This is a genomic window from Nocardia sp. NPDC049935 (assembly GCF_055586645.1).
Genome location: NZ_JBVJHV010000003.1, coordinates 395,751 through 453,421 on the forward strand (window position 1 = coordinate 395,751; position 57,671 = coordinate 453,421).

The 57,671-nt window shown below is 68.7% G+C and carries 50 protein-coding genes and 1 pseudogene (2 of these 51 cut by a window edge); 31 read left to right on the forward strand and 20 right to left on the reverse strand.

The features are described from left to right. From ACZ6SF_RS14725 to ACZ6SF_RS14740, 4 genes are all read left to right on the forward strand, one after another. A protein-coding gene (locus tag ACZ6SF_RS14725) for an ABC transporter permease (protein ID WP_466062619.1) crosses the window boundary here: on the forward strand, positions 1-513 show its 3' portion. 270 nt of this gene lie to the left of the window's left edge; only the last 513 of its 783 coding nucleotides appear in the window; its start codon lies off the left edge, out of view; the stop codon is at positions 511-513. Positions 514-616: 103 nt separating this feature from the next. Next, the gene (locus ACZ6SF_RS14730; RefSeq protein ID WP_466062620.1) at positions 617-4,243 is read left to right on the forward strand and encodes an ABC transporter ATP-binding protein; all 3,627 of its coding nucleotides are present in this window, start codon (positions 617-619) and stop codon (positions 4,241-4,243) included. A 193-nt stretch (positions 4,244-4,436) separates the two neighbouring features. Further along, positions 4,437-8,183, forward strand: a complete 3,747-nt coding sequence (locus ACZ6SF_RS14735) for a multifunctional oxoglutarate decarboxylase/oxoglutarate dehydrogenase thiamine pyrophosphate-binding subunit/dihydrolipoyllysine-residue succinyltransferase subunit (protein WP_466062994.1) — start codon at positions 4,437-4,439, stop codon at positions 8,181-8,183. A gap of 414 nt (positions 8,184-8,597) precedes the next feature. Next, positions 8,598-9,809, forward strand: a complete 1,212-nt coding sequence (locus ACZ6SF_RS14740) for a PucR family transcriptional regulator (RefSeq protein WP_466062621.1) — start codon at positions 8,598-8,600, stop codon at positions 9,807-9,809. A 37-nt stretch (positions 9,810-9,846) separates the two neighbouring features. Here the strand turns inward: ACZ6SF_RS14740 and ACZ6SF_RS14745 are convergent, their stop codons facing one another. Beyond that, positions 9,847-10,554, reverse strand: a complete 708-nt coding sequence (locus ACZ6SF_RS14745) for a TetR/AcrR family transcriptional regulator (RefSeq protein WP_466062622.1) — start codon at positions 10,552-10,554, stop codon at positions 9,847-9,849. 160 nt (positions 10,555-10,714) lie between these two features. Between ACZ6SF_RS14745 and ACZ6SF_RS14750 the strand changes: the two genes are divergently transcribed. From ACZ6SF_RS14750 to ACZ6SF_RS14765, 4 genes are all read left to right on the forward strand, one after another. Beyond that, entirely contained in the window at positions 10,715-12,091 is a 1,377-nt protein-coding gene (locus ACZ6SF_RS14750) for an ABC1 kinase family protein (protein WP_466062623.1), read from the forward strand. Positions 12,092-12,155: 64 nt separating this feature from the next. Then, positions 12,156-13,184, forward strand: coding sequence for a TIGR03617 family F420-dependent LLM class oxidoreductase (locus tag ACZ6SF_RS14755; protein ID WP_466062624.1), 1,029 nt, complete (start codon positions 12,156-12,158; stop codon positions 13,182-13,184). A gap of 31 nt (positions 13,185-13,215) precedes the next feature. Continuing rightward, positions 13,216-14,697 carry an ATP-binding protein gene (locus tag ACZ6SF_RS14760; protein ID WP_466062625.1) on the forward strand — a complete coding sequence of 494 codons (1,482 nt, stop codon included), beginning with the start codon at positions 13,216-13,218 and terminating at the stop codon, positions 14,695-14,697. Between the two features lie 142 nt (positions 14,698-14,839). Continuing rightward, positions 14,840-15,187 (forward strand): DUF1330 domain-containing protein, encoded by a 348-nt coding sequence (locus ACZ6SF_RS14765; protein WP_466062626.1) that lies wholly within the window; start codon positions 14,840-14,842, stop codon positions 15,185-15,187. A gap of 10 nt (positions 15,188-15,197) precedes the next feature. Here ACZ6SF_RS14765 and ACZ6SF_RS14770 read toward each other — a convergent pair whose 3' ends face one another. The 4 genes from ACZ6SF_RS14770 to ACZ6SF_RS14785 all read right to left on the reverse strand — a co-directional run bounded on the left by ACZ6SF_RS14770 (position 15,198) and on the right by ACZ6SF_RS14785 (position 20,429). Further along, positions 15,198-16,913 (reverse strand): ABC transporter ATP-binding protein, encoded by a 1,716-nt coding sequence (locus ACZ6SF_RS14770; protein ID WP_466062627.1) that lies wholly within the window; start codon positions 16,911-16,913, stop codon positions 15,198-15,200. Continuing rightward, positions 16,910-18,736 carry an ABC transporter ATP-binding protein gene (locus tag ACZ6SF_RS14775; protein WP_466062628.1) on the reverse strand — a complete coding sequence of 609 codons (1,827 nt, stop codon included), beginning with the start codon at positions 18,734-18,736 and terminating at the stop codon, positions 16,910-16,912. Before ACZ6SF_RS14775 ends, ACZ6SF_RS14770 begins: the two co-directional genes overlap by 4 nt. A gap of 193 nt (positions 18,737-18,929) precedes the next feature. After that, entirely contained in the window at positions 18,930-19,769 is an 840-nt protein-coding gene (locus ACZ6SF_RS14780; RefSeq protein WP_466062629.1) for an AraC family transcriptional regulator, read from the reverse strand. Between the two features lie 27 nt (positions 19,770-19,796). Beyond that, entirely contained in the window at positions 19,797-20,429 is a 633-nt protein-coding gene (locus ACZ6SF_RS14785; RefSeq protein WP_466062630.1) for a TetR/AcrR family transcriptional regulator, read from the reverse strand. Positions 20,430-20,496: 67 nt separating this feature from the next. Here ACZ6SF_RS14785 and ACZ6SF_RS14790 point away from each other — a divergent pair, with 67 nt between their 5' ends. The 4 genes from ACZ6SF_RS14790 (at position 20,497) to ACZ6SF_RS14805 (ending at position 25,735) form a co-directional block, all read left to right on the forward strand. Beyond that, positions 20,497-22,041, forward strand: coding sequence for a flavin-containing monooxygenase (locus ACZ6SF_RS14790; protein ID WP_466062631.1), 1,545 nt, complete (start codon positions 20,497-20,499; stop codon positions 22,039-22,041). Then, positions 22,038-22,868 (forward strand): SDR family NAD(P)-dependent oxidoreductase, encoded by an 831-nt coding sequence (locus ACZ6SF_RS14795; RefSeq protein ID WP_466062632.1) that lies wholly within the window; start codon positions 22,038-22,040, stop codon positions 22,866-22,868. Before ACZ6SF_RS14790 ends, ACZ6SF_RS14795 begins: the two co-directional genes overlap by 4 nt. A 22-nt stretch (positions 22,869-22,890) precedes the next feature. Next, on the forward strand, positions 22,891-23,814 hold the full coding sequence (locus ACZ6SF_RS14800) for an alpha/beta hydrolase (protein WP_466062633.1): 924 nt from the start codon (positions 22,891-22,893) through the stop codon (positions 23,812-23,814). Positions 23,815-23,941: 127 nt separating this feature from the next. Then, positions 23,942-25,735, forward strand: coding sequence for an AMP-dependent synthetase/ligase (locus tag ACZ6SF_RS14805; RefSeq protein ID WP_466062995.1), 1,794 nt, complete (start codon positions 23,942-23,944; stop codon positions 25,733-25,735). Positions 25,736-25,835: 100 nt separating this feature from the next. On the opposite strand, the gene ACZ6SF_RS14810 is transcribed toward ACZ6SF_RS14805, so the two are convergent. The 3 genes from ACZ6SF_RS14810 to ACZ6SF_RS14820 all read right to left on the reverse strand — a co-directional run bounded on the left by ACZ6SF_RS14810 (position 25,836) and on the right by ACZ6SF_RS14820 (position 29,133). After that, a complete protein-coding gene (locus ACZ6SF_RS14810) occupies positions 25,836-27,320 on the reverse strand; it encodes a DHA2 family efflux MFS transporter permease subunit (RefSeq protein WP_466062634.1) in 1,485 nt (494 codons plus the stop codon). A gap of 112 nt (positions 27,321-27,432) precedes the next feature. Then, positions 27,433-28,326, reverse strand: coding sequence for a glycine betaine ABC transporter substrate-binding protein (locus ACZ6SF_RS14815; RefSeq protein ID WP_466062635.1), 894 nt, complete (start codon positions 28,324-28,326; stop codon positions 27,433-27,435). 234 nt (positions 28,327-28,560) lie between these two features. Then, positions 28,561-29,133 (reverse strand): TetR/AcrR family transcriptional regulator, encoded by a 573-nt coding sequence (locus ACZ6SF_RS14820; RefSeq protein WP_450003646.1) that lies wholly within the window; start codon positions 29,131-29,133, stop codon positions 28,561-28,563. Between the two features lie 113 nt (positions 29,134-29,246). Here ACZ6SF_RS14820 and ACZ6SF_RS14825 point away from each other — a divergent pair, with 113 nt between their 5' ends. Next, entirely contained in the window at positions 29,247-30,737 is a 1,491-nt protein-coding gene (locus tag ACZ6SF_RS14825) for a hypothetical protein (RefSeq protein WP_466062636.1), read from the forward strand. Between the two features lie 336 nt (positions 30,738-31,073). Here the strand turns inward: ACZ6SF_RS14825 and ACZ6SF_RS14830 are convergent, their stop codons facing one another. The 3 genes from ACZ6SF_RS14830 to ACZ6SF_RS14840 all read right to left on the reverse strand — a co-directional run bounded on the left by ACZ6SF_RS14830 (position 31,074) and on the right by ACZ6SF_RS14840 (position 33,916). Further along, entirely contained in the window at positions 31,074-32,279 is a 1,206-nt protein-coding gene (locus ACZ6SF_RS14830; protein ID WP_466062996.1) for an NAD(P)-dependent malic enzyme, read from the reverse strand. Positions 32,280-32,798: 519 nt separating this feature from the next. Continuing rightward, on the reverse strand, positions 32,799-33,065 hold the full coding sequence (locus ACZ6SF_RS14835; RefSeq protein ID WP_466062637.1) for a hypothetical protein: 267 nt from the start codon (positions 33,063-33,065) through the stop codon (positions 32,799-32,801). Beyond that, a complete protein-coding gene (locus tag ACZ6SF_RS14840) occupies positions 33,062-33,916 on the reverse strand; it encodes a PHP domain-containing protein (protein ID WP_466062638.1) in 855 nt (284 codons plus the stop codon). The genes ACZ6SF_RS14835 and ACZ6SF_RS14840 overlap by 4 nt, the downstream gene beginning before the upstream one ends. Positions 33,917-33,978: 62 nt before the next feature. Here ACZ6SF_RS14840 and ACZ6SF_RS14845 point away from each other — a divergent pair, with 62 nt between their 5' ends. Next, positions 33,979-35,052: a magnesium and cobalt transport protein CorA gene (locus tag ACZ6SF_RS14845; RefSeq protein WP_466062639.1), complete on the forward strand. Its 1,074-nt coding sequence runs from the start codon at positions 33,979-33,981 to the stop codon at positions 35,050-35,052. A 53-nt stretch (positions 35,053-35,105) separates the two neighbouring features. Here the strand turns inward: ACZ6SF_RS14845 and ACZ6SF_RS14850 are convergent, their stop codons facing one another. The 3 genes and pseudogenes from ACZ6SF_RS14850 to ACZ6SF_RS14860 form a co-directional block, all read right to left on the reverse strand. Continuing rightward, positions 35,106-35,687 carry a suppressor of fused domain protein gene (locus ACZ6SF_RS14850; RefSeq protein WP_466062640.1) on the reverse strand — a complete coding sequence of 194 codons (582 nt, stop codon included), beginning with the start codon at positions 35,685-35,687 and terminating at the stop codon, positions 35,106-35,108. A 3-nt stretch (positions 35,688-35,690) separates the two neighbouring features. Beyond that, on the reverse strand, positions 35,691-36,182 hold the full coding sequence (locus ACZ6SF_RS14855) for a YflT domain-containing protein (RefSeq protein ID WP_357430184.1): 492 nt from the start codon (positions 36,180-36,182) through the stop codon (positions 35,691-35,693). Between the two features lie 52 nt (positions 36,183-36,234). Next, a pseudogene (locus tag ACZ6SF_RS14860) lies at positions 36,235-37,178 on the reverse strand (HpcH/HpaI aldolase/citrate lyase family protein). 53 nt (positions 37,179-37,231) lie between these two features. Between ACZ6SF_RS14860 and ACZ6SF_RS14865 the strand changes: the two are divergent. The 10 genes from ACZ6SF_RS14865 (at position 37,232) to ACZ6SF_RS14910 (ending at position 45,521) form a co-directional block, all read left to right on the forward strand. Then, positions 37,232-38,512, forward strand: a complete 1,281-nt coding sequence (locus ACZ6SF_RS14865; RefSeq protein ID WP_466062641.1) for a magnesium transporter MgtE N-terminal domain-containing protein — start codon at positions 37,232-37,234, stop codon at positions 38,510-38,512. Continuing rightward, on the forward strand, positions 38,509-39,123 hold the full coding sequence (locus ACZ6SF_RS14870) for a DUF1003 domain-containing protein (protein ID WP_466062642.1): 615 nt from the start codon (positions 38,509-38,511) through the stop codon (positions 39,121-39,123). The genes ACZ6SF_RS14865 and ACZ6SF_RS14870 overlap by 4 nt, the downstream gene beginning before the upstream one ends. Positions 39,124-39,267: 144 nt before the next feature. After that, the gene (locus ACZ6SF_RS14875; RefSeq protein WP_466062643.1) at positions 39,268-40,623 is read left to right on the forward strand and encodes a lytic transglycosylase domain-containing protein; all 1,356 of its coding nucleotides are present in this window, start codon (positions 39,268-39,270) and stop codon (positions 40,621-40,623) included. 256 nt (positions 40,624-40,879) lie between these two features. After that, positions 40,880-41,734 (forward strand): lytic transglycosylase domain-containing protein, encoded by an 855-nt coding sequence (locus ACZ6SF_RS14880; RefSeq protein WP_466062644.1) that lies wholly within the window; start codon positions 40,880-40,882, stop codon positions 41,732-41,734. 19 nt (positions 41,735-41,753) lie between these two features. After that, positions 41,754-42,890: an Mrp/NBP35 family ATP-binding protein gene (locus ACZ6SF_RS14885; protein WP_466062645.1), complete on the forward strand. Its 1,137-nt coding sequence runs from the start codon at positions 41,754-41,756 to the stop codon at positions 42,888-42,890. A gap of 19 nt (positions 42,891-42,909) precedes the next feature. After that, positions 42,910-43,230 (forward strand): DivIVA domain-containing protein, encoded by a 321-nt coding sequence (locus tag ACZ6SF_RS14890; protein WP_466062646.1) that lies wholly within the window; start codon positions 42,910-42,912, stop codon positions 43,228-43,230. Then, positions 43,227-43,796, forward strand: coding sequence for a DNA-3-methyladenine glycosylase I (locus tag ACZ6SF_RS14895; RefSeq protein WP_466062647.1), 570 nt, complete (start codon positions 43,227-43,229; stop codon positions 43,794-43,796). Before ACZ6SF_RS14890 ends, ACZ6SF_RS14895 begins: the two co-directional genes overlap by 4 nt. Positions 43,797-43,954: 158 nt before the next feature. Next, positions 43,955-44,122: a DUF3117 domain-containing protein gene (locus tag ACZ6SF_RS14900; protein ID WP_011211259.1), complete on the forward strand. Its 168-nt coding sequence runs from the start codon at positions 43,955-43,957 to the stop codon at positions 44,120-44,122. Beyond that, positions 44,109-44,993, forward strand: coding sequence for a putative RNA methyltransferase (locus ACZ6SF_RS14905; protein WP_466062648.1), 885 nt, complete (start codon positions 44,109-44,111; stop codon positions 44,991-44,993). The genes ACZ6SF_RS14900 and ACZ6SF_RS14905 overlap by 14 nt, the downstream gene beginning before the upstream one ends. A gap of 123 nt (positions 44,994-45,116) precedes the next feature. Further along, positions 45,117-45,521 carry a group I truncated hemoglobin gene (locus tag ACZ6SF_RS14910; protein ID WP_466062649.1) on the forward strand — a complete coding sequence of 135 codons (405 nt, stop codon included), beginning with the start codon at positions 45,117-45,119 and terminating at the stop codon, positions 45,519-45,521. Positions 45,522-45,525: 4 nt separating this feature from the next. Here the strand turns inward: ACZ6SF_RS14910 and glgA are convergent, their stop codons facing one another. Continuing rightward, positions 45,526-46,752: a glycogen synthase gene (gene glgA / locus ACZ6SF_RS14915; RefSeq protein WP_466062650.1), complete on the reverse strand. Its 1,227-nt coding sequence runs from the start codon at positions 46,750-46,752 to the stop codon at positions 45,526-45,528. 64 nt (positions 46,753-46,816) lie between these two features. Between glgA and glgC the strand changes: the two genes are divergently transcribed. Continuing rightward, positions 46,817-48,031, forward strand: a complete 1,215-nt coding sequence (gene glgC / locus ACZ6SF_RS14920; RefSeq protein ID WP_466062651.1) for a glucose-1-phosphate adenylyltransferase — start codon at positions 46,817-46,819, stop codon at positions 48,029-48,031. A gap of 77 nt (positions 48,032-48,108) precedes the next feature. Here the strand turns inward: glgC and ACZ6SF_RS14925 are convergent, their stop codons facing one another. The 4 genes from ACZ6SF_RS14925 to ACZ6SF_RS14940 all read right to left on the reverse strand — a co-directional run bounded on the left by ACZ6SF_RS14925 (position 48,109) and on the right by ACZ6SF_RS14940 (position 52,261). Beyond that, positions 48,109-49,764, reverse strand: coding sequence for an ABC transporter permease (locus tag ACZ6SF_RS14925; RefSeq protein WP_466062652.1), 1,656 nt, complete (start codon positions 49,762-49,764; stop codon positions 48,109-48,111). Then, positions 49,761-50,681 (reverse strand): ABC transporter ATP-binding protein, encoded by a 921-nt coding sequence (locus ACZ6SF_RS14930; RefSeq protein WP_466062653.1) that lies wholly within the window; start codon positions 50,679-50,681, stop codon positions 49,761-49,763. Before ACZ6SF_RS14930 ends, ACZ6SF_RS14925 begins: the two co-directional genes overlap by 4 nt. After that, the gene (locus ACZ6SF_RS14935; RefSeq protein ID WP_466062654.1) at positions 50,681-51,418 is read right to left on the reverse strand and encodes a TetR/AcrR family transcriptional regulator; all 738 of its coding nucleotides are present in this window, start codon (positions 51,416-51,418) and stop codon (positions 50,681-50,683) included. Before ACZ6SF_RS14935 ends, ACZ6SF_RS14930 begins: the two co-directional genes overlap by 1 nt. Positions 51,419-51,628: 210 nt before the next feature. After that, positions 51,629-52,261: an O-methyltransferase gene (locus ACZ6SF_RS14940; protein WP_466062655.1), complete on the reverse strand. Its 633-nt coding sequence runs from the start codon at positions 52,259-52,261 to the stop codon at positions 51,629-51,631. Between the two features lie 451 nt (positions 52,262-52,712). On the opposite strand from ACZ6SF_RS14940, the gene sigE reads away from it, so the two are divergent. The 6 genes from sigE to ACZ6SF_RS14970 all read left to right on the forward strand — a co-directional run bounded on the left by sigE (position 52,713) and on the right by ACZ6SF_RS14970 (position 57,427). Then, positions 52,713-53,369 carry an RNA polymerase sigma factor SigE gene (gene sigE, locus ACZ6SF_RS14945; protein WP_466062656.1) on the forward strand — a complete coding sequence of 219 codons (657 nt, stop codon included), beginning with the start codon at positions 52,713-52,715 and terminating at the stop codon, positions 53,367-53,369. A 135-nt stretch (positions 53,370-53,504) separates the two neighbouring features. After that, a complete protein-coding gene (locus ACZ6SF_RS14950; RefSeq protein WP_466062657.1) occupies positions 53,505-53,900 on the forward strand; it encodes a hypothetical protein in 396 nt (131 codons plus the stop codon). A gap of 10 nt (positions 53,901-53,910) precedes the next feature. Next, complete coding sequence (locus ACZ6SF_RS14955) at positions 53,911-55,449, forward strand: trypsin-like peptidase domain-containing protein (RefSeq protein WP_466062658.1); 1,539 nt, start codon at positions 53,911-53,913, stop codon at positions 55,447-55,449. Positions 55,450-55,482: 33 nt separating this feature from the next. After that, a complete protein-coding gene (gene tatB / locus ACZ6SF_RS14960; protein WP_466062659.1) occupies positions 55,483-55,899 on the forward strand; it encodes a Sec-independent protein translocase protein TatB in 417 nt (138 codons plus the stop codon). Positions 55,900-55,950: 51 nt separating this feature from the next. Then, the gene (locus ACZ6SF_RS14965) at positions 55,951-56,811 is read left to right on the forward strand and encodes a hypothetical protein (RefSeq protein ID WP_466062660.1); all 861 of its coding nucleotides are present in this window, start codon (positions 55,951-55,953) and stop codon (positions 56,809-56,811) included. 193 nt (positions 56,812-57,004) lie between these two features. Next, complete coding sequence (locus ACZ6SF_RS14970) at positions 57,005-57,427, forward strand: hypothetical protein (protein ID WP_466062661.1); 423 nt, start codon at positions 57,005-57,007, stop codon at positions 57,425-57,427. 30 nt (positions 57,428-57,457) lie between these two features. On the opposite strand, the gene ACZ6SF_RS14975 is transcribed toward ACZ6SF_RS14970, so the two are convergent. Further along, on the reverse strand, positions 57,458-57,671 hold the 3' portion of the coding sequence (locus ACZ6SF_RS14975) for a glucosyl-3-phosphoglycerate synthase (RefSeq protein WP_466062662.1). It continues 725 nt past the right edge of the window; only the last 214 of its 939 coding nucleotides appear in the window; its start codon lies off the right edge, out of view — the gene reads right to left on this strand; its stop codon occupies positions 57,458-57,460.

The window sequence follows — 57,671 nt, forward strand, 5'->3', positions numbered from 1 at the left end:
CACGACGCACTGGCGATCGGCGCCCTGTTCACCCCCGACCGGGACCGGCTGATCGGCGCGAAGTTCCTGGTCACCGCGGTGGCCGCCGCGGCGGCCGCGCTCGCGGTGGAAATCGTCGCGGTGGGCTGCCTGCTGCTGTTCGGACGCGGCAAATTCGAGTTCACCGGCACCCTGTTCGCGGTGCTCGGCGGTGGTCTGGTGGCCGCGGTGTGCTGGGCCGTGATCGGCACCGGCGCCGGACTGCTGCTGCGGACGCCGGCCCTCACGATCGGCACGGTGGTGGGCTGGCTGCTGCTGGCCGAACCGCTGCTGTGGGTGGTGACCGCCGGTATCGGTATTCCCGGTGTGGTGACGCTGCTGCCCGGTTCGGCGACGCTGAGCGTCCTGCTGGCCGGGTCGTTCCCCGACAGCGATCTGCTGGCGCCCGCCGCCGCGGCGATCGTGGTGCTGCTGCTGTGGGCGGTGGGGATCGGCGCCGCCGCCTGGTGGAAGCTGCGGGAGGCCGAACTCTAGCGTCCGCCGTACCCCGCGAGCGCCGTCCCGGCCCGTCCCGGGAACAAGACCCTGTCGGCAGGCGTCGTTATGGTCGATGGCAGACAGGTATTCGAGGGGGCGCATGGACGGCGACGCGACACAGGGGTGGATACGCAGGCTGTGGTCGGAATGCCGGCGGTATCGCGGCACGCTGGCCGGTATCGGCCTGGCGCTGGTGGCCGGCGCCGCGGCGGAGGTGGTGGCGCCGCTGCTCACCAAGTGGGCGGTGGATTCGGCGACCTCCGGCGCCACCCGGGTGATCGGGATCGTCGCCGGTCTGCTGGCCGTACTGGCGGTGGGACGGTTCGCGGCATCGTTCGGGCGGCGGATGCTGGCCGGCAAACTCTCCCTCGATGTGCAGCACGGGCTGCGGCTGCAACTGCTCGGCTCCCTCCAGCGCCTCGACGGGGCCGGCCAGGACGCGCTGCGCACCGGCCAGGTGGTGTCGCGGTCCATCACCGATCTGCAGCTGGTGCAGTCGCTACTGGCGATGGCGCCGCTGTCGGGGATGTCGTTCCTGCAGTTCGTGCTGGCCGCCGGGGTGATGCTGTGGTTGTCGCCGCTACTGGCCGCGGTCGCGCTGCTGATGGTCCCGCTGGTGATCGTGGTGGTCTACCGGACCCGGCCCCGGCTGCACGCGGCGACCTGGTCGGCCCAGCAGCGCGCCGCCGAACTCGCCCAGCACGTCGAGGAGACGGTCACCGGGGTCCGGGTGGTGAAGGGGTTCGGCCAGGAAGCGCGGATGGTGGACGTGCTGGAGCGGCACGGCCGCCGCCTGTTCGCCGAACGGATGCGCGCCGCCCGGATCAACGCCGGCTTCTCCGCCACCCTGGCCGCGATCCCGCAGGCCGGGCTGGTGGTGGTGATCGCGCTCGGCGGCTGGCTGGCCCTGCGGGGCAATATCGGTCTGGGCACCTTCCTCGCCTTCAGCGCCTACGTCACCACCATGACCACCACCGCGCGCACCATGGCCTCGGTCATCATCCTGGCCCAGCTGACCCGGGCCGCCGCCGAACGCGTGTACCAGGTGATCGACGCGGGCCCGGCCGTCGCCGATCCGCCGCATCCGGTGCCGGTGCCCGACGGCCCGCTGGGGATCGAACTGGACGCGGTGACCTTCGGCTTCGATCGCGCTCAGCCGGTGCTACGCGATCTCGACCTGCGGATCCGGCCCGGCGAGACAGTGGCGGTGATCGGCCCGGCCGGCTCCGGTAAGACGACGCTGTCGCTGCTGCTGCCCCGGTTCTACGCGCCCGATTCCGGCCGTATCCGCCTGGTGGGCCGGGAGGGCGAGGCGGTCGATATCGCCGATATCGCCGCCGCGCAACTGCGGTCCGCGGTCGGGGTGGTGTTCGACGATCCGTTCCTCTTCAGCTCCAGCGTCGCCGCCAATATCGCGCTGGGCCGTCCCGACGCCACCGACGCCGAGATCCGGGCCGCCGCCCGCCAGGCCGCCGCCGACGAGTTCATCGAGGATCTCCCCGACGGCTACGACACGGTGGTCGGCGAACGTGGTCTCACCCTGTCCGGCGGGCAACGCCAGCGCATCGCCCTGGCCCGGACCCTGCTCGCCCGGCCGCGCATCCTGGTGCTCGACGACGCCACCTCGGCGGTGGACGCCGTGACCGAGGCCGCCATCTTCGGCGCCCTGCCCGATCAGGGCGCCCGCACCACGATCATCCTTGCCCACCGCGAATCCACCCTGGCCCACGCCGACCGGGTGATCCGCCTGCCGGAACCGGAGACGGCCGCCACCGACGCACCGGCGATCGTGGTGGACCGCCTCCCCGGGGTCCATTCCACCGACCGGATGGCCGCCGCCGCCGACCTCAGCGAAACTCCCGAACTCCGGCGCCGGATCGAGAGCCTGCCGGCCGCCGCCGAGGAACCCGGGCTGGATCAGCGGCGGCTGCGCGAACCCGATCCCGGTTTCACACTGGCCCGGCTGCTGCGCCCGGTCCGGACCCTGGTCCTGGCGAGTGTCGCTCTGCTCGCCCTCGACGCGCTGATCGGGATCGGGTTCCCGCCACTGGTCCGGCACGCGATCGACGCCGGTGTCGGCGGCGGCGATCCGTCCGCGCTCACCGTGGCCGCGCTCCTCGGAACCGGGCTGGTGGTGGCCGGCTGGGTGGTGGCCGCGGCGACCACGATGCTCACCTCCCGCACCGGTGAGCGGGTGCTGTACGGCCTGCGCATCCGCAGCTACGCGCATCTGCAGCGGCTGGGCCTGGACTATTACGAACGCGAACTGTCCGGCCGGATCATGACGCGGATGACCACCGATGTCGACGCCCTGTCGACGTTCCTGCAGACCGGCGTGTCGACCGCCCTGGTGAGCGTGCTGTCGCTGGCCGGTATCGCGGTCGCCCTGCTGGTGATCGATAGCGGGCTGGCGCTGGTGGTGCTACTGGGCGTACTGCCGCCGCTGATCGTGGCCACCGTCGTCTTCCGGCGGGTCGCCTCGGCGGCCTACACGATCTCCCGGGAGCGGGTATCGACCGTGAACGCCGACTTCCAGGAGAACATCGCGGGTCTGCGAGCGGTACAGGCCAACCGGCACGAGCGGTTCGCCGCGCATCGCTTCGCCGAATACTCCGCGCGGTACCGGCGGAGCCGGATGCGCGCCCAGCGCGCCATCGCCCTGTACTTCGCGTTCATGGCGTCGTGGACCGATCTGGCCCTTGCCCTGGTCATCCTCGTGGGGGCCCATTCGGTGGCCGACGGTGCGACCAGCGCCGGCACCCTGATCGCCTTCGTCCTGTACCTGGAACTGCTGTTCGGCCCGGTCCAGCAGCTGTCCCAGGTGTTCGACGGCTACCAGCAGGCGCGCGTGGGCCTGCGCCGTATCGGCGATCTGCTGCGGACGCCGTCGTCGATCCGGGCCGACCCGCCCGATGCCGCGCCCCTCGACGCCGGGCTGCGCGGCGACCTCTCCGTCGACTCCGTCCGGTTCAGCTACCCCGGCGCCGGGCGTCCCGCTCTCGACGAGGTGGATCTGGCCATTCCGCCGGGAAGTTCGCTGGCCCTGGTCGGCGCCACCGGGGCCGGTAAATCCACGCTGGTCAAACTGCTGGCCCGGCTCTACGACCTCGCCGAGACCGATCGGGGCGCGATCCGCGCCGACGGCGTCGATATCCGCGACTACCGGCTGCAGCCGTACCGGTCGCGGCTGGGGATGGTCCCGCAGGAAGCTCACTTGTTCACCGGCGACATCGCCAGCAACATTGCATTCGGGAAACCATCCGCGACCGAATCGGAGATCGACGCGGCCGCCCGAGCGGTCGGCGCGGCCGAGGTGATCGCGGCGCTGCCCGGCGGAATGCACCGTCCGGTCGGAGAACGCGGTCGCGGACTCTCGGCCGGGCAACGCCAGCTCATCGCGCTGGCCCGGGCCCAGCTCGTCGAACCCGACGTGCTGCTGCTCGACGAGGCCACCGCCACCCTCGATCCCGATACCGAGGAAAAAGTCCTGGCGGCGACCGGTTCCCTCGCGCGGAATCGGACTACCGTGGTGGTGGCACATCGATTGGCCACCGCGGCCCGTGCCGATCGGATCGCGGTGGTGGCACGCGGCCGCATCGCGGAAGTGGGCACGCACGCCGAGCTGCTGGCGGCCGGCGGCGACTATGCCCGCCTCTGGACAGCGGCCGGTGCGACCGAAGGAATATTCTCGGACGAGGACGAGTCGTCAACACTGAGGTCGGGGTAGTCCGGAGGTCCGTGACGGAGCCGATGTGCGCGGGGGCATATCCTCGTCTTCAGGGCGTATCGGGTACCCATCCACCGATCCCCGGTGCCGGGCACGTCACAAACGTCGCAGCGCGAAGAACGAAATGAGGCGAACACCTGCTGTGAGCAGCTCAAAATCCCAGTTCGGTCAGAACCAGTGGCTGGTCGACGAGATGTATCAGAAGTTCAAACAGGATCCATCCTCGGTCGACGCAAGCTGGCACGAGTTCCTCGCCGACTACACCCCCGAGACCTCCGGTGATTCCGGTAACACCCAGGCCGCTACCGCGCCTGCCTCGCCGGTGAACTCCGCTCCCACTCCGGCCCCCGCCGAAGCCGCCTCGGTCAAGACCCGGGCCGCCACCTCCGCGGCCGCCGGGGGCGCCACCGCCTCGGCGCCCGCGTCCGCGCCCGCCGCGAGCGCCACCACCGCGGCCAAGACCTCGGCGAACGCGCAGCAGAAGCGCGCCCCGCAGACCACACCCGCGCCCACCTCGAACGCGGCGCCCACCTCGGGCGCGCCGAAGCCGCAGCCGGCCGCCGACGAGAAGAAGGTGCTGCGCGGCGCCGCGGCGGCGGTCGCCAAGAACATGTCGGCGTCGCTGTCGATCCCGACCGCCACCAGCGTGCGGGCGGTGCCGGCCAAGTTGATGATCGACAACCGGCTGGTCATCAACAACCATCTCGCCCGCACCCGGGGCGGCAAGATCTCCTTCACCCATCTGCTCGGCTACGCGATCGTGCAGGCCGTGAAGGCCTTCCCGAATATGAACCGGCATTTCGCCGAGGTCGACGGGAAGCCGAACGCGGTGACGCCGGCCCACACCAACTTGGGCCTGGCCATCGACCTACCCGGTAAAGACGGGAACCGCTCCCTGGTGGTGGCCGCCATCAAGGGCTGCGAGGAGATGTCGTTCGGGCAGTTCCACACCGCCTACGAGGACATCGTCCGGCGCGCCCGCGACGGCAAACTCACCGCCGAGGACTTCAGCGGTGTGACGATCTCGCTGACCAACCCCGGCACCATCGGCACCGTGCATTCCGTGCCGCGGCTGATGCAGGGCCAGGGCGCGATCATCGGCGCCGGCGCCATGGAGTACCCGGCCGAGTTCCAGGGCATGAGCGACGAGCGGATCGCCGAGATCGGCATCGGCAAGCTCATGACGCTGACCTCCACCTACGACCACCGCATCATCCAGGGCGCCGAATCCGGCGATTTCCTGCGCACGATCCACACGCTGCTGATCGCCGACGAGTTCTACGACGAGATCTTCCACGGTCTCGGCGTGCCGTACGAGCCGATCCGCTGGCGTAAGGACGTCAAGGAACGCGGCGTCGACAAGAGCACCCGGGTGCTGGAGATGATCGCCGCCTACCGCAACCGCGGTCACCTGATGGCCGATACGGATCCGCTGCGCCTGGTGAAGGACAAGTTCCGCAGCCACCCCGATCTCGACGTCACCCAGCACGGCCTGACCCTGTGGGACCTGGACCGGCAGTTCAATGTCGGCGGCTTCCACGGCGAAGAGCGGATGAAGCTGCGCGATGTGCTGTCGGTGCTGCGCGACTCCTACTGCCGCCACGTCGGTGTGGAGTACACGCATATCCTCGAGGGCGATCAGCTCGAGTGGATGCAGGATCGGGTCGAGCAGAAGCACGTCAAACCGACGGTCGCCCAGCAGAAGTACATCCTGAACCGGCTGAACGCGGCCGAGGCGTTCGAAACCTTCCTGCAGACCAAATACGTCGGCCAGAAGCGTTTCTCGCTGGAGGGCGCCGAATCGGTGATCCCGATGATGGACGCCGTGATCGACCAGTGCGCGGAGTACGCGCTGGACGAGGTGATCATCGGTATGCCGCACCGCGGCCGGCTCAACGTGCTGGCCAATATCGTCGGTAAGCCCTACTCGAAGATCTTCACCGAGTTCGAGGGCAATATGAACCCGGCCGCCACCCACGGCTCGGGCGATGTGAAGTACCACCTCGGCGCGCGCGGCACCTACCTGCAGATGTTCGGCGACAACGAGATCGAGGTCTCGCTGACCGCCAACCCCTCGCATCTGGAAGCGGTCGACCCGGTGCTCGAGGGTCTGGTCCGCGCCAAGCAGGATCTGCTGGACAAGGGCGACGGCGAGGAGGGCTTCTCGGTCGTCCCGCTGATGCTGCACGGTGACGCCGCGTTCGCCGGCCAGGGCGTGGTCGCCGAAACGCTGAACCTGTCGGGTCTGCGCGGCTACCGCACGGGCGGCACCATCCATATCGTGGTGAACAACCAGATCGGCTTCACCACCGCCCCGGAGAACAGCCGCTCCACCGAGTACTCCACCGATATCGCCAAGTTCATCGGCGCCCCGATCTTCCACGTCAACGGCGATGATCCCGAGGCCTGCGACTGGGTCGCGCGCCTGGCGGTCGATTTCCGGCAGAAGTTCCGCAAGGACGTGGTCATCGACCTGATCTGCTACCGCCGTCGCGGTCACAACGAGGGCGACGACCCGTCGATGACCCAGCCGTACATGTACGACGTCATCGACACCAAGCGCAGTGTCCGCAAGAGCTACACCGAAAGCCTGATCGGCCGCGGCGATATCTCGCTGAAAGAGGCCGAGGACGCCCTGCGCGACTACCAGGGCCAGCTGGAACGGGTCTTCAACGAGGTCCGGGAGCTGGAGAAGTACGCGCAGGGCCCGAGCGAATCGGTCGAGGACGATCAGCAGATCCCGTCCACCGTGCTCACCGCGGTCGACAAATCGGTGCTGCAGCGCATCGGTGACGCGTTCCTCAACGTGCCCGACGGTTTCAGCGTGCATCCGCGCGTGCAGCCGGTGCTGGAGAAGCGCCGCGAAATGGCCTACGAGGGCAAGGTCGACTGGGCCTTCGCCGAGTTGCTGGCCTTCGGAACCCTGATCGACGAGGGTCGCGCGGTGCGCCTGACCGGTCAGGATTCCCGGCGCGGCACCTTCACCCAGCGGCATTCGGTGATCATCGACCGCAAGACCGCGGCCGAGTACACCCCGCTGCACAACCTCAACAGCGCGAACCCCGGCTGGTTCGCGGTGCACGATTCGGCACTGAGCGAATACGCCGCCGTCGGCTTCGAATACGGCTATTCGCTGGGCAACCCGGACGCGCTGGTGCTGTGGGAGGCCCAGTTCGGTGACTTCGTCAACGGCGCGCAGTCGATCATCGACGAGTTCATCTCCTCCGGTGAGGCGAAATGGGGTCAGCTCTCCGAGGTCGTGCTGCTGCTGCCGCACGGGCACGAGGGCCAGGGCCCGGACCACACCTCCGGCCGTATCGAACGCTTCCTGCAGCTGTGCGCGGAGGGTTCGATGACGGTGGCGGTGCCGTCCACCCCGGCGAACTACTTCCACCTGCTGCGCCGGCACGCGCTCGACGGTATCCGGCGGCCGCTGATCGTCTTCACCCCGAAGTCGATGCTGCGCAACAAGGCCGTGGTCAGCGATCTGAAGGATTTCACCGAGTCCAAGTTCCGGTCGGTGTTCGACGAGCCCACCTACGAACAGGGCATCGGCGATCGCGGCGCGGTCAAGCGCGTGCTGCTGACCAGCGGCAAGCTCTACTACGAGCTGGCCGCCGCGAAGGCCAAGCGCAAGCGTGACGATGTGGCCATCGTCCGGGTCGAGCAGCTGTACCCGATGCCGAAGTTCCGGTTGAACGAGGCGCTGGAGCGGTACAGCAACGCCACCGAGATCGCCTGGGTCCAGGAGGAGCCGGCCAATCAGGGCGCCTGGCCGTTCTACGGCCTGAACCTGCCGGAGCTGCTGCCGCAGCGCCTGGGCAACCTGCGCCGGATCTCGCGGCGCGCCATGTCGGCCCCGTCCTCGGGTTCGAGCAAGGTGCACGCGGTGGAGCAGGCCGAGATCATCGAAGAGGCCTTCGCCCCGACCGACCGGTAGCGGTAGCAGTCCCGACGCCGGGAGCGGACCGTCTCGACCCGAGACGGATCGCTCCCGGCGTTGTTCGTCGTGGGCGCGAAAGAAGTGAGCGGTCGTCGAGTTTCTCGTTCCGCGGCACCCGCCCGGACCGCCCGGCCACGGATATCACCGCTGCTCACCGCCGGTGAGGCAACCGCCGGACAGGTGCCGGAAAGAAAAGTAGAAGGTGAGTCGCCGCAGACCTTAGGGTCGTTCCTACCGATCGAGCGCGGCGAGCCGAATCGAGTGCGGGGACTCGGATCACTCGGGCGCACCGGGACAGCGAGGCAGTGGTGCCCGCACGGTTTGGGCGGAAGGAAGTCGACGATGACAACTCCGGGCACGAGGGCAACCCACAGCACGATTCCCACGGCTGCGAGGCACCCCGGGAATCCGATGTCCGCGCCGTTGAAGGACATCCACCGGATCTCACGAAAGATGGTCGGGCACTTCGTGGAGAACGTGACCACCTGCGGCACCCTGCCCGGCGATGTGGTGTCGGGGGAGATCACCGCGATCACCAGGGCCTGCCTGGAAACGGCCGTCGCGGTCCTGGACGGCGACGATATCCCGGCCCAGACCGGCAGATTGGCGGCCGCCGCCGAGGAGTGGGCTCGCGAAGGGATACCGATCACCACGATCCTGCACGCCATCCACGAGGGGTTCAAACTCGGTCTGGACCTCATCGCCGCGGCGGCGACCGAGCGCGACCTGGCCAGTGTGCTGGACGGTTCGCGCATGGTGGTGGAACTACTCGACACGATGAACACCACCGTGGCCGGCGCCTACGTCCGCGAATACCGGTCCGCGGTCGCGGAGCACCATACGGCCGTGCATACGCTCACCTCCGCGGTGCTCGGCGGCCACCCGACCTCGACCATGGCGCGGGAATCCGGGATCGCGATCGCCGGCAGCTATCACGTTCTCGCGCTGGCGATCGCGGAGCATCCCGACGAATCCCATCCCGCGCTCGACGGCCGGATCGTCGCACGCCGCAAACTGCGCCGGATCCAATCGGAACTGACACGGACCGGCGAGGGTGTTCTCGCACTGCTCAGCGTCGACGGCGGGACGGTGCTCGTGCCCGGCGACGCCCTCGCCGAGGATCGGCTGGACGCGCTGATCGACAGACTGTCCGGGGCCGCCCGGGTCCCGGTGACCGCGACGGTCGCCGGTGCCCGCGTCACCGAGGTCCCCGACGTCGTCGCGCGGGTGCACGAACTGCTCGACGTGGTCCAGCGGCTGCACTGCGCGCCCGCGCTGTACCGCTTCGGTGATGTGGCGCTGGAGTACCAGCTCAGCAGGCCGGGGCCGGGACGCCACAGCCTGGCGTCGCAACTCGATCCGCTCGACGACCACCCCGAATTGCTCGAAACCCTGGCACGCCATATCGGTAACGATTTCAATCGCCGGCGGACGGCCCGGGCCCTGCATATCCATGCCAATACGGTGGATTACCGGCTCAAGCGCATCGGGCAGCTCACCGGTATCGACCCGACGACCGCGGCCGGACTGTGGCAGCTGCGGTCGGCACTCGTCGTCCGCACCTTCGCCGGACTCGCCGATATGGACCGCGGTGACAGCGCCGATCTGCCGCTCGCGCAGTAGCGGGCCCGCCGCCCCCGGATACCGGGTATCGGTCGCTTCAGCCGGGTGCGGGCGCGTTCCCGGCCACGGCCCGCGGCCGGTACGCGGCCGCGGGTTCGGGCTGCCCGGCTTCGATCTCCGCGTCGACCCAGGTCCCCATCATCCGCGCGGTCATGGCGATGATCTCCGTGCGGTCCTCGGGACGTACTTCGGTGGCCGCGGTCCGCAGAACGGCCGAGAATCCGGCGTTGACCAGCACATAGGCCATCGTGTCGTAGGTGCGATCGTCGCCCGGGCCGAAGATCTGGATCAGCACCAGCTTCACCAGCAGGCGCAGGCGCGGCTCGAACTCGGGCAGTCCGCTGCTGTAGAACTGGACACCGTCGACCAGCGAGCGGACCAGTTTCGTATTCGCCGCCAGTTCGGTGCTGAACATCTCCAGCAGGCTCAGCAGTATTTCCGGCATCGCACCGCGCAACCCGTGGACCGGTGTGCGCGAGATCTCCGAGAACCATCCGGTGAAACTGCGCTCGGCGTCGGAGAGCAACCGTTCGAGCAGTTCGTCGACCATCACGGACCGGTCGGAGAAGTACCGGTACACCGTGCCGATACTGACCCCGGCCTCCGCGGCGATCCGGTTCGTGGAGGTGTCGGCGATACCGCGCTCCCCGAACAACCGGGCCGCGGTGTCGAGAATGTGCTCCCTGGTGGCCTTGGCCCGCTCCTGCGTGGGCCGGCGCCCCGGACGGGCGGTTCTGCTCCTCATGGCACTCCTCTCCGGATGAACCTGAGCTTTGCTCACTTCGGGCGGATCGACGCCCGTTCGGGATTATCCCGTCCCGATGACAACCCCCGCCGCGGCCGGTTGGCGCCGGGGACAAACCAGGGCGGACGGTGCCCGGCGCCGGACCGCCGCGGAGGTGTGCGTGGATAGCCGGATCCCCGGGGGACGAGTGACGCGAGGTGGGCGGCTGGGCCGTCTGGCGGCCGGTGGCGCCGTACGCGGTGCGGCCACCCGCCTGGCCATGGTCGGCCGGCCGGAGCAGGCCAGGCAGATCATGGCCGAACGCTCCGCCATGCAGACCGCACAGCAGGCGGTCACCGTGCTGGGCAGTATGAAGGGCGCCGCCATGAAGATCGGGCAGATGCTCTCGGTGCTCGACCTCGACCTGGTCCCCGAGTCCTATCGCGAGCAGTTCCGGGCGAAGTTCGCCGAACTGCGCGACAGCGCACCGGAGTTCCCGTTCGACGAGATGCGGGGTGTCGTCGAGGGTGACCTCGGGCCCCTTTCGCGGGTGTTCGCGGAATTCGACGAGACCGCGGTCGCCGCGGCCTCCATCGGGCAGGTGTACCGCGCGCGGCTGCACGACGGGCGCGCGGTGGCGGTGAAGGTGAAGTATCCGGGTGTCGACGAGGCCGTCGCCGCGGATATGCGCAACCTGGCCTGGTTCGGCAAACTCTGGAAATCGGTGCTGCCCACCGTCGCGGACACCGCTTTCCTCGACGAGATCACCCGCAGCATCCTCGGCGAACTCGATTACCCGCGCGAGGCGCGCACCCAGCACCGGATCGCGCACCGATATCGCGACCACCCCTACGTCACCGTGCCCGACGCCGTCGGGGAATTCTGCGGCCGCCACGTCCTGGTCACCGAGTTCGTCGACGGCCGGCCCTTCGAACACCTGCGGGAACTGCCCGCCGCCGACCGCGGCCGATACGGTGAGCTGATCTACCGCTTCTACATCGGTTCGCTGTTCACCGACAACGAATTCTGCGGCGACCCGCACCCCGGCAATATCCTGCTCGGCGCCGACGGCCGGTTGTGCTTCGTCGACTTCGGTCTCTTCCACACGATGGACGTGGTACACGTCGAGCTCGAACGCACCTGCCTGCGGGCGGCGTGCGAACTGCGCGGCGAGGACGTGTACCGCGAATGGGTGAACCGCGGCATCGTCGACCCCGATGCCGGTGTCACCCCGCGGGAATGCCTGGAATACATCTGGGCGGCCGCGGGCTGGCATCTGTTCGACGACGAACTGGAGATCACACCCGAGCTCGCGACCAGCGCGCTGATCCTCGCCGCCGACCCGCGGCGCAGCGAATTCCACGGGCTCAGACACCAGCTGCTCCCCCCGGAACACGCGTTCTCCCGGCGCGCCGACCTGTTCACCTTCGCCGCGCTGGGACAGCTGCGCACCACGGCCAACTGGCACCGCCTGGCGCGCGAATGGATGTACGGCGAGCCACCGGCCACCGAGATCGGGCGGACGATCGCGCGGTGGCGGGCCGGCCGCGACGGTTGATCCCGGCGCACCCGTTTCCACCCGATCACCCGCCGCGGCGGCCGTCGTGCACTTGGATGAGGAGATGTTGCTCGACCTCCAGCTCGATGCCCGGCCCGACCGCGCGGTGCGGCGCGCGCACACCCTCACCGCCGCGGGCGCGGCCGGGCTGTTCACCTTCGAAGGCCCGCACGATGTGCTGCTGCCGCTGGCGGCGGTCGCCGGACAGGTCGACGCCGATCTGATGACCAATGTCGCGATCGCCATGCCGCGCAGTCCGATGCATCTCGCGCACGCGGCCTGGGATCTGCAGCTGATGTCGCACGGCCGTTTCCGGCTCGGGCTCGGTTCGCAGATCCGGCCGCATATCGAGAAGCGTTACGGCGCCACCTGGTCGGCGCCGGCGGCCCGCATGCGCGAGATCGTGCTCGCCGTACGGGCCATCCTGACCTCCTGGCAGGACGGCACCCCGCTGGACTTCCGGGGCGCGCACACCCGCCACACCCTCATGCCGCCCACCTTCGTCCCCGGCCCCAACCCGTACGGCCCGCCGCCGGTGCTGCTCGGCGCGCTGGGACCGGTGATGACCCGGACCGCCGCCGAGGTCGCGGACGGCCTGCTGGTGATGCCGTTCAACAGCCGTCGCCATTTCCGGGAGCGGACCCTGGCGGCGGTGGCGGAGGGGATGAAAAGGGCGGGCCGGACGGAATTCCCCCTCTATCCACAGGTGATCGTCGCCATGGGCCGAACCCCCGACGAACTCGCGGCGGCGTCACGCGGGGTCCGCGGCCTGCTGGCCTTCTACGGTTCGACCCCGGCCTACCGCCCGGTGCTGGAAGTGGAGGGCTGGGGTGATCTCCAGCCCGAACTCAACGCTCTGTCCAAAACCGGTGACATCATGCGGATGTTCGACCGCGTCTCCGAGGAGATGCTCGAAACCCTGGCCGTACGCGGCACTCCGGAAGACTGCGCCGCCGAGATCATCCACCGTTTCGGCGATATCGCCGACCGGGTGTGCTGCTACTTCCCTGGATACGACCCGCCGGTCGACCAGATCGCCGCCCTCGCGACCGCGCTTCGCCGAGACCGGAACACATCCGCCGAAGTATACTAGAAGTATAGTTCTTATAACTATACTTCTAAGAATGACCTGGGTGAAGCCGGACCGAGTATTCGACCGTGACCGCGAATGGGAGGGTCTCGTACGTTTCGCGACGTCACCGAGCCCGGACGTACGGCTGGGCATCGTCAGCGGCCGCCGTCGTCAGGGCAAAACCTATCTGCTGGACGCCTTGGCCGATGCCGGTGGAGGGTTCTTCTTCACGGCGACGGACGCGGCCGAAGTCGAGGCCCTGCGCGGATTCGGTGAAGCCGTCGCGGCATACGCAGGCGGAGGCCGTTACGCGTTCCGCGACTGGGACGAGGCCCTCGAGCGACTGTTCACGGTGGTGGGCGACGGATTGATCGTGATCGACGAGTTTCCATATCTCAGCAAGGCCAGTCCGGCACTTCCCTCGTTACTGCAGCGGGCACTGGACCCACGTGGCGACGCACGGAAGGCCGGGTCACGGATATTGCTGTGCGGATCTGCCATGTCCGTCATGGGACGGCTGCTGGCCGGCAGCGCCCCACTGCGTGGAAGGGCAAGCCTGGAACTGGTCGTCAAGCCCCTCGGGTACCGGGAGTCCGCCCGATTCTGGGGTTTGGAGGATCCGCGGCTGGCAGTGCTGGTCCATGCGATCGTCGGCGGGACGCCCGCATATCGACGTGAGTTCGTCGCGGGCGATACACCCGCCTCGCTGGCGGATTTCGATTCCTGGGTACTGCGCACGGTGCTCAACCCGCAAGTACCCCTGTTCCGGGAAGCACGGTATCTGCTGGCCGAGGAAACCGAGATCCGTGATGTGGCGCTGTATCACGCCGTACTGGGCGCCATTGCCGGAGGGCATACGACACGAGGGGGAATCGCGAACGCTATCGGCCGCAACTCCACCGATATCGGGCACCCCCTGTCGATACTGGAGGATGCGCAGCTGATCATCCGGGAAATCGATCCGTTCAACCGAGGGAAGTCGGTCTTCCGGATCGTCGAGCCGCTGATCGTGTTCTACGAGGCGATCATGCGACGTGAGTGGACACGTCTGGAACGCGGCAACCCCGAAGCCGCCTGGCGTAATTCACAGGCCACCTTCCCGGCGCAAGTGGTCGGCCCCCACTTCGAGCGACTGTGCCGGGAGTGGGCGATGTCGGTAGGCCGCGAGGTCTTCGGTGATCTACCTGGCCAGGTGGCCTCCGGAACGATAGGCGATCCCAAGGCAAAGCGACAGATCCAGGTCGATGTCGCGGTGCTCGCACCTGAGGAATCGGGCCGATCCAGGCGGATACTCTCACTGGGTGAGGTCAAGTGGGACCGCACCATGACTCTCGGGCATCTCGACCGGCTGCGGCGGGCACAGGAATTGCTGGCGGCCAAAGGATACGACACGAGCGAGACCGTCCTTGCCTGCTACAGCGGGGCGGGATTCGACGAGAATCTTCGCGCGGTGGGCGCCGCACCAGGGCAGCGGCGCAACGGTCCCGAGACACCCGTGCTCGTCGATCTCGCCGCCTTGTATTCCACGCCCTGATCGGCGCGCCGACCACGGGCCATCATTTCGGCCGGAGACGAACGGAGAGGTCATAGCAACTATTACCTCTCGGGTAATCGCGCCGCGGGGTCCGGCCCGACATGATCGTAGACAGCGACCACGACCCGCACCGGAGGACACCATGACCGCCTACGCCATCGCCCACCTGCGTGCAGCCGCCCCGCACCCGGAGATCGCCGAATACATCGAGCGCATCACCGCCACCTTCACCCCGTACGGCGGCCGGTTCCTCGTGCACGGCACCCAGCACCAGGTCGTGGAGGGCAGCTGGCCCGGCCATATCGTGGTGATCGGCTTCCCCGGGCTCGACGAGGCACGGGCCTGGTGGGATTCGCCGGCATACCGGGAGATCGCGCCGCTGCGCTCCCGGCATATCGAGGGCGACCTGATCCTGGTGGGTGGGGTCGCCGACGACTACGACCCGGCCACCACCGCGGCGGCGCTGCGGGCCGGCCTCGCCGCCGGGTGACGCCGGGACCTCAGCCGCCGGCCACCGGCGCCATCGAGATCTCCCAGAACCGGGCGTAAAGCCCACCCCGGGCCACCAGTTCGTCATGGGTGCCGTCCTCGGCGACCCGCCCGGCGTCGAGGAACAGCACCCGGTCGGCCCGGCGCACGGTACGCAGCCGGTGCGCGACCAGTATCACCGTCCGGCCCGCCATCAGCCGTTCGATCCCCGCGTGCACGGCCGCTTCGTTCACCGGATCCAGGGCCGAGGTCACCTCGTCGAGCAATACGATGGGCGCGTCCTTCAGCAGCGCCCGGGCGATCGCGACGCGCTGGCGTTCACCACCGGACAACCAGGCGCCGCCCTCGCCGACATCGGTGGCCCAGCCGTCGGGCAGCCGGGCGATCACCTCGTCGAGTTGCGCCGCCGTGGCCGCCGCCCGCACGTCGTCGTCACCGGCGTCGGGGCGGCCGAGGCGGATGTTCTCCTCGAGGGTTCCGTCGAACAGGTAGACGTCCTGGAAGACGATCGCGAATCGCGTCATCAGATCCTCGGTGCCGATATCGCGGACATCCACTCCGCCCAGCCGCACCGCACCCGCATCGACATCGTAGAACCGGGCGAGCACCTGCAGCAGTGTGCTCTTGCCGGCGCCGGAGGGTCCGACGACGGCGAGCCGCTGCCCGTGCGGAATGTCCAGCGATACCTCGTCGAGCACCGTCCGGCCGCCGTGCCGGAAGGTCACCCGGTCGAGCGCGAGGTCGTGGTGTCGCGGGCGCACGGGTGTGCTCGGCTCCGGCAGCGGCTCGGTGCGCAGCACCGCGTCCAGGCGCATCAGTTCGGCCCGCGCGCCTCGCAGCTGACCACCGAGTTCGGCCAGTTTCAGCAGCGGCTCGGCGCAGCGTGCGGCCAGTACGAGAACGGCGAGCAGTTCCGCCGCGCCGAGCCGCCCGCCGAGCGCGAGATAACAGCCGAGCGCCAGCAGCGCGGTGAACACCGCCTGCACCACCAGTGTCAGCGCCACGATGCCCGGTAGGGCCGATACGGTCATGCGGCGGGACGCGCGTTCGACGCCACGGAGCGAATCGTCGAGCGCCCGGTAGCCTTCGGCGGTGCGGCCGCCGGTCCGCAGTACCGGCTGGGCCTGCAGATATTCGATGACCCGGCGAGCCGCCTCCTGATCGTGCTCGTGACGTTCGGTATCGGCGGCGGTCAGCGCGCGCCCCGACCACCGCTGGATCAGCGCGACCACCGGTACCGCGACCGCGGCGGCCAGTCCCATCCGCCAGTCGAACGCGAAGATCACGACGACGATGGTCAGCGGGGTGACCGCGGCGGAGATGAACGGTGCCAGCAGATGGGCGATCACACCCATGGCCTGCAGTACCCCGCGACCGGCCAGCAGCGAGACCGCACCGACCCGGTCCGCCGTGTACCAGCCGAGCGGCAGCCGGGCCAGATGGTCGCCCAGCCGCCCGTACACACCGCGCAGCAATGTGGTGCCGGCGCGGAAACCGGACAGGTCACTGCGGTAGCGCAGGATCGCGTACCCGGCGACCGCCGCCCCGAACGCCCACAGCCACGGCCGGGCGTCACCGGGATCGGGACCGAACAGCGCCCGCAGAATCGGCACCAGCAGTGCGTAGGACAGTCCTTCGGCGACCGCGGCCGCCGTCATCAGGACCACGGTGCGGCGGACCGGTACAGCGTAATCGTCACCCAGGACGCGCAGCAGCAGTCGGATCATCGGGACGTACCTCCGGGTGTGGTTTCCGCACCGGCCTCCCGGTGGGTTCGCCAGAACTCGGCGAACTTCCCGCCGAGCGCCAGCAGATCGGCGGGACTGCCGTATTCGGCGACGGTCCCGTGGTCGAGCACCGCGACCGCGTCCGCGTCGGCCACGGTTTCCAGGCGGTGGGCGACGACCAGGGTGGTCCGATCCCCGGTCCGCGCCGCCAACGCGAGCCGGACCGCCAGTTCGGTCTGCGGATCCGCGAAGGCCGTCGCCTCGTCGAGCACCAGGACCGGGGTATCGGCGAGCAGCGCCCGGGCGATCGCGATCCGTTGCGCTTCACCACCGGAGAGCTCGGCGTCGGCGCCGAGCACCGTTTCGTAGCCGGACGGCAGCTCCAGGATCCGTTCGTGGATACAGGCCATCCGGGCGGCGCGCACCACCTCGTCGAGGGAGGCGTCCGGAACCGCGAGCGCGATATTGTCCGTGACCGAGGCGCGCAGCAGCCGGACGTCCTGGAAGACGAAGGACACCGTCCGGTAGAGCTCGCGGCTGCCGATCTCGCGCAGATCGACGCCGCCGAGGGTGACCGATCCGTGCGACGGATCGAAGAACCGCGGCAGCAACTGCACCAGTGTCGATTTCCCGCTCCCCGACGGGCCCACGATCGCGGTCAGGGTGCCCGGTTCGAGCACCAGATCGATCCCGCGCAGTACCTCGCGGTCCGGGTCGTAGCCGAACCGGACCCCGTCCAGCCGCACCCGGTACCCCTGCGGCACCACCGGGCGCTCGGGTTCGGGCAGCGGCGGTTCTCCCAGGACCTCGCGCACCCGGCCCACCGCACGCGCGGCGGCCTGCAGATCGTCGAATCCGTGCTGCAGCGCCGCGACAGGGGCCGTCAGCCCCAGTCCGAGCAGCAGGAACGGCAGGAGGTCGGCGGGAGCCAGGGATCCGTCGGCGATCAGCACCGCACCGCCGGTCAGCACCACGAACAGCACGAACGGCGGCGACAGCACCGTCTGCATACCGGCCGCGACTCCGGCCAGACCGCGGACCATCCGCAGGAAGATATCGGCGAAATCACCGGTGGCCTTGGAGTACTCGCGGTGGGCCCGCCCGGCTCCGCCGAAGGCCTTCACCACCGCGATGCCCTGGACGAACTCGACGACCGAATCACTTATCCGCCCCATGGCCTCGTCGAACGCGTTCTGCTCGCGCAGTCGCGCCGGGGTCATCAGCAGCGGGACCAGCGCCAGCGCCAGCGCCACCGGGATGAGCGTGATCAGCGTGAGACGCCAGTCGACGGTGCCCAGATAGATCAGCGAGACCAGCGGAACCACGAAGGCGGAGACGAGTTCTCCGGGCGCGTGCGCGAGGAACGGGTGTACGGCGCTCACATCGTCGCCGACGACCTTGGCCAGTTCACCGGTCCGGCGCCGGGAGAACCAGCCGATCGGCACCCGGCCCAGGCCCGCGGCCAGCCGGCGGCGCAGCGACAACTGCACCCGGCTGTCGAGCAGATGCCCGATCCCCGAGGACGCCGCCGTGCCCAGCAGCCGCACGAACAGACCTGCCGCGCCGAGGCCGACAACGATCCAGACGTGCCGTTGGTCGACCGGTCCGGGTGACAGCAGGGTCCGGCCGAGTTCCACGACGGCCAGCAGCGGCGCCAGACCCGCGAGGGCGCCGATGATCTGCAGCACCACCACCGCTGTGAAACCACCGAGGTGGGGGCGTAAGAGCTGGGCCGTACTCGGCGCCTGCGGCAGCCGGATTCCCAGCGGGGGCCGCTCGGCTCCGGTGCCGGAAACACCTCGCCCCTCGATGTGCTGTGCCATTGGGTCGTCTCCCTGACCTCTCGCGGCATTCGCCGCCGCGCCCGTGGTGCGGAATCCACACCGACGGCGCGATTCCGGATACGAGATCAGGATGTCCGCCGAGCTCCGGTGCCGTATTGGACAAATGTCACCGCGGCCGGGGACTCGTCGGCGCGAGTGGTCGCCCGCGAATATCGCGGCGACAGGAGGGGACTCAGGCCCGGCCGGCGACCGGCCACGCGATATCGTCGACCGCCAGCCAGGGCGCGGCGGCGACCGCGGCCGGTGTGGACCCGGCGAAAGCCGCCACCTCACGATGCATATGGGACTGGTCGGAGTAACCGGCTTCCGCGGCGACCCGGGCCGCGCCGAGCCCGCCTGCCAGCGCATGCGCCGCGTGATCGAAGCGGACCAGATTGGCCGCCTGTTTCGGGGTGGTACCGAGCTGCGCCCGGAACCGCGACCACAACCGTTTGCGGCTCCAGCCGGTTTCGGCGGCCAGCCGTTCGATCCGGACCTGTCCGCGGGTCGCCACCAGACGCCGCCAGGCGAAAGCGATTTCGGGCTCGACGCGGCGGCCCGTGTCGAGCCGGCGGGCGACGGCCGCGCCCGCGAGGGCGAACCGGTCGTCCCAGGACCGGGCCTCGTGCAGCCGCTCGGCGATGCTTCCGGCCTCGCGACCCCAGAGTTCGGTGAGCGTGACGGTGTCGCCACCCAGGCCGGTCGCGCCTTCCAGTACCGCGTGCGCGACCACCGGCGACAGTCGTATCTGCAGGCAGTCGACGAGATTCCCGCGTCCCCGCACCCCCACCGAACTCAGACCGATGACGATCCCGTCCCCGATCGGCCGATCGGCACCCGAGTCGAGGATCGTCGCGTCACCGAAGTCGAGGAACACCGTCATAGCCGGATACGGGACGACCTCGATATCGACGAGCCGGCCGGTCCGGCCACGGAATCCGGCCATGCTGATCCCGGCCCGGCGCCCGGACGGCGGCGGCAGCGCGATATCCCATAACGCCGCGGCGTCGGGAACCGGCTCGAATCGTCCCATGCGGTCAGTCTACGAACCGTCCACCGCTCAGGAGCGCAGTGCGGCGGCGACCGCCGGGTTCACCGCCATCGCCAGCGCCAGCAGCGATTCCACCAGCAGATCGATCAATTCGTCGCGCGCGATGGATTCGTCACGCAACCACGACAGCGTGGTCTCCTCGGTGAAAGCGACCCAGCCCCGGACCGCGAGGACCAGGCGCGGCTGTTCGCGCTCCTCCGGCGTCAGCGGGACCTGGGTAAGGATGATGCCGACGATCGCCCGCCGGGTCTGGTCCACCAGCCCGGCCAGATCCGGGCTGGAACTCGCGGGTCCCCGGAGCAGGGCCAGGTAGGACGTGCGGTTCTCGCTCACGTAGTCGACATAGCGGCCGACCGAATCGCGCAGCATCTCGAACAGGCCCAGGGTGGGGTCCGGTGTCACCCGGGCCAGCAGTTCGGCGTTCGCGTGGCGGACGACTTCGAGCTGGAAGTCCTGTTTGGTGGGGAAATAGTGGAACAGCAGGCCCCGGGAGATACCGGCCTGGGCGGCGATCTCGCTGACCGAGATGTCCTCGATGGCCCGTTCACCGAGCATCTTCACCCCGAGGGTGATCAGCTGGGTCCGCCGCTCGTCCGGGCTCAGGCGGATGCGTTTGGCGGTTTCTCCCGGACTCGTACTCACCCTTCCACCCTACTGACTCCCGTTCAATACTGTTGACTCCGGCTCAATAAGACCTTACGCTGAATACATGAGTCGCAAGGTTACAGACAAAGCTGTCGCCAACCAGCCCCGCCACCTGCGGACGATCATCGTCGGCAGCGGTTTCGCCGGCCTCGGCCTCGCCATCCGGCTGGCCCAGCAGGGCCGGGACGATTTCCTGGTACTGGAACGCGGTAGCGATGTGGGGGGCACCTGGCGCGACAACACCTACCCCGGTGCGGCCTGCGATGTGCCCTCGCACCTGTACTCGTACTCGTTCGCGCTGAACCCCGACTGGTCGCGCTCGTTCTCCCGGCAGGGCGAGATCCAGGCCTATATCCAGGGCGTGGCCGATAAGTACAACGTGCGCGACAAGCACCTGTTCGACTGCGATGTCACCAGCGCCCACTGGAACAACGAGACCGCCCGCTGGGAGATCACCACCAGCCGGGGCAACTTCACCGCCGATACCCTGGTGTCCGCGGTGGGCGCGCTGTGCGAGCCCAATCTGCCCGATATCAAGGGCATCAACAGCTACGAGGGCGAGATCTTCCACTCCGCCCGCTGGAACCACGACTCCGACCTCACCGGTAAACGCGTGGCCGTCATCGGCACCGGCGCCTCGGCCATCCAGATCGTGCCGGCCATCGCCGGGAAGGTCGCCCACCTCGACGTCTACCAGCGCACCGCACCGTGGCTGCTACCCCGGCTGGACCGCCCCTACACCCTCCCGGAGCGGCTCGCGTTCAAGCACATCCCCGGTGTGCAGCGGCTCTCCCGGGCCGCGATCTACGCCGCCCGGGAGACCCAGGTCGTCGGGCTGGCCAAATTCCCGGCGCTGATGCGCGGCTTCGAGGCGCTGGCCAAGGCGAAATTGCAGCTCGAGATCCGCGACCCCGAACTGCGCAAGAAGGTCACCCCGAATTTCCGGATCGGCTGCAAACGCATGCTGATCTCCAACGAGTACTACCCGGCGCTGGACCGCGACAATGTCGACGTGGTCACCGACGGAATCGCCGAGATCCGCGCGAATTCGATCGTCACCGCCGACGGCACCGAGCGCGAGGTCGACGCGATCGTGGTCGCCACCGGCTTCCACGTCACCGACTCCCCCACCTATCAGACGATCTTCGGCCGCGACGGCCGCAGCCTGACCGAGGTGTTCGACGAGATCGGCCAGCAGGGGTACAAGGGCTCGGCGATCGCCAACTACCCGAATATGTTCTTCCTGCTCGGCCCGAATGTCGGGCTCGGCCACACCTCGATGGTGTACATGATCGAATCGCAGATCAACTACGTCGCCGACGCGCTGGCCACGGTCGAACGCAACGGCCTGCGTACCGTGGAGGTGCGCCGCGAAGAGCAGGACGCCTACAACAGCGAGTTGCAGCGCAAACTCGTCAAGAGCGTGTGGAGTACCGGCGGCTGCGCCAGCTGGTACCTGGACAAGCACGGCAACAACACCACCCTGTGGCCGGACTTCACCTTCGAGTTCCGGCGCATCACAAGGAAATTCGACGTCGACGCCTACGATACGACGACGGCGGCCGACGCCCCCGAACGTACCGATCTGAAAGTAGTGACCGCACCGTGAGCAATGACGCCTATTTCCGCGACAAGGTTTGTGTCATCACCGGAGCCGGCTCCGGTATCGGCCGCGCGCTGGCCGTGAACCTGGCGCGCCGGGGCGCGAAACTGGCCCTGTCCGATATCGACACCGAGGGTCTGGCCGAAACCGTGCGCCGCTGTGAACAGCTGGGCGCGGAGGTGAAATCCGATCGTCTCAACGTCGCCGAGCGCGAAGCGGTGCTCCTGTACGCCGACGCGGTGAAACAGCATTTCGGCGTGGTGCACCAGATCTACAACAACGCCGGAATCGCGCATCACGGCGATATCGTCAAAACCGATTTCAAAGACATCGAACGCATCATGGATGTCGACTTCTGGGGTGTGGTGAACGGGACCAAGGCGTTCCTGCCCTACCTCCTGGAATCCGGCGACGGGCACGTGGTCAATATCTCCAGCCTGTTCGGCCTGATCGCGGTACCGGGGCAGGCGGCCTACAACTCGGCGAAATTCGCGGTCCGCGGTTTCACCGAGGCGCTGCGCCAGGAAATGCTGGTGGACCGGGCTCCGGTGCGGGTCACCTGTGTGCATCCCGGCGGTATCAAGACCGCGGTCGCCCGTAACGCGACCTACAGCGACGATATCGACGGCGCCGAGGCCAGCTCGATGTTCGACAAGTACCTCGCGATCCACAGCCCCGAGATGGCCGCCCAGACCATCGTCGACGGGGTGCGCAAGGGCCGCGGCCGAGTACTGATCGGCTGGGAGGCGAAACTGCTGGACCTGTTCGTCCGCACCGCCGCCTCCGGCTACCAGCGCCTCTCGGTGGCCGTCGAACGTCGTTTCCTACCCTGATCCGCACCGGGAGAAATCACCAATGCGAGATATCGCACTGCCGTTGCCGCTGGTCCGGGCACTCCTCGGCCCGATGTACCGGGTTTCCCTGCACGCCCGCCTGCCCTGGCAGGCCCAGCGCGCACTGATCGATATCGGCTCGGTGCTGCAGCCGGTACCGCCGGGCGTCACCGTGGACCGGATCGCATTGGGCGGGCGGCCGGCGGAGCGCCTCGTCTCCCGGCACACCTCCGCCGGCGACCCCGCCGCCGTGCTCTATCTGCACGGCGGCGGTTACACCGTGGGGTCGCTGTCCACCCACCGCTCCCTCAACGGCCGGCTCGCGGCCGCCACCGGCCTGCCGGTGTACGCCGTCGATTACCGGCTGGCGCCCGAACACCCCTTCCCCGCCGCGCTCGACGACGCCGAGGCCGCCTTCCTGGAACTGGTGAGCGAGTACGGCTACCGGCCCGGCCGCATCGCGATCGCCGGCGATTCGGCCGGCGGCGGCCTGTCGCTGGCGCTGGCGCAGCGGCTGATCGCGCGGCACGGACACACCCCGGCCGCACTCGGCCTGATCGCCCCCTGGGTCGATCCGAACCAGGCGCCGGAGCGGATCCGGGATCTGGTCGTGAACGGGCCGTGGTCGCGCGCCTGCGCGCTGGCCTATCTGGGCGACGGCGATCCGGACGACCCGGGGTACGCGCCGCTGCACGGCGTGCTCGAGGGACTGCCCCCGGTCTACGTCCAGGCCGATGTGGACGAACTCCTGCATCCGCAATGCGTCGATCTCACCGCCGCCCTGCGCGCGGCCGGGGTTACCGTCGAGTTCACCGAGACCCGCGGACTCTGGCATGTCGCCCAACTCCAGGCCGCGCTGGTCGGACCGGCCGCCGTCGCACTGACCGAAATGGCCGTTTTCCTGCGGCAAGCCATCAATGAGCTACCGCTGCGCGACCTAGGATGAAGATCGGAACGGAACTCGTAATCCCTCCGTCACGGGGACTGAACCAGGGCTTTTCCCGTGGCCGCCGCCATCCGCGCGCGAAGGTGGCGTAAATTACCGACGAGTTAGCAAACAGGGAAAGGCAATGATGCGCGAGTTCGAAGCCCCGGCTTCCTACACAATCCCCGAGGACGCGAACAATTCCGACAACGTGTTCCGGCACGCGAAGGAAAGCCCCGCCGCCGTCCTGTTCAACGTCCCCGACGGCAACGGCGGCTGGCGTGACGTCCGCGCGACGGAGTTCGCGAAGACGGTCACCGATGTGGCAAAGGGCCTCATCGCGACCGGAATCGAATCGGGCGACCGGGTCGCCATCATGGCCGCCACCCGCTACGAGTGGGCGCTGCTCGACTTCGCCGTCTGGGCCGCCGGCGGCTGCACCGTGGCCATCTACGACAGCTCCGCCGCCGAGCAGGCCAAGTGGATCCTGCAGGATTCGGCGACCAAGCTGCTGGTCGTGGAGAACGACAAGCACCGCGGCGTGGTCTCCGAGATCGACCCCGCCGATCTGCCGGAGCTGCGGGAAACCCTGCAGATCGAATCCGGTGCGATCGAGACCCTCATCGGGCGCGGCGCCGAACTCGACGATCAGGCGGTGCACGAGCGCCGCGCGCAGGTCACCGCCGCCTCTCCGGCCACCCTCATCTACACCTCGGGTACCACCGGCCGGCCCAAGGGCGTCATGCTAAGCCACGCCAACCTCTACGCCGAATCCCGCTCCGACCGGATCGCGATGGCGTCCTTCCTCGCCCCCGGCAAGAAGACGCTGATGTTCCTGCCGCTGGCGCATGTGTTCGCCCGCGCGGTGGCACTGGCCGCGTTCGACGCCAAGTGCACGGTCGCGCACACCTCGGACTGGAGCACGCTGGTCCAGCAGTTCGGCGAGCACCGGCCCGACTTCGTGCTCTCGGTGCCGCGGGTGTTCGAGAAGGTGTTCAACGGCGCCAAGCAGAAGGCCCACGACGAGGGCAAGGGCAAGATCTTCGACGCGGCCGCGGCCACCGCCATCCAGTACAGCGAAGCCCTCGAGAAGGGCAAGCCGGGTCTGGTGCTGCAGGCCAAGCACGCGCTGTTCGACAAGCTGGTCTACGGCAAGCTGCGGGCCGCGCTGGGCGGCAACTGCCAGGCCGCGGTCTCCGGCGGCGGCCCGCTGGGCGCCCGCCTCGGGCATTTCTTCCGCGGCATCGGCGTCACCATCTTCGAGGGCTACGGTCTCACCGAGACCACCGCCGCGATCTCGGTCAACACCCCCGGGCATATCCGCGTGGGCTCGGTCGGCCGGCCGATCGAGGGGCATGCCGCCAAGATCGCCGAGGACGGCGAACTGCTGGTCCGCGGTTCGGTGGTGTTCGGCGGCTACTGGGGCAACGACGAGGCCACCCGGGACGCGTTCGAGGACGGCTGGTTCAAGACCGGTGACCTCGGCACCATCGACGCCGACGGTTTCATCACCATCACCGGCCGCAAGAAGGAAATCCTGGTCACCGCGGGTGGTAAGAACGTCTCCCCGGCGGTACTCGAGGATTCGCTGCGCGCCCACCCGCTGATCAGCCAGGTGATGGTGGTCGGTGACGGCAAACCGTTCATCGGCGCCCTGATCACCCTGGACCCGGAGGCGCTGCCGGGCTGGAAGGAACGCAACGGGGTGTCCGCCGATACCGCCGTCGCCGATCTGGTGGCGAATCCGACGCTGGTCGCCGAGGTGGAGGCCGCGGTCGCGGAGACCAACAAGAAGGTCTCCAAGGCCGAGCAGATCAAGAAGATCAATATCCTGACCGTCGACTGGACCCAGGAAACCGGCGAGCTGACCCCGAAGATGTCGCTCAAGCGCGCCGTCGTCATGAAGCAGTACGCCGGCGAAGTGGACAAGATCTACAACTGAGCCACCCGTCGACGACAGCGGCCCCGGCAGGATCACCTGCCGGGGCCGCTGTCGTCGGCCGGTGCGGGTCCCGCACCATCCGGTGACGGACCCGCGGTCACTACCGGGATACCGTTTCCGCCTTCTCCGGTTCCGCGGGTCCCGCCGGCGCGGCGGCCGTATTGCGGATGAACAGCGCCGAGGCCACCACACCGATCAGCAGCAGCGCCGCCGGCAGCAACGTCGACTGGCTCAACGCGGTGCTGAACGCCTGCCGGACGGGTTCGGGCACCTGCCCCATTCCCATCCCCTCGCCCGAAGGCGAACCGCCGCCCAGCCCCTGGGCGCTCATCCGCCCGGCGACCAGCGCGCTGATCGCGGCGCTACCGAGTACCGACCCCACCTGCCGGGTGGTGTTGTAGATCCCGGCACCGGCGCCGGCCTGGTGGATCGGCAGATTGTGGGTCGCCGTGGTCGCCAGCGGCGCCCAGATGAAGGAGTTGGACAGGCCGGCCACCCCGCCCGCCACCACCAGCCAGGTGATGTTCGCGTGCGGATCCCGCATCACCAGCGCGAACCAGGCCACCGAGGCCGCGAACAGGAAGAACCCGATGGTCGGGAAGAGCCGCGGATGGAACCGCCCGTACATCTTGCCCACCACCGGCGCCGCGAACCCGGTGATGATCGCCATCGGCGCCAGGACCAGCGCGGAGCGGGTCGGCGTCATACCGTGCACGGCCTGCAGATAGAAGTACAGCGGCACCATCACCGCCGTGACCGAGGCGCCCATACTGGCGATGGCGATATTGGACAGCGAGAAGTTGCGGTCGCGGAACAGGCCCAGCGGCACCAGCGGTTCCCCGGTACCACGCGCCTGGGTCAGGACGAACACCACCAGCACCGCGATACCCGCCGCGATCATCAACCAGATCGTGGCCGACCAGTCCTCGGTGTTGCCCTCCTGGATCCCGAACACCAGCAGGAACATGCCCACCGCGCTCAGCACCACGCCCAGCCAGTCGAATTTGTGCTCATGGGTCGGCAGCGCGGGCACCAGCCAGACGGCCAGGACGAACGCGACGACACCGACCGGGACATTGACGATGAAGATCCATTCCCAGCCCAGACCGTCGACGAGGACACCGCCCAGAATCGGCCCGACCAGGGTCGCCAGCCCGGCCACCGCGCCCCACAGCCCCATCGCGGCACCCCGGCCCTCCGGCGGGAAGGTCCGGGTGATGACGGCCATCGTCTGCGGGGTCATCAACGCCGCGCCGAGGCCCTGTACCGCGCGGGCGGCGATCAGGGTCTCGATATCACCGGACAGCCCGCACCACAGCGAGGCCAGGGTGAACACGACCAGGCCGATCAAGTAGATGTTCTTGGGTCCGAAACGATCGCCGAGACGCCCGGTGATCAGCAGCGGCACGGCGTAGGTGAGCAGATAGGCGCTGGTCACCCAGATGACCGAGGAGATATCGGCCTGCAGATCCTGCATGATCGCCGGATTGGCGACCGCCACGATGGTGACATCGAGCAAGATCATGAAGAAGCCGACGACCAGCGCCGCCAGGGCCAGCCACGGATTACGTTGAGTGGTGGGCATAGATTCCATTCCTGTCCCAGCGGCGCCGGATGCGCCGGTTCATGGATCCGTCAGGTACTACGCCGCAGGCCACGCCAACATTCCGGGCATATCGGACCGATCGTGACTCCCGCTAGAGACCGTGGGCGTCCAGCCACGTCCGGGCCAGCTCGGCGGGGTCGCCGCCGTCGTCACGGATCCGCAGTACCAGCGTGCACAACTCGTCGGTGGTGAGTTCACCCGCCACATAGTTCAGCTTTTCCAGCTGCTTCTCACCCAACACCCCTTTGCGCAGCAGCGCCAGCGGATTCTCGGCGCGGATCGCGTCACCGGAATCGGCGAGCACCGTCAGGCCGTCGATACCGCCGGGCAGGAATTCGGCGGGCCCACCCAGAACCGCGGCCTGGATCCGCCCCTCCACCAGCGCGCGCCGCAGCTCGGCGGGATCGTCGAACACCTGCGTGGACGCGAACTCACAGCCCTGGATCCCGGCCGCGCGCGCCGGCGGCTCGAGCAGCCCCGGAACCCCGGCGGCGCCCGCCACCAGCGTGGGACACTGCCCGGCCAGCTGCTCCACCGAGTCGATACCGCGCTGCCGCGCGGTCTCGGCGGTGACCAGCACCCGGGGCTCGAGATCGGCGCCGTCGGCCGGGTCGGAGGTAACGGTGCCCTGGGGCAGCGATCCGTTCAGTTCCTCGGTGACCTTCTCGGTATCGGCGGCGTCCGCGCCGGCGTTCAGTTCGGCCAGCAGCGCGCCGTTGTGATCGGCGACAACGGTCACCGTGCCCGCGTCCAGCGCCGCGAACACGGCCGTCCGGTCGCCCAGATCCGGTTCGACCCGGGCCGGCGATCCCGTCCGGGCCAGCGCCTGCGCGTAGATCTCGGCCAGCACCCGCGACTCGGCCGACCGCTGCGCCCCCACCACCACCGGTTCATCGCCTTCGCCCCCACCGCAGGAGACCGCCAGCACCGCCAGTACCGGCACCAGCATCCGGCCCAGGACCCGTATCGACGCGGGCGCCACCATCGCGCGAAACACCTCTTCCCTCACCTGCTCGCCGCACCCGGACCCGGGTGCCCGACAGCACCGGAATCTACCGGCGCGCACCGTCGCACACGCGCCCGGGCAGCCCCCGCGCCGCCGGGTCTCGCCATTGGCGCGAACCACCGTCTCGGGTGCCGGTGCGCATGGGCGTGCTCCGGGTCCCGGCGGCCACCGCGGCGGTAACCACGGGGCCGGCCGGGTCGTGGTCGCGTGGCTTCACGAGGAGTGCTCGGACGCGAGCACGGAGACGGCGGCGGCGATCCGGCTCGCACCGCGTGCGTCGGTGGGGTCGGCCAGCCATTGCAGCACGGCGCCGTTGATGAGGGAGAGCGCGACGGAGCCGACGGTTTCGGCCTGTTCGGCGCTGACGGTGTCGCGTTCGACGCCGAGCACGAGCGCGGCGATATCGCGGCGGGCGGTGCTGTAGACCCGGCGGAGTTGTTCGCGTAGCTCCGGCACGAATTCCGACAGGGCGTAGGACTGCACGCTCGCGACGAGCACGCGTCGCTCCTCCGGCCCGGCGGCGAGAATGCCTTCGATGAAGCGCTGGAGACGCTGCGCGGGTGGTCCGGCGCCGAGGGAGCCTGCCTGGGTCAGGCGCTCGCCCCACTCTTCGATGATTTCGAGGACCGCGGCGTTGATCAGGGCGTCTTTGGTGCCGAAGTGGTACCCGATCGAGGCGAGATGCGCGCCGGACGCGTTCGCGATATCGCGCGCGGTGGTGTTGGCGTAGCCGCGTTCCACGATGCAGGTACGCGCTCCTGCCAGCAGTTGCTCCTTCTGCCCCATGCTCCGCACCCTAACAGATCCTTGTACAAATGTTCCGTACATTTGTTCTGTACAAATGTTCTTCACAAACGTACCGTACATTTGTACAAATCGGTCGATCCAGAGAAGGACTCATGAACGACATCTCCCTGCTCAGCCCGCCGGCGCATGCCCCGGCGACCCCTGTCCGCCCGCTCTGGACCAGCGACAGCCGACCTATCCGGACGGTGCTGACGACGCATCTGTGGACATCACCACCCGTCGAGCGTGGCGCTCCCGGCCACGACCGTGCCTTCGCCGCGCTGCGCGACCTGCGTGTCGACTACGCGCGCTTCCTGCCGTGGTTCTCGAATCCGCTGGTTTCGGTGCCCGCGCTGACGGCGCCCACGTCGACAACGACCTCCTGGGATTTCACGCGCCTGGACCCATTCGTGGAAGATTTCGTCGACGCCGCCGAAGGGCGCCCCATCACGGCGAACTTCGCGACCATCCCGCATTGGATGTTCGTCGGCGGTGACGACGTCGAACTCGGCGACGATCCGGACACGATCCACTGGGGCTACGAAAGCGGCACCGTCTTCCGGGACGAGTCCCTGGCCGAGGTCGCCGACTACTTCTTCCGTCTCGCCGGCTGGTACATCGCGGGCGGTTTCCACGACGAGAACGGCGTATGGCACGAGTCGGGCCACAACTATCGATTCGCCTACTGGGAAGTCCTCTGCGAACCCGACCTCAACCGGCAGATGAGCCCTGAGATCTACACCCGCCTCTACGACGCGGTCGTCGAACGCCTACGTCCGCTCGACCCCGAGATGCAATTCATCGGGCTGTCGCTGAGCCACGTCCACCACAATCCCGAGTACTTCTGGCACTTCCTCGACCCGGCCAATCACGCGCCGGGCATCCCGCTCGACGCATTCTCGATCCACTTCTACGCCTCGCCCGATATCGTCAACCCGTTCGGCCCCGACGGTAACCCACCCACTTCCACCTGGGAGACGACATTCTTCGCCCAAGCCGAGGGGTTCCTCGAACAGGTGCGTTTGATCGCCTCCATCGCCCGGCGCCTCTCACCCGGTACCAAGATGCTTCTCAACGAGGTCGGGACCTACCCCTCCGACATCATGAACCCCGATCCCGTCATCCCCCACGAGTACTGGGCGCTCAGCGCCGGCTGGCACACCTACCTCTGGGCGCGCTGCCTCGAACTCGATATCGACCTCTTCGGAGTCGCCGAGTTCAACGGCTATCCCGGAATGATCCCGGCCGTGTCGCTGGTCGATTGGGAAACCGGCGAACCGAACGCCCGGTACCACGCCACGAAACTCATGGCCGACCACATCCGCCCCGGCGACCGGCTGGTGCCCACTACCACCGGCGTGCCCGGGTACCCCGATGCGCGCGTCCACGCGCAAGCCGTCGCCGGCGCCGACGGCCTGCGCCGCATCGTTCTCGTGAACAAACGAGGCGTGCCCATGAATGTGGAAGTCGGTGACTGCAGCCGAAACTCCACGCTGTACTCGGTAGACGCGTCGACCCCTACAGGCGCACCGACGGCCCACACCATCGGAGAGGGACGCCTCACACTCCCGCCCTACGCATCGGCGGTGCTGATCCTGGAATAAGACCGGATACCGAGTAGGTGACCCTGCCCGCCAAGGCGAGAAGGTCACCCCACCCGCCAAGGTGCTGTGTTTATTGGCGCGGCTTCGCCGCGCGGGGTTCGTTCGCGGAGTTCTTGCGTTATATCCGGATGGTCGCCTTCTATGGGTGGGGCCCGCCCCGGGTCTGGAGCGACCAGAGGGAGGGAGCGCAGCGACCGACCGGCGGGAGTGAAGACCCGGGGTTAATAGGGCCCCACCCTCGAGCGGCGGAGCCGCTCCAAAACTACAGCACCCGGCCCAGGGTGGCGGCCGGGTGCTGTAGCTGCGGTTACCGCCCGGGTAAGGCGGAACGTTTTATCAGGCGACGCCTTCCGCGCGAGCGGCGGCGGCGACGGCGTCCGCGACCGCCGGGGCGACGCGGGGGTCCAGCGGGCTGGGCACGATCTTGTCGACGGCGAGTTCACCGGCGACCACGCCGAGGATGGCGTCGGCCGCCGCGATCTTCATACCCTCGGTGATCCGGCGCGCACCCGCGTCGAGGGCGCCCTTGAAGACACCGGGGAAGGCGAGCACGTTGTTGATCTGGTTCGGGAAGTCGCTCCGCCCGGTGGCGACGATCCCGGCGTACTTACGGGCGACGTCGGGGTGGATTTCCGGATCCGGATTGGACATGGCGAACACGATGGACTCCGGGGCCATCGAGGCGATGAGTTCTTCGCCGATGGTGCCCGCGGACAGCCCCAGGAACACATCGGCTCCGGCGAGCGCGTCGGCCGCGGTACCCGTGAGTCCGCGCGGGTTGGTGCGCTGGGCCAGCTCCGCCTTCACCGCATTCAGATCGGTGCGCTCGCGGCTGACGATGCCCTTGGAGTCCAGCACCGTGACATCGGCGACGCCCGCGGCGAGCAGGATGTTCGTGCAGGCGACACCCGCGGCGCCGGCGCCGGAGACGACGACCTTCAGACCGGAGGTGGCCCGGCCCTGGACCTGCGCGGCGCCGTTGAGCGCGGCCAGCACCACGATGGCGGTGCCGTGCTGATCGTCGTGCATCACCGGGCAGTCCAGCGCTTCCACGACCCGCTTCTCGATTTCGAAGCAGCGCGGGGCGGAGATGTCCTCGAGGTTCACCGCGCCGAAGCTCGGCCGCAGCCGCACCAGGGTTTCGACGATCTCGTCGACATCCTTGGTGTCGAGCACGATCGGAATGGAGTCGAGCCCGGCGAACTTCTTGAACAGTGCCGATTTACCTTCCATGACCGGCAGCGAGGCGCGCGGGCCGATATCGCCCAGGCCGAGCACCGCCGACCCGTCGCTGACCACGACCACGAGGCGGTCGGTCCAGGTGTAGCGCTTGGCGAGCTTCTCGTCCTCGGCGATGGCACGGCTCACCTGCGCCACGCCGGGGGTGTAGGCGATGGATAGGTCGCGCTGGGTCTCCAGCGGCGCGCTGAGCTCTACCGAGAGCTTGCCGCCGAGGTGACCGGCGAAGATCTCCTCGTGAGTGATCGCCGAGAGGTTTGCGGCCTCATCTTTGCTGGCGGTGGCGTTCGGTGCGTCAGTCACAGAGGACACGATTTCACTCCTGCTGGTTGCGGTCGTAACCGGTGGACGGTTACCGCCGGGTATTTGGTGTTATCTGCGTCATATCGTTCATCGGTGGCGCGACCAGGATGTTTCCCGATGGAGCCGACGGCCGGGGGAACCCGGGAACCCCGGACATGTGGCGATGGACCACGGCGCCGATTTCGGGCGGCGACTGTCCGGGCGGATGACGGACGGGTTGTCCGGCAGAACTCGACTGGCGCTCCGGCCGCGACGGTGCGTCGCGTGGCGGGAAGCGCCGGATATCCCCGACCCGGCGGTGGCAACGATCGGGAATCCGCAACATTGTGCCAGGTCCCGGGTCGTACGCCAAACCCGGTGCCGCGTTCTGCGTGTATCGGACACCACGGGGCCAGCGTAGGTGCCGGGGATTACCTCCCCGTAAGCGGAAACTCCCGGTCTACGGGTGTCCGAGGTGAGACAGTTGCAGGGAGCGGTCCCCCGCGATGTGAAGAACCCCGCCGCGCCCGTGGGGCGTTCTCAACCCCACCACTGTGTCCACAGCAACGCGGCCCCGGCGCCCAGTACGAACACCGCGGCCACGACGGTCGCGGTTCCGCGCCGCCGGTCCGAATACACCTGTGCGACAACGGCTGCCGCCGCGACCAGCAGATGCAGCAGCACCGATTCGGTACCCGGCCCCGGGAACCCGCGCCGGTCTCCGATCAGGGCCGCGCCCAGAACCACCAGCGCCAGCAGCACCAGCCCCGCCGCCGCGATTCCGCTTATTCCGCGCAGTACCTTCATGACGCGAGTACCGGTACGCCGGTGGCTCTCCCGGCCAGTTTCTCGAATTGCGCCGGATCGGTGGTGCATTCGCCGAGGCCGATGGTCTTGTTGGCGCCGTGGTAGTCCGAGGAACCGGTGGTCGCCAGCCCGTACTCACCTGCCAGGTCGCGCAGTGCCGCGCGATCGCGGTCGCTGTGGTCGGGATGATCCACCTCCAGACCGCACAGCCCGGCGGCGACCAGGTCACCGATCTCGGCCAGGTCGAGCAGCCGCCCCCGGCTGCGGGCCCGCGCGTGGGCCAGCACGCTCACACCGCCGGCCGCGGCGATCATCGCGATCGCGGTACGCAGCGGCGTATCGGCCTTCTCGACGTAATAGGCCCCGTTCGACGAGAGCAGATCGTCGAACGCCGCGCCGACGGTCGGCACCACACCGGCCGCGACCAGCGCCCGGGCCAGATGCGGGCGCCCCGCCGCCGGACCGGCCGCGGCCAGCACCTCGTCCGGATCGATGGGTAGCCCGTCGGCGGCCATCTGCTCGGCCATCGCACGTAGTCGATCCACCCGTTCGGCGCGCAACCGCTCCCGTTCGGCCGCGAACCCGCGATCGGCCGGGTCGAACAGGTAGGCCAGCAGATGCACCGATACCGGCCAGCCGTCCACACCGGGGCCCACGCACGACATCTCCATGCCCCGGACCAGGGTCAATCCGCCCGGGCGGGCCGTCTCGGCCTCGGCCCAGCCGGCGGTGGTGTCGTGATCGGTGATCGCGACCACGTCCAGGCCCGCGGCGGCCGCGTTGCGCACCAGTTCGGCCGGGGTGTCGGTGCCGTCGGAGGCGGTGGAATGGGTATGCAGGTCGATACGCACGCCGTCCAGTCTGTCAGTGCGCGATCCGGGTGCCACCCGCGCGGGCGGGCTAGCATCGGCACGTGCCCTCCCTGCCGCTGCCGTTCCACAGTCCCGGGCGGTCCCGGCGGCCCGCGGCCCTGCCCCATATCCCGATTCCCACGGCCCGTGCCGTCGTCGACTGCGCGGTGTATGTGAAGGGCGAACGGCTACCCGGGCGGTTCACTCACGACCGTGCCCTCGCGGCCGCCCGCGAACAGGGCGGTTTCGTCTGGCTGGGTCTGCACGACCCCGATGCGCGCCAGATGGCCGAGGTCGCCGCGACCTTCCGGCTGCACGCGCTGGCCGTGGAGGACGCGGTCCAGGCCCATCAGCGCCCGAAACTGGAACGCTACGACCAGACCCTGGTCGCGGTCATGCGGACCGTCGCCTACCGCGAACACGAGATGCACAGTGTCAGCGAGATCGTGGAAACCGGCGAACTGCTGATCTTCCTGGCGAGCGATTTCGTGATCGTCGTCCGCCACGGCGAGCATTCGGCGCTGGCCCGCGTACGTCACGCCCTCGAGCAGGATCCGAAACGGCTGCGGCTGGGACCGGGCGCGGTATTGCACGCCATCGCCGACCATGTGGTCGATACCTATATCGATGTCGTGCAATCGGTCGAATTCGATATCGACGCGATGGAAGAGGAGATCTTCACCCCGCGCAGCACGATCTCGGTCGAATCGATCTATCAGCTCAAACGGGAGGTCGTGGAATTGCGGCGGGCGGTCAATCCGCTGGCCGTGCCGTTGGAGACGCTGGTGAAGAACCCGGACCTTCCGCTGGACCCGGAGGTCCGGCGGTATCTGCGCGATGTCGCCGACCACCATACGACGGTGGCGGAGCGCATCACCGATTTCGACGACTCGCTCAGTGCGCTCATCAACGCGGCGCTGGCGAAGATCACCGTGCAGCAGAACACGGATATGCGCAAGATCTCGGCCTGGGTGGCGATCGCGGCGGTTCCCACGATGATCGCCGGGATCTACGGTATGAATTTCGAGCATATGCCCGAACTCAAACTGGCCTGGGGTTATCCGGTGGTCTTGCTGCTCATCACCGGCATCTGCGGTTTGCTGCTGATGCTGTTCCGCCGCAACAACTGGCTCTAGCCGTCACAGCGAGGCCGCACCGCGCCTGTCACAGTGAGGCCGCACCGCGGCTGTCATAGTGAGGCCGCACCGCGGCCGGGGTCCAGTACATCGATTCCCGCCTCGGCCCAGGCGTCGCGCAACGCCTGCGCGCCGCGCACCCTCACCCACGCCGCCTCGGTGGCGGTGACCGGGGTCGCGGCGAAATACCGCACCGGATCGGCCGGTTCGGGCAGTTCGATCTCCGGGATCTCCCCCGGACCCAGCAGCACCGCGGTGAACGGCGCGGCCTGCCAGATCGGCTCCCCCAGATCCAGCAGCGCGTCGGCCTGCAGCACAACTCCTTCGACCGCGGGCGAAGCGGCCAGCACACCCAGCGATTTGGCGACGCCCGAACCCGATCCCGCGCCCGCGCGCACGGTGAGGACGAGTTCCGCGCGCGGCCCGCGCACCGGATCGGCCGCCACCGCGGTGGGATCGCCCATCGGATGCCGGGATCCGCCGACCGTCGCGTAATGCACCACGCCGTCACCCGGGATGCGCAGGATCTCGATGGGCTCCAGCCCGAGGAAGGTCACCGATGCGGTGTCCACGGCCGCCGCGTCGATATCGAAATGCCCGGCCACCGCCGACCGGACCCGCTCGATCACATCCATCCGTCAGATCGCCAGTTTGGCGAGGAGATCGCGCGCCTGCTCGGCGGTCTTCGGATCGCAGAGCACGTCGTAGCGCCCGGCGACCAGCTGCATGGTGGACGCGAAATCACGCTGCCCGCGGGTCGCGGCGTAGGGGATCGTGGTGGAGATGACCCCGAAGATGATGCCGCCGACCAGGCCCACCACCAGCGGGCCGGCCATCCCGTTGGTGGTGAAGAGGCTGAGCAGCAGGCCGAGGAACAGGCCCAGCCAGGCGCCCGAGACCACACCCCCGCCGATCACCTTCCCCCAGTTCAATCGGTACAGCACCCGTTCGACCTGCATCAGATCCACACCGACGATGGTGACGTTCTGGACCGGGAACTGATTGTCGGCCAGATGGTCCACCGCGCGCTGCGCCTCGGCATAGGTCGGGTACGAACCGATCGGCCACCCCGAAGGCGGCGTCGGCAGCCCCTGTCGACCGCGATTCGAGCTCCCAAGAGGGTTCGTCATAGTTCGATTGTGGCGCATCCGGACAAAACGTGTGCCACACCCCGGCCGGGCGTTATTCGGGTGGGGTGAAGGTCGTGGTGCGTTTCATACCCGCCGCGCGGCCCTTCTCCGCGATCACCACAGCCATTTTCGCGCTCGCCTCGTCGATCATCTCGTCGCCGAGCATCACCGCGCCGCGCGCGCCGCCGTCCTCGGAGGTGTGGTAGGCGTAGGCGTCCAGGATGAGTTCGGCGTGGTCGTAATCGGACTGCCGGGGGCTGAAGATCTCGTTGGCCGCGTCCACCTGGCCCGGGTGCAGGACCCATTTGCCGTCGAACCCCAGCGCGGCGGTGCGCCCGGCCGCGCGCCGGAACCCGTCGAGATCACGGATCTGCAGGTAGGGCCCGTCGATGGCCTGCAGTCCGTGGGCTCGCGCGGTGAGCAGGATGGTCATCAGGATGTGGTGGTAGGCGTCGCCGGTGTCGTAGCCCTCGGGCTGTTCACCGACCACCAGCGTGCGCATATTGATACTCGCCATGAAATCGGCGGGCCGAACACCAGCGTCTGCACGCGCGGGCTCGCGGTGGCGATCTCGTCGATATTGCGCAGGCCGAGCGCGTTCTCGATCTGCGGTTCGATCCCGATCCGGCCGGGTTCGAGGCCGTTGGCCCGCTCCAGCTGGCTCAGCAGCAGATCCAGGGCGCGGACCTGCCCGGCGTCGGTCACCTTGGGCAGCAGGATCGCGTCGAGCGCGGTTCCGGCGCCGTCCACCACGGAGATCACATCGGCGTAGGTCCACTGCGTGGTCCAGTCGTTGACCCGCACCACCCGCAACTGATCGCCCCAGCCGGAGTCGTTGAGCGCGGCCACGATATTGGCGCGGGCGGCGGCCTTGGCGCCGGGCGCCACGGCGTCCTCCAGGTCCAGGAAGATCTCGTCGACCGGCAGGCCCTTGGCCTTGGCGATCATCTTCGGGTTGCTGCCCGGCACGGCGAGCACGGAACGGCGCGGCTTCATGAACACTCCTGGGGTCGGCCCGGTCCGGCCCCGGAACATCTAGCCTGGCAGTCATGGCAGCTACCAGGGTGTATATCGCCAGGCTGACCGGCCTGGCGGTGCTGGGGCCGGACGGTGAGTCTATCGGCCGGGTCCGCGACGTCGTGGTGGCCATCCGCTACGACCGGCAGGAGCCGCGGGTGCACGGCCTGGTGGTGGAGTTGCCGACCCGGCGGCGGATCTTCGTGCCGATGCTGCGGGTGACCGCCGTCGAACCGGGTTCGGTCAATTTGAGCACCGGCACCGTGAGCCTGCGCCGATTCGCCCAGCGGCCCGGGGAACTGCTGGCCATGGCACAGATCGTGGACTCCTCGGTGCGGGTGGACGATCCGGATCTGCCCGATCTCGCCGGGGTGGACGTCTTCGTGGTGGATCTCGGCATCGCCCTGACCCGGACCCGGGATTGGCGGGTCTCCCGGGTGGCCGTGCGCGGGCACCGGCGGCTGGGCCGGCGGCGCACCGTGCACGTGGTCGACTGGGCCCGCGTGGACGGCCTCACCCCCTACGAGATCGGGCGCCCCGGCCAGGATGTCAGCGCGCTGCTCGAGCAGTTCGAGGGCCAGCGTGCCGCCGATGTGGCGCATATGCTGCGCGAACTGCCGGCCAAACGCCGCCTCGAGGTGGCGGTCGCGCTCGACGACGAACGGCTCGCCGATGTGGTGCAGGAACTCTCCGGCGACGATCAGGTGGAATTGCTCGGCCAGCTCGAGGTGGGCCGGGCCGCCGATGTGCTCGAGGCGATGGATCCCGACGACGCCGCCGATCTGCTCGGCGGCCTGCCGGAGAACGAGGCCGAATCCCTGCTGACCCTCATGGATCCGCAGGAATCCGAACCGGTGCGGCGGCTGCTGGAACACTCCCCCGATACCGCGGGCGGTCTGATGACTCCCGAGCCGGTGATCCTGACCCCCGCGACGACCGTCGCGGAGGCCCTGGCCCGGGTGCGTGATCCGGATCTGACACCCGCGCTGGCGTCGATGGTGTTCGTGGTGCGCCCGCCCACGGCGACGCCCACCGGACGCTACCTCGGTTGTGTCCATACGCAGCAACTGCTGCGCGAGCCCCCGGCGCATCTGGTGGGCGGCATCCTCGACACCGATCTGGGAGCCCTGCGCCCCGATCTGCCGCTGGCCGCGGTGACCCGGTATTTCGCCAGCTACAACCTGGTGTGCGGGCCGGTGGTCGACGAACAGAACCATCTGCTGGGCGCGGTGAGCGTGGACGATCTGCTCGATCATCTGCTGCCGCGCGATTGGCGTGAGGACGAGCAGTTGTACGAGGGTGTACGCCCGTGACAACGGAGAAGGGCACCACCGGGCGGGCCGCGTCCTCGGCGCGGCAGCGGCTGGAAACCCCCGTGGAGGGCCGGTTCCGATTCGACTGGGATGCCGAGGCATTGGCCCGCGGCAGCGAACGGATCGCCCGGTTCCTGGGCACCGGGCGCTATCTGGCGCTGCAGACGGTGGTGGTGATCGTCTGGATCATCCTGAACATCTTCGTGGTCGCGCTGCGCTGGGACCCCTACCCGTTCATCCTGCTGAATCTGGCCTTCTCCACCCAGGCCGCCTATGCCGCGCCGCTGATCCTGCTGGCGCAGAACCGGCAGGACAACCGCGACCGCGTCTCGCTCGAGGAGGATCGCCTGCGGGCGGCGCAGACCAAGGCCGACACCGAATTCCTGGCGCGCGAACTGGCTGCGCTGCGGCTGGCGGTGGGCGAGGTGGCCACCCGCGACTACTTGCGCCGCGAACTCGACGAGATCCGCGACGCGCTCGACCGCATCGAGGGCGCGGCGGGGGTGGGTCCGACGCGCGGCCCGGACAAAGCAACGAAGCCGAAACGCAAGAAAACCTCCGGTCACAAGCCGGTTACGGGCTCTGTTTCATCGCCTCTCGCGGACGATTGACCGGAAATCCACAATATGCTCCTGACCGGTAGGTAACCTGGATCACGTTGTCCCGAGCGCGCCATCCGGGAATGTCCGAGACGGTCGCTCACCCGTGACATAGAGGAATGGTGGAGCCGGATGCGGATACCTACCCCTGTGGCAATGTCGGCTCTCGTCATGGCGGGCCTGGTAGCCAGCGGTTCAGCAGCACACACCACCCTGTCGTCCACACCCCCGGAAGCCACCGGGACCAGGCTCGCGGTGAATGCCAACCGGGTCGGAGACCCGACCGCCGATCCCGATGCCCCGGTGGCCCAGACACTCGGCATCCTGCCCGCGGAGCCCAGCACACCGCGCAAGCTGCGCGCCCTCTCTCCCACCGGCCTCTCCCCGTTCGCGGGCACGGTGCCGCTGCAGACCCTCACCCTGCCGGGCGGTAACGGGGTCCTGGGAATTCCGGAGATCGTGCTGGCCGCCTACCGCAATGCCGAACTGGCCCTGCAGTCCTCGACCCCCGGCTGCGGGGTCACCTGGAATCTGCTCGCCGGTATCGGCCGGATCGAATCGGGGCATGCGAGCAACGGCCGCACCGACGCCGCCGGCACCACCGACCCGCCGATCCTCGGTCCCGCGCTGGACGGCACCCTGCCCGGCAACGAGGTCATCCGTTCCGCCGACGGCGGATACGTCCGGGCTCTCGGGCCCATGCAGTTCCTGCCCGGCACCTGGGCGCACTACGCCGCCGACGGTAACGCCGACGGACACGCCGATCCGCACAACGTCTTCGACGCGACGCTGGCCGCCGGCAAGTACCTGTGCTCGGGCGGCCTGAATCTGCGTGACCCGCAACAGGAATTGCGGGCCGTACTGCGCTACAACAACTCGATGTCCTATGCGGCCACCGTGCTGAGCTGGTCGGCGGCCTACCGCACCGGCGGCCGCCCGGCGCCGGTCACGGTCTCCCCCGACCTGGTCCCGCCCGGTAGCGCGCCGACCCAGTTCCCGCCCGGATCACCGGATCTGCTGGCGGCACAGGGCGATACCGCGGTACCACCGCCGCCGCCGACCGCCACCGTCCAGGTGCCGCGCCCGGAGCCGATGATCCGGATTCCGGGCCTGCCGCCGATTCCGTGCGGTCTGCTGTGCCCGCCGGCGCCGGGCTCGCCGAAGGTCGGCGAGACCCTGCCCGAACGCGGGCCGGCGCCGGTCACTCCCGAGGGGCAGAACGCTCCGGCCGCGCCGCAGGCGCCGCCGGAGTCCGGAAACCCGCCGCGGCAGGCGGCTCCCGCACCCGCCGCGCCGGAACCTCCGGCCCCGGCCCAAGCGGCACCGGCCCCGGCTCCCGCGCCGCCGACCATCACCCTGCCGGGCGGGCTCGTCATTCCCCTTCCGGTGGTGGTGTTCCCGGCACCCGAGCCGCCGACCCGGGCCGACGTCCCGCCGCCCGCACCGGCCGGTCCCGCCGCGGCGCCCGCACCGGCCCCGGCAGCGCCCGGGCCGGCGGCACCGCCCGCCTGAGACACGCCGACGAGAAGCCGACCGGGCGCACTGCTCCCACCCGTGCCGGCAGCGCGAACCCCCGGCCCCCGACCGGGGGTTCGCCGTATTCCGGTGGGCGGCAGGACTTTCCCTATTCCCACTCCGCGCCGAAATAATGGTCACGAGGTAGTAACGAAGAGGTCTCGGATGCGGTATCCTCGGTGGGCGAAGGTCACGGTTCGGCGACACCGGCCGCGGCCGCAAGGTTGTGCGTTGAGATGAAGGGCTTGAGTACGTGGGGCGTCACCGTAAGCAGCAACCGGCCACTGTTACCCGTAGTTCGGTCATCGCACTCACCGGCCTGGTACCGGCCGGAGTCGTGGCGACCAACGCCGCGGCGGCCATGGCCACCGACCCCACGGCAGCCTCGGTGTCGATGCATATGCAAGAACTGAGCGTCGCGCCCCTCCAGGCCATGGGCCCCGCCGCCGTGAACGATACGGCGATGCACGCGATGGCCAAGCAGTCCCCCGAGGCCCGGGTGGAAGTGAAAACCGTCGCGCTGGACCCGAACCGGGCCCGCAACGATATGCCGGTCGCCGCGTCCGGTATCCCGGGTATCGCCGAGGCGGCCTATATCAACGCCGAGCAGATCCTGGCCCAGGAGAGTCCCGACTGCAATATGCCGTGGACGATGCTGGCCGGTATCGGCCGGGTCGAATCCACGCATATGTACAACGGCAAGGCCGACGCGGACGGTAACGCCCTCGCCCCCGTTTTCGGGCCGGTACTCGACGGCAGCCTGTCGGGCAACAATGTCATCCACGATTCCGACAGCGGCGAACTCGACGGTTACAGCGGCTACGACCGCGCGGTCGGCCCCATGCAGTTCCTCCCCGAGACCTGGACCGCTTTCGCGGGCGACGGCAACCGGGACGGCATCTCCGATCCGCAGAACTACTACGACGCCACCCTCACCGCCGGGAAGTACCTGTGCTCGGGTGGTCTGGACATGTCCGATCCCGCCCAGCAGACCAGGGCGATTCTGCGCTACAACAACTCCATGGCCTATGTCGCCAACGTCATGGCCTGGGAGCAGTCGTACAACACGGGTATCGCACCGCGGCCCGCGGAACTGCCCAAGATCTGACGCCACTACCATCGGCGGTATGCCAGTGGTAACGGAAGCGGAGGTGCGGGGCGCTCTCGCGAAGGTCGACGACCCGGAGATCCGTAAACCGATCACCGAACTGGGCATGGTCAAGAGCATCCGGGTGGACCCGGACAGCAATGTGCACGTCGAGGTGTACCTGACCACCGCCGGCTGCCCCCTGCGTACCGAGATCACGCAGCGAGTGAGTACCGCCGTCGCGGATGTCCCCGGTGTCGGCGCGGTCTCCGTCGAGCTCGACGTGATGAACGACGAACAGCGCACCGAACTGCGCAAACAACTGCGGGGGGATTCCGCCGAACCGGTGATCCCGTTCGCCCAGCCCGGTTCGCTGACCCGCGTGTACGCGGTCGCCTCCGGAAAGGGCGGGGTGGGCAAATCCAGCGTCACGGTGAATCTCGCCGCCGCGCTGGCCGATCGCGGGCTGTCGGTGGGCGTTCTCGACGCCGATATCTACGGCCATTCCATCCCGCGCATGCTCGGTACCGACGCCCGGCCCACCCAGGTCGAGCGGATGATCATGCCGCCGGTCGCGCACGACGTGAAGATGATCTCGATCGCGCAGTTCACCAAGGGCAACACCCCGGTGGTCTGGCGCGGCCCGATGCTGCACCGGGCGCTGCAGCAGTTCCTCGCCGATGTGTTCTGGGGCGATCTGGACGTCCTGCTGCTCGATCTGCCGCCCGGCACCGGCGATGTGGCGATCTCCATCGCACAGCTGATCCCGAACGCGGAGATCCTGGTGGTCACCACACCGCAGATCGCGGCCGCCGAGGTGGCCGAACGCGCGGGCGCCATCGCACTGCAGACCCGGCAGCGTATCGCCGGTGTGGTGGAGAACATGTCCTGGCTGGACCTGCCGGACGGCTCGCGGATGGAACTGTACGGATCGGGCGGCGGCCAGGCGGTCGCCGAGCGGCTCACCCGGGCGGTCGGCGCCGAGGTGCCGTTGCTCGGCCAGATCCCGATCGAACAGGCACTGCGGGAAGCCGGCGACGAGGGCACCCCGATCGTGCTGAGCGATCCGGACAACCCCTCGGCCGTCGCCCTGCGCGAGGTCGCCGGGAAACTCGCCGTCCGGCGCCGCGGCCTGGCCGGGATGTCGCTGGGCATCGACACCACTCGCCATCTCTGAGCGCACCTAGACTCGGTCCATGCTCACCCTGCTGCTGTATGTACTGATCGTGGGATTGGTGGCCACGGTACTGTTCCTGCTGGCCAGCGCCCTGTTCGGGCGGTCGGAGGAACTGGGCCCGCTGCCCGGGGGCACCACCGCGACGGTACTTCCGGTCGAGGGGATCGCCGGGGCCGATGTGCGGGCGCTGCGGTTCCAGCAGGTGGTGCGCGGCTACAAGGCCGGAGAGGTCGACTGGGCACTGGCCCGGCTGGCCGCGCGCATAGACGAACTCCAGTCCGAACTGGCCGAAGCGCGCGCGGCGATTCCGGCCCCCACCCATGACCCGGAGCGGAAGTGACCCAGGACACGCTGATCCGCTGCCCCTGGTCGACGGATTCGCAGCTCTATCGCGATTACCACGATCAGGAATGGGGCCGCCCACTCCACGGAAACGACGCGCTGTTCGAACGGTTGTGCCTGGAAGCGTTCCAATCGGGACTCTCCTGGATCACAATCCTTCGCAAACGGCCCGCGTTCCGCGAGGCCTTCGCCGGATTCGTCATCGACCGGGTCGCCGAATTCGGCGATGCCGATCGTGAACGCCTGCTCGCCGACGCGGGGATAGTGCGCAATCGCGCCAAAATCGACGCCTGTATCGCCAATGCCAGGGTCGCGCGCGAACTCGATATCGATCTGGACGAACTGCTGTGGTCGTTCGCCCCGCCGGCCCGTCCCCGGCCGCGCGAAATCTCCGAAATTCCCGCGACCACACCCGAATCCGTCGCACTGGCAAAAGAATTGAAGCGGCGGGGTTTCCGTTTCGTCGGACCGACCACCGCGTACGCGCTGATGCAGGCCACGGGGATGGTCGACGACCACCTCGCCGAATGCTGGGTCGATATCGGAGGCGACACCGCCGGTTGACCGGTCACTTTTGGACGTCGAGTATCCGCCATCTGCCGCGATAGGGAAGAATGGACCGAGTGCGGTCCGTCGTCTTCACAGACGGACCGCCCGGTTGGTGACAACTGGAGATCCGAGCAAGTGCGCAGCATACCGCGCAGATCTGGAGGGAGCAGAGGATGGCGGCCATGAAGCCCCGTACCGGGGACGGTCCCCTCGAGGCAACCAAGGAAGGCCGTGGGATCGTCATGCGGGTCCCACTCGAGGGTGGCGGGCGTCTGGTCGTAGAACTCACGCCCGACGAAGCCGCGGCACTCGGCGACGAATTGAAGAGTGTCACCAGCTAGACCGCCGGCCGAAGAGTCGGCACTCGCCGCGGCCGCCGAGGTACTGAGTTGCCCCGAATGCGGCCGCGGCCTGATTTTCACCGGGCGTGTGCTGCGCTGCGAACGCGGGCACAGTTTCGATATCGCCCGGCAGGGTTATGTCAGCCTGCTCACCGGCGCGGCCGGCAAGCTCACCGGAGATTCCGCCGCCATGCTGGACGCGCGTGCCACGTTCCAGAACGCCGGGCATTTCGCCCCGATCGCCGAGGCGATCGCGGACGCGGCCGTTTCGTCGAGCCCGGACGACCGGGACGGCGAGCAGGTCCTCGATATCGGTGCGGGCACCGGGTACTACACGGCGCGGGTCCTGGACGCCCTGCCGGCGGCCCGGGGTATCGCGCTGGATATCGCGAAAGCGGCCGGGCGGCGCTGCGCCCGCGCGCACCCGCGGGCGGCGGCCGTGGTGGCCGACGCCTGGCGCGGGCTACCCGTCCGGGACCGCAGCACAACCCTGGCCATGTCGGTATTCGCCCCGCGCAACCCGGATGCGATCGCTCGTGCCCTGATACCCGGCGGCCGCTATATCGTCGTCACGCCCACCGCGGCGCATCTGGCGGAGCTGATCGACCCCCTCGGCATGGTCACGGTCGACCCCGGTAAGGACCGCCGCCTCGCCGAGGCACTGGCCGGGCGGTTCGCGCCTCGCGGCAGTACGTCGGTGGAGTACTCGATGGCGCTCTCGCACGAGGCGGTCGCGGCGCTGGTCGGCATGGGTCCCTCGGCGCATCACGGCGTCACCCCGGAGGAGCGGATCGCCGCCCTGCCCGACCCGTGCCCGGTGACCGCCTCGGTGACCGTCGCGGTACACACACCCACCGGCGCCACCGGATGACCGCACACCTCACCGCGTGACCCGATGTCCTGTGAGAACAGGGCAATCACGCTGCCACACAGGGCAATCGGCTCGCGACACCGGCCTGATGGGCGGGTAACAGCACCCTGATGTGCTGGATACATGCGGATACCGACATTCGGCAAGAAGAAAACAACCACGATCTTCGACCGGATCGGCGGATACGAGGCGCTGGAAGCCGTCGTCGCCGATTTCTACACCCGGGTCCTGGCCGACGCGGAACTGGCCGGATTCTTCAGCGGGACGAATATGTCCCGGCTACGGGGAAAACAGGTCGAATTCTTCGCGGCCGCGCTCGGCGGCCCGGAGCCCTACACCGGCGCTCCGATGAAACAGGTCCATCAGGGCCGCGGCATCACCGTGCGGCATTTCCAGCTGGTGGCCGGGCATCTGACGGATTCGCTCACCGCCGCGGGCGTCGACGACGCCACGGTCGGTGAGATCATCGGCGCGGTCGCCCCGCTGGCCGACGATATCGCCTCCGGCCCGTCCCCGGCCCCGGCCTGAGGTATCAGCGTTTGCAGATCGTCCGGTAGACGCCGAGAGTCTGTTCGGCGATCCGGTACCAGTCGAACTCGGCCTGGGCCCGCCGCCGGCCCGCCGCGCCGAATTCGGCCGCGCGTACCGGATCGCCGGCCAGATCGTTGATCGCGGCGGCCAGGGCCCGTTCGTAACCGGCGGGGTACGCGGCGTCGAACCGCACCAACCGCCCGGTGCGCCCGTCCTCGACCACCTCGGGTATGCCGCCCACATCCGAGGCGACCACCGCGGTCGCGCAGGCCATCGCCTCCAGGTTCACGATGCCGAGCGGTTCGTACACCGAGGGGCAGACGAATACCGTGGCCGCGGCCAGCAGCTGCCGTATCTGCTCGGTGGGCAGCATCTCCCGTACCCAGAACACATTGCCGCGCTCCCGGTGCAGACCGGCGACGGCGCCGGCGACCTCCGCCTCGAGTTCCGGTGTGTCCGCGGCCCCGGCGCACAGGACGAGCTGGATCCCGGGGTCGATATCGCGCGCGGCCGCCAGCAGATGCCCGACCCCCTTCTGCCGGGTGATCCGTCCGACGAACACCGCCAGCGGCGCGGCCGGGCGCACCCCCAGTTCGTCCAGAATCCGGCGGGACCCCGGTTCCGGCGGACCGGGATGCCAGACCCGCGCGTCGATCCCGTTGCGCACCACGTGGACCTTCGCCGGATCCAGCGTGGGATAGGCGTCGAGGACATCGCGGCGCATCCAGTCGCTCACCGCGATCACCGCGTCGGCGTGTTCGAGCGCGTTGCGCTCCGACCACGACGACAGCCGGTAGCCGCCGCCGAGTTGTTCGGCCTTCCACGGCCGCCGGGGCTCGAGCGAATGTGTGGTGACCACATGCGGAATCCCGTACAGCGTGGCGGCCAGATGCCCGGCCAGACCCGAATACCAGGTATGCGAATGGACCAGGTCCACCGGGCCCACCGCTTCGGCCATCCGCAATTGCGCCGACATCATCCGCAGCGCCGGGTTGGCCTCGTCGAGCGCCGGATCCGGGTCGTGCACCCGGGCTCCGGGCCGCGGCACGCCCATGCAGTGCACGGTCACCGCGGCCATCCGGCGCAGCCGCGCCACCAATTCCGTCACATGCACACCCGCGCCGCCGTAGACCTCCGGCGGATACTCCCGGGTGAGCACGGCCACCCGTAGCGTGTCGCCCGCGGGCGCCGCGGGCGACGCGCCCGGACCGCTGGAACCGAAACTCACGGATTCACGGTAGACGCAGAGCGGTCGAGACGTCCCGACCACCTCGTTCGGTAGGTTTGGCACTGTGAGGAGCCAGCCGCACGTCCTGGGAATCGTGCTCGCCGGTGGCGAGGGCAAGCGACTCTTCCCGCTGACCGCCGACCGGGCCAAACCGGCCGTTCCCTTCGGCGGCGCCTACCGCCTCATCGACTTCGTCCTGAGCAATCTCGTCAATGCCGGTTTCCTGCGGCTGTGCGTACTGACCCAGTACAAATCGCATTCACTGGACCGGCATATCTCGCAGACCTGGCGATTATCGGGTTTCGCCGGGGAATACATCACCCCGGTGCCGGCCCAGCAACGGCTCGGGCCGCGCTGGTACACCGGCAGCGCGGACGCGATCATGCAATCGCTGAACCTCATCTACGACGAGGATCCCGATTACATCGTGGTGTTCGGCGCCGATCACGTGTACCGGATGGACCCCGAGCAGATGGTCGCCCACCATATCGATTCCGGAGCGGGGGTCACCGTGGCCGGAATACGGGTGCCGCGCAGCGCCGCCGGCGCCTTCGGATGTATCGATTCCGACGAATCCGGCCGGATCGTCGGATTCCTGGAGAAGCCCGCCCATCCGCCCGGTATTCCGGACGATCCGAACTCGACCTTCGCCTCGATGGGCAACTATGTGTTCACCACCAAGGTGCTGGTGGATTCGATCAAGGCGGATTCGGAGAATTCCGATTCCGATCACGATATGGGCGGCGACATCATTCCGCGGCTGGTCTCCTCGGGTCAGGCCGCGGTCTACGATTTCGACGCCAACGAGGTCCCCGGAGCCACCGACCGCGATCGCGGGTACTGGCGCGATGTCGGCACCATCGACGCCTTCTACGACGCCCATATGGACCTGGTGTCGGTGAATCCGGTGTTCAACCTCTACAACCGGCACTGGCCGATCCGGGGCGCCGCCGAGAACCTGCCCCCCGCCAAATTCGCCCGGGGCGGGCTGGCGCAGGAATCGATCGTGGGGGCGGGCAGTCTGCTGTCCGCGGCCACCGTCCGCAATTCGGTGCTCAGCGCCAACGTCCTGGTGGACGAGGGCGCCACCGTCGAGGGCAGTGTGCTGATGCCGGGGGTGCGGATCGGCCGGGGCGCGGTGGTGCGGCGCGCGATCCTGGACAAGAACGTGATGGTGTCGGAGGGCGAGATCATCGGCGTGGATCTCGACCGCGACCGCGACCGGTTCGCCATCAGCAACGGCGGCGTGGTCACCGTAGGCAAGGGCACCTGGGTCTGACCGGAACACGCGGTCGCCGCGGTCTCTCGATCGAGAGACCGCGGCGACCGTCTCGTTTCCGGACTGCCGTGCGTCGATCAGCGCATATCGCGACCGCGGATACCGGCCAGACCGACGGCCAGCAGAACCGCGGCGACGGCCACCACCGCGATCACCGGTGTCGCGGTGAACTCCGACCCCGGCAGTTTGGGCGCGTGGCTGAACGGTTCCAGATCGCGGAACCACTGCGGGGCGCCGGAGATCGATCCGAGCAGGAACACCGCGACCGCCGCGACGAGCAGCCCCCAGGCCACCGCGGCCCAGCGTGGTACGAGCCCGAACAGCGCGACCGTCACCGCGGCGAAGAACCAGATCGCGGGCAGCTGCACCAGCGCCGCGGCGACCACTTCCGGCATGTTCCCCGCGACGTCACCGGCGGCGATTCCGTAGGTCAGGCCGCCCAGGACACCGGCGGCCAGCATGATGACCACCGGACCGCCGAAGGCGAACACCAGATGGGAGAACGTCCAGCGCAACCGGCCGACCGCGCCGGAGAGCACCGATTCGGCATGGCCGCCGCTCTCCTCGCCGGACAACCGCAGCGCCGCCGAGACGGCGTACACCGCGCCCGCGACACCCAGCAGCGTGAAGGCGTAACTCAGGAACGAATCCTCGATCGAATCCGCGCCGCCCATCCGGGTGATCAGATCGCGCAATGTCTGATTCTCCGCGAAGCTGTCGCCGATCCCGCTGACGACACTGCCGATCACCAGCCCGTACAGCCCGATGCCGATCGTCCAGGCCAGCAGCGACCCACGTTGCAGCCGCGCGGCCAGCCCCAGCGGCCCGGACAGGGACGCACCGGCCTCCGGGCGCCCCAGCCGTTCGGCGATGAGACCCGCGCCGATATCGCGCCGCCGCAGCAGCGTGTACGCCGCGACGAGCAACACCACCAGCAGCGCGATATGCAGTACCAGGACCCACCAGCGGTCGCCCGCGTACGGCCGGATCTGCAACGACCAGCCCTGGGGTGAGAGCCAGGTCAGCGGGTTCACCGGCCCGGCGCCGGCCTGCGCGTCGCCGATGGCCCGCAGGGTGTAGGTCACCGCCAGCACGGTGAACGCCAGCCCCCGGGCGAGCCGGGCGCCCGTGCACACCTGCGCGGTCACCGCGGCCACACCCGCGAACACCATGCCGGATCCGGCCAGGGCCAGGCCGAAGGCCAGCGACCCGGCGGCGGGCACATCGCTCGCGGTCAGGCTCACCGCCCCGATCAGACCGGCCAGCAACGCGCCGCCGCAGGCCAGCAGCAGGGCCGCGGTGAGGTTGGCATAGCGGCCCACCGAGGTGGCGGACAGGATCTCGCCGCGGCCGGTCTCCTCCTCGGCGCGGGTGTGCCGGATCACGGTGAGAACGGTCGCCACCGCGATCAGCGTATGGAACATCCCCGCCTTCCAGATGCCCACGGCGCCCACGGAGTCGTTGTAGATGGGCCCGTACATGGCCAGCTGCGCCGGGCTCGCCAGCACCGTCGCGGCGAAGGACGCCCGGTCGGCCGCGGTCGGATAGACCGTTTCGATACTGGCCACATACACCCCGCCCAGCGGCAGCGACAGCAGCAGGATCCACAGCGGCGCCACGATCCGGTCGCGTCGCAGATACAGGCGCAGCAGCCGCAGCGTGCCGGTGAATCCGGTGCCCGCCGAGGGGGAATCGAACGCTCGGTGCCGGCTTCCGGCGACAACGGTGGTCATTTCTGTACCTTCTGCAGTTCGCCGGCCTCCCGGCCGTTCACCGAGTAGTGGCGTATGAACAGTTCTTCCAGGGTCGGCGGCTGGCTGACCAGACTGCGCACCCCGGTGTCCCCCAGCACCCGGATCAGTTCCGCGAGATGCTCCCCGTCGACCTGGCAGCGCAGCGTCCCGTCGTTCATGCTGACGTCGGCGACGCCCGGGATCGCGGCGATATCGCCCGGATCACCGGTCAGTTCGGCGGTGATGGAGGTCCGGCTGAGATGCCGCATCTCCGACAGCGTCCCGCTTTCCACCGTGCGGCCGGACCGGATGATGGTGACCCGCTCGCACAGCGCTTCCACCTCCGACAGGATGTGGCTGGACAGCAGCACCGTGGCCCCGCGACCGGCCGCCTCGGCGACACATTCCCGGAACACCTGCTCCATCAGCGGGTCCAGCCCCGAGGTGGGCTCGTCGAGCAGCAGCAGCCGGGCGTTCGACGAGAACGCGGAGACCAGCGCGACCTTCTGCCGGTTGCCCTTGGAGTAGGTGCGCGCCTTCTTCCGGGGATCCAGTTCGAAGCGGTCGATCAGTTCCGCGCGCCGGTCGCGATCCAGGCCGCCGCGCATGGAGGCCAGCAGGTCGATGGTCTCGCCGCCGCTCAGCGACGGCCACAGGGTGACATCACCCGGCACGTAGGCCAGTTCGCGGTGTAGCGCCACGGCGTCGGCCCACGGATCGCGGTCGAGCATCCGCACCTCTCCGGAGGTGCGCGCCAGTAGCCCCAGCAGCACCCGGATGGTGGTGGACTTACCCGCGCCGTTGGGTCCGAGGAACCCGTGCACTTCGCCTTCGTTCACCTCGAGGTCCAGCCCGTCGAGCGCGCGGACCTGCCCGAAGTGTTTGTGCAGATCCCGGATATGTATTGCCGAGGTCATCAGAACTCCTTGTCGGAAGCATTGTGAGAGCGGGGTGGGGAGGCGCCGGCGGGATCGCCGGCGGGGCCCGGGTCCGGTGAACCCCGCTCGGTCGGCTCGACGCCGCCGTCCTCCTGTTCGGCCAGCAGCGCGTCGAGCATCGAGGAGTCGGTGAGCAGGCCCTTGGTGAGGACTTCCAGGGCGGGCAGCATGATCTGCTGTCCGTAATCCCGCAAGGCCTGCCGGTAGTCGATCGGCGTGCCGGCCTCGGTTCGCAGCTGAAGGAAAAGCAATAGGCCACCGCCGTTGTTCAGCGCCATATAGCGGGCTGTCGCGGCCAGATCGCGGGGACGGCGGATGGCTCCGGAGATGATCCCGGCCTCCAGATAGTGCTGAGCGTCTTCGACCATATGCTCGAAGAGCGTGGCGGCCAGTGCACCGCCCGCCTGAAAACTGCGCATCATGTACGCGGTGACCGGCGCGTATTCGTCGATCGCGGCGAGCTGCTGGAGCAGGTTCCCCGCTGACGGCCGGTTCATGAAGCTCAGCTTCGCTTCCCTGATAACGGCCCGAACGTGATCGTCACATTCCCGGCGCAGCCCTTCCTTGCTCCCGAAATGGTGGTTGACCAGGCCGGGCGAGACCGAAGCGGCGGCGGCGATAGTGCGAACCCCGACACCGAGCCCCTGTTCTCCGAACACCAGGATGGCCGCGTCCCGTATCCGGGCCCGGGTAGTCAGATCATCGGTTGAACGCATGTTCAATACGTTAAACACGCGTTCAATCAAGGCGCAAGAGGTAGCCCCGTCAAGATTCCGCAAAGACCGGATCACCGCAGTTCAGCGATAGGAAAGTCCGCTGGATCCCGCCGACCTGCCCAGCGCTCCGGCGGCGCGACTACAGCCCCCGACCTACCCGCCCGTGACCCGGTGGGCGACCACCGGATCACGAACGCCGGCGAGCGGGGACTACCCCTTCGAGGCGCAGAGCAGCCCGTCACCCAGGGGAATGAGAACACTGGTCAGACGCGGATCCTCGGCCACGAACCGGGTGGCCGACCGCACCGCCTGGGTGGCCGCGTCGCGATGCGCGGGATCGGGGACCCGGCCGCCCAGCAGGGCGTTGTGCAACAGCACCGCACCGCCACCCCGCAGCAACCGCACCGCCTCGGCCACGTACTGCGGTTGCTCGACCGTCGCCGCGTCCAGGAAGACCAGGTCGTAGGCGCCGTCGGCCAATCGCGGCAGCACATCGAGCGCCCGGCCGTTGATGAGCCGGGTCCGGGCGAGCGGGATATCGGCGGCCCGGAACGACTCCTTGGCGGCGCGCTGATGTTCCGGTTCGAAGTCGATGGTGGTCAGCGTCCCGTCCTCGCGCATACCGTCGAGCAGCCACAACCCGCTGACCCCGACACCGGTTCCCACCTCGACCACCGCCCGCGCGTCCAGCAGCTGCGCGTACATGCTCAGCAGAGCCCCGACCGACGGCGGCACCGGGGCCGCTCCCAGCTCGGTGGCCCGTTCGCGGGCGCTGACGAGTACCTCGTCCTCCACGACGGATTCCTCGACGTAGGCGAGATTTCGCTCCAGGTTCGATGCCACGCCCCGAGGTTATGCCAAACGCGGCGAAGCGGGTCGCAACATTCTCAGGTGTCCCTCAGGATCTCCACACCCCGGCCATATCGGCGCAAGGAAGAGTAAGGGTCACGCAAGACCAGCAGATCGAACGCGCAGGAACGGGAACAACGGAGTACCAACCGGCCGTTGTATCCGGTAAAGAGCGGCCCGACACCCGGGCCACTGTCGAGCCTACGCCTCGGTCCCGATCAGGAGGTCAGTCACCATCCACATGGTCGATGCGGCACGCGAGTCCGCCACCTTGCCCGAGCTGCCCCGGGCCCGCCGTTCGGCAGCAGGAACCGGGTACCACCTGCCCGGGCGGGAAGAATTCGGCCCCGGACCGTTTCCGGAGCCCGATCTCGAGGTAGCCGCACACCACGACCTGGTGGCCAACGATCCCGTTTCACCGGACGCCCTGATGGAGGTGCCCGCTATGTCCAGTACCGATGACAGACCCGAGGTTCTCGACGCAGTCTCGAACTCGGAGATCGTCGCCGCCGAACTCGAGGATCCACTGACGGGCACCGCGGCCTTCGACGCCACCGGCGACCGTGCGGTCATGCCCACCTGGGAGGAACTGGTCCGTGAACACGCCGACCGCGTGTACCGGCTCGCCTACCGCCTCTCCGGCGACGCCCAGGACGCCGAGGATCTGACCCAGGAAACCTTCATCCGGGTGTTCCGCTCGCTGTCCAACTATCAGCCCGGCACGTTCGAGGGCTGGCTGCACCGCATCACCACCAACCTCTTCCTGGACATGGTCCGCCGGCGCAGCCGGATCCGGATGGAGGCCCTCCCCGACGACTACGACCGGGTGCCCGCCGACGGCCCCGGCCCCGAGCAGGTGTTCCACGACGCCCGCCTCGACCCCGATCTGCAATCCGCCTTGGATTCGCTGGCTCCCGAATTCCGCGCCGCGGTCGTGCTGTGCGATATCGAGGGCCTGTCCTACGAGGAGATCGGCGCGACCCTGGGCGTCAAGCTGGGTACCGTTCGCAGCCGTATTCATCGCGGCCGGCAGGCACTGCGCGAGTATCTTGCGCATAATGGAGTGCAGGAGCGATTCGCCGCCGAGGCGAGCCTCGCATGAGACACCGAGGCGAGCCTCACGTGGAGTTGCGAGGCGGGCCTCGCGTAGCACACGAGGGCGAGCTTCTGGTGATCCGGCGACCGTGATGCCGGATCCCGGCGGTCAGCGATGTCGGTTGGGAAGGATGGGCAGCGAATGAGTGACGACTCCAGATCTCCCGGTCGTCGTTCCCCGCAGTTCCACTCCACCGAGCATCTGGCGAGCGAGGCGGTCGCCGCCTATGTCGATGGCGAACTGCGGATGAATCCCTACCTGCGTGCGGCACAGCACCTTTCGGTCTGCGCGGAATGCGCGGCCGAGGTGGAGGCCCAGCAGCAGGCCCGTATCGCGCTGCGGCGGGCCACCCAGATCTCGGTGCCGACGAGCCTGCACGACAGCCTGTCGCGAATTCCGCTCGCCGAACCACCGACCGGCGCCCCCTCCCGGAATTCGCCCGGAAATACTCGTAACGAGGCATTATTCGGTTCGACGGGTCAGTCTTTCTCGTCGACCTTCGACAGCTTCCGGTGGTCGGTGTGGTGGCGCAAGTAGAGTTTGCCGCGTGAGTTCCGAATCGACGCACAATTCCCCGGCCGACAATCCTGATTCGGCGGACGAAAACGGCACGGCGAACGGCAACGGCACGCTACGCCCGCCCGATGCCCCGGTGCTGGCACCGCGCCCCGTCTATCGACCCCATGTGGACTCACATACCGCGCATGCCTTCCGCCGGCCGTCCGGCCAGTCGGGATCCTTCTCGCCCCGTTCCGCGCGCGGCGAGACCTCGGCGGCGGTCGCACCCAAGGGGCCGCCGGAGGCGGTCCTGGCCGAGGCGTTCGGCCGTCCGCCGGGGTCCGACGAACTACTCCAGCGCGACCCCGACGCGGTCACCGAGAACGCTCCGGTCGCCGGCCCCGCCGATCCCTGGCGTGACCCCGACGCACAGGCCCGTCTCGGCGGGCCCGCCCTGCACGCCCCCGCCACCCAGGAACGTCCCCGCGCCGAGCAACTCTCCGCCCGGCAGGTGCTCTTCGGTTCCCGGGTCGCGCCCCGGGCCCTGCTCGTCCTGGCCGCTATCGCGCTGGCGATCGGACTCGTCGGCGGACTGGTCGGGCGGCTCACCGCCGAAACCGCGTCGACCCTGACCTCCCGCAAGGTCAGCCTGGAACAGACCGACAGCGACCAGCCGCACGGGCCGATCGCCCAGGTCGCCGACGCGGTACTGCCGTCGGTGGTCTCGATCCGCACCACGGTCGGCGAGAACGGCGCCACCGGTTCGGGAGTGGTGATCGACGGGAACGGCTATATCGTCACCAACAACCACGTGATCTCGATGGCCGCGCAGGATCAGTCGGGGCGCGCCCGGATCCAGGTCACCTTCTCCGACGGCACCCGGACCCCCGCGAGCATCGTGGGTCGCGATCCGAAGAGCGACCTCGCCGTCCTCAAAGTCGATGTGAAGAATCTCACGGTCGCCCAACTGGGCAAATCGGGCGACGTGCAAGTCGGTGACGCGGTGCTGGCCATCGGCTCCCCACTCGGCCTGAGCAAAACCGTCACCTCCGGCATCGTGAGCGCACTGCATCGTCCGGTAAAACTCGAAGGCGAGGGCAGCGATACCAAGGCCGTGATCGACGCCGTGCAGACCGACGCCTCGATCAACCCCGGTAATTCCGGTGGCGCCCTGGTGGATGCGGACGGCCGCGTGATCGGTATCAACACCGCGATCCGCAGTGAGAGCGGAGGCTCGGTCGGACTCGGTTTCGCCATCCCGGTGGATCAGATGACCGAGGTCGCGCAGACCCTGATCAAGAACGGGTCGATCCACCACCCGGTGATCGGAGTGAGCGCGCGCCAGAAGACGGTCGCCAACGAGGTCATGAGTGGCGCCGAGGTGGCCGATGTGCAGCCGGGCAGTCCGGCCGCGAACGCCGGCATCGTCGAAGGCGATGTGATCGTCCGCGTCGGCGACCGTGAGGTCACCAATCCCGATGAACTCGTTGTGGCGGTGCAGATGCACGATATCGGCCAGTCGGTGAACGTCCAGCTCATCCGGGAAGGACGGCAGGTGGACATTCCGGTCACCCTGGCGTCCGACTGATCCGCGGCGCGCGGCGCCGGGTAGCCTGGAGAGGTGTTCAGCAGTATCGGGTGGGGCGAGATGCTCGTGCTACTCGTCGCCGCCCTCGTCATCCTCGGCCCGGAACGTCTACCCGGCGCCGCGCGGTGGACTGCGCGCAGTCTGCGCCAGGTTCGCGATTACGCGACCGGCGCGACATCGCAATTACGTTCGGAACTCGGCCCCGAATTCGAAGATCTGCGTAAACCGCTCGCGGATCTCCAGGAATTGCGCGGGATGTCACCACGTTCGGTGGTGACCAAACATCTTCTGAACGGCGACGATTCCCTGTTCAAGGATCTGGACGGCGCATTACCGGACAGCAAGAATGTTCTCGGCGCGCACAGCGGCATGCCAGATTACCCGCGATCTGCGTCACATAAACCCTTGGAACACAATGAACGTCCGCCGATCGACACCGACGCCACCTGAGCGTCAACCAGGCTAGACGCAGTTCAGCGACCTCCTGTCTAGACTTCGCACATGTCGGCCGATGACGTGGCGCGGATATTCGCGATCGAAGACAAAGTCGAGCGACTCAAGGCCGCAACGGAGGGTGTCGCGGCGGCTCAGCAGACCATCAACGAGCTCACCCGGATTCGCCGTGCGGTGATCCGGGAATTACACGCCGAGGGATGGACTTTCGCACGAATCGGTGCGGCCGCGGGACTGTCCCGCGCCCGCATCCACCAGGTGAGCACACAGGGTCCGGCGCCGGAGGGTTTGTTCTTCGGGCACGGACCGCTCACCCTGCTGGTCCCGGATACGCGCGCGGGCAGGCTGATCGGGGCACCCGATCCGGCGGCCGCGCCCCGGCTGGCCGAGCAGCTGAAAGAGCTGGGCTTCGGAGTCACCATCGAACCGTTCGCGCCGGGGCGCCCGGTGGACCTGCTACGCGACGGACTGATCGTGATCGGCGGGCCCGAACTCTCCCCCAGCCTGCGCCATCTCATCGCCGCCGACCCGCGCCTACGCCGGGCCGTCGCCCGGCCCGGCGACGGCCGCCGCGGGATCGAAGACCGCGCCGCGCGGCGGATATACCGTCCGGCCAGCCCAGAGCCGCACGATATCGCCTACCTGGCCCGGCTGCCCCGGCCGGACGGGCGCGGCTCCATCCTGGTGATCGACGGTCTGCATCCGCCGGGTTCGCTCGGTGCCGTACGCCTGCTGGCCACCCGGCTCGCCACCCTGCACGAGCGCGCCGCCAACCGGCGTTTCTCGGTACTGGTCGGGGTCCGCTACGACCGGTCCACCGGTGAACCGGTGGACGCGGACCTGCTCACCCCGGTGTATGTGCACGAGCCGGTGGATTCCAGGCCGCACGTGGTCCGGCAGCGCCGCTGACGTCCTCGGCACACGCCCCGGGAACGGAAAGGGAATTCGGCGCGCCTTTACGTCGACACGCCCGTACAACACCTATAGCGACACCGAATATTTTCCGATCGCATTGCTACCCTGGCGAACGGTAGGCCGATGAGGCCGATATGCGGTGGCCTTCCGGAGATCGGCTCCGACAAGTCGATTCGTGGAGGCGCGGGTGGATGCGTTGATTATCGTGGCGGTCATACTGGTCGCGGCCGGCCTGCTGGTTTCGATATTCGTGTGGTGGCGTAATCCGGGTTCCGGGAACAGCGAATACGTGACCGTCGCCGAATTACAGGCCCGGTTGGACCATGAGCACGAGGAACCCGGCGAGACCGCGGACGACACAGCGCAGACCTCTACCGGGAAACCGCACGACGAGAAAGCCGGAGCCGTCCCGGACGAGACCTCCGCGGTCGCCGGGGACGAAGCGTCCGACGAGGGATCCGCGCCCGAGGATGTGGAAACAGCGGACACCGCCGCCGGGGAGTCCGGCGACGAGCCGGCGGACGCCGCTACCGAAGGCACGGCGGCTACGGCGCAGAAGACGCCGAAACCTGCCTCACCGGCCGAGCCCGAGCCCGGCCACGACCACTGACGCGAGGCCGGTGGTCGCGGCCGGGACCGTTCAGGCGGCCGCCACGTCCGGGCGGATCGTATTCATCGCCGGCCGGTCCAGCAGATCCACCACCGTGCTGTGCGGGGTGAACTCGTCACCGATCAGCGGGAACTGGGTGAGCGCGGCGCCCGAATCCGCGATACCGCAGCGGCCCAGCACCGTGCCCAGGATCTGCCGGCTCATCACGCCCAGATCGGCCAGCGGCCGGTTGCGATGTGTGCGG

Bases quoted from the DNA above. Each gene is read 5' to 3' on its own strand.
- ACZ6SF_RS14875 (WP_466062643.1), top strand. From the start codon at position 39,268: ATGTCGGCTCTCGTCATGGCGGGCCTGGTAGCCAGCGGTTCAGCAGCA.
- ACZ6SF_RS14770 (WP_466062627.1), bottom strand. From the start codon at position 16,913: ATGATCCGACTGCTGCTGCGCGTCCTGGGTGACGATTACGCTGTACCG.
- ACZ6SF_RS14820 (WP_450003646.1), bottom strand. From the start codon at position 29,133: ATGGGGCAGAAGGAGCAACTGCTGGCAGGAGCGCGTACCTGCATCGTG.
- ACZ6SF_RS14930 (WP_466062653.1), bottom strand. From the start codon at position 50,681: ATGACCTCGGCAATACATATCCGGGATCTGCACAAACACTTCGGGCAG.
- ACZ6SF_RS14890 (WP_466062646.1), top strand. From the start codon at position 42,910: ATGCTCACCCTGCTGCTGTATGTACTGATCGTGGGATTGGTGGCCACG.
- ACZ6SF_RS14760 (WP_466062625.1), top strand. From the start codon at position 13,216: ATGACCTGGGTGAAGCCGGACCGAGTATTCGACCGTGACCGCGAATGG.
- ACZ6SF_RS14805 (WP_466062995.1), top strand. From the start codon at position 23,942: ATGCGCGAGTTCGAAGCCCCGGCTTCCTACACAATCCCCGAGGACGCG.
- ACZ6SF_RS14950 (WP_466062657.1), top strand. From the start codon at position 53,505: ATGAGTGACGACTCCAGATCTCCCGGTCGTCGTTCCCCGCAGTTCCAC.
- ACZ6SF_RS14765 (WP_466062626.1), top strand. From the start codon at position 14,840: ATGACCGCCTACGCCATCGCCCACCTGCGTGCAGCCGCCCCGCACCCG.
- ACZ6SF_RS14910 (WP_466062649.1), top strand. From the start codon at position 45,117: ATGCGGATACCGACATTCGGCAAGAAGAAAACAACCACGATCTTCGAC.
- ACZ6SF_RS14730 (WP_466062620.1), top strand. From the start codon at position 617: ATGGACGGCGACGCGACACAGGGGTGGATACGCAGGCTGTGGTCGGAA.
- ACZ6SF_RS14815 (WP_466062635.1), bottom strand. From the start codon at position 28,326: ATGGTGGCGCCCGCGTCGATACGGGTCCTGGGCCGGATGCTGGTGCCG.
- sigE (WP_466062656.1), top strand. From the start codon at position 52,713: ATGTCCAGTACCGATGACAGACCCGAGGTTCTCGACGCAGTCTCGAAC.
- ACZ6SF_RS14735 (WP_466062994.1), top strand. From the start codon at position 4,437: ATGTATCAGAAGTTCAAACAGGATCCATCCTCGGTCGACGCAAGCTGG.
- ACZ6SF_RS14810 (WP_466062634.1), bottom strand. From the start codon at position 27,320: ATGCCCACCACTCAACGTAATCCGTGGCTGGCCCTGGCGGCGCTGGTC.
- ACZ6SF_RS14885 (WP_466062645.1), top strand. From the start codon at position 41,754: ATGCCAGTGGTAACGGAAGCGGAGGTGCGGGGCGCTCTCGCGAAGGTC.
- ACZ6SF_RS14800 (WP_466062633.1), top strand. From the start codon at position 22,891: ATGCGAGATATCGCACTGCCGTTGCCGCTGGTCCGGGCACTCCTCGGC.
- ACZ6SF_RS14925 (WP_466062652.1), bottom strand. From the start codon at position 49,764: ATGACCACCGTTGTCGCCGGAAGCCGGCACCGAGCGTTCGATTCCCCC.
- ACZ6SF_RS14900 (WP_011211259.1), top strand. From the start codon at position 43,955: ATGGCGGCCATGAAGCCCCGTACCGGGGACGGTCCCCTCGAGGCAACC.
- ACZ6SF_RS14745 (WP_466062622.1), bottom strand. From the start codon at position 10,554: ATGAGGAGCAGAACCGCCCGTCCGGGGCGCCGGCCCACGCAGGAGCGG.
- ACZ6SF_RS14855 (WP_357430184.1), bottom strand. From the start codon at position 36,182: ATGACGAACCCTCTTGGGAGCTCGAATCGCGGTCGACAGGGGCTGCCG.
- ACZ6SF_RS14825 (WP_466062636.1), top strand. From the start codon at position 29,247: ATGAACGACATCTCCCTGCTCAGCCCGCCGGCGCATGCCCCGGCGACC.
- ACZ6SF_RS14935 (WP_466062654.1), bottom strand. From the start codon at position 51,418: ATGCGTTCAACCGATGATCTGACTACCCGGGCCCGGATACGGGACGCG.
- ACZ6SF_RS14850 (WP_466062640.1), bottom strand. From the start codon at position 35,687: ATGGATGTGATCGAGCGGGTCCGGTCGGCGGTGGCCGGGCATTTCGAT.
- ACZ6SF_RS14775 (WP_466062628.1), bottom strand. From the start codon at position 18,736: ATGGCACAGCACATCGAGGGGCGAGGTGTTTCCGGCACCGGAGCCGAG.
- ACZ6SF_RS14740 (WP_466062621.1), top strand. From the start codon at position 8,598: ATGTCCGCGCCGTTGAAGGACATCCACCGGATCTCACGAAAGATGGTC.
- ACZ6SF_RS14835 (WP_466062637.1), bottom strand. From the start codon at position 33,065: ATGAAGGTACTGCGCGGAATAAGCGGAATCGCGGCGGCGGGGCTGGTG.
- ACZ6SF_RS14755 (WP_466062624.1), top strand. From the start codon at position 12,156: ATGTTGCTCGACCTCCAGCTCGATGCCCGGCCCGACCGCGCGGTGCGG.
- ACZ6SF_RS14790 (WP_466062631.1), top strand. From the start codon at position 20,497: ATGAGTCGCAAGGTTACAGACAAAGCTGTCGCCAACCAGCCCCGCCAC.
- ACZ6SF_RS14965 (WP_466062660.1), top strand. From the start codon at position 55,951: ATGTCGGCCGATGACGTGGCGCGGATATTCGCGATCGAAGACAAAGTC.
- ACZ6SF_RS14865 (WP_466062641.1), top strand. From the start codon at position 37,232: ATGGCAGCTACCAGGGTGTATATCGCCAGGCTGACCGGCCTGGCGGTG.
- ACZ6SF_RS14780 (WP_466062629.1), bottom strand. From the start codon at position 19,769: ATGGGACGATTCGAGCCGGTTCCCGACGCCGCGGCGTTATGGGATATC.